A 42,947-nucleotide genomic window follows, 5' to 3' on the forward strand; every position below is an offset into this window, starting at 1 on the left:
TTTTTTATACATTACATTGTTTTTTAAGATTGCATAAATTTAAGTAAAACGTATTTTGAACACGACAAAGCTTCCGACCGGTAGGGAGGATTCGTTCAACACCGTGTATAAGCCATTGCTTGGTCTGTGATACTTCGGAAAATCCTCGCGGATTTTCCTGTTAGTTTGTACTTGGTTTGGTTCGTGCTAAATCACGCAACGGCTCATACACAAACACGTTGGGCACTATTTGAGAAAATCATTCCGCTGAATTGAAATTAAGTATGAAATTGACAAAAGACCAATTTTTAGAAGCTGGATTTATTTTCGAAAAAGCAAACGGAAATTCTCACTCGGACTTTGAAAAGAAAATAATAGCTGAATCGGAATTGACCAAAATTAAGCCGACTGAATTGGAGCAAATTATCGTTGACGGACTGAATTCTGAAATTTATAAAAGCGAAAGCGAACGAGTTAGCGGATAAAAAGGGTAAGCCTACAATTAAAAAAGCTGAAATTCTACCCGTAATCCATACTTCTGAAAAAAATGAAAATGGAGAAATAGAAACAGTAGAAATGGATATAGACCACTTTTGTGAATCAAAATTTATTTTTCATTCGCAAAGCGGTAAAATAGTTAAAACTGTAAACCATTACTATTTGGAAACGGAAATGCTTGACGAAAAAATATCAAATGACAACTACGAAAAGAATCAAAAATCAATTTTGAATACTTTATGTAAGTTAATTGAAAAAGAAACGGAATAAAAACTGCTTACAATAACTAAGTCTTCGTGTGGTCGGTACGGCCAAACATGAAGACCGTGTTGACTGAACCGGGTCCGGGTTCCCTTACTATGGGGATTGCTATGGTTTAATGGAGTTTTTCAGATCGATCTCGAAATCCTGTCGGGTTCCCTAAAGTTATCAAAAATCATTTTCCCATGTCCGCTCGGGTTCCTTTTTGATCTTCTTGTATCGTTTTTCCTGTCCAGACCGATCTTTTTTGCCCGTTACCTTGATTTTGGCCATGGGGGTCCCCTTACGCTTTTTGGAGCGTTGTACTTGGGGTACTTTTTTTCAAACGGTCCGACCATGCTTTGGGCGGGCCACGGCTGTCGAATACCGCTACGGTCGCCATAATCCCGATCTGGCAGTAAGGACATCGGCGATGTTTTAAGGGAGGCCGTCCATTGGGCCCAGGACTGCCCAGGACCTGTTGCAGTAAAGGAACCAGTACCTTCTTCCTGGAATTGCTCAGGATCCCATAATGGCGTATACGCACGAACCCTTTCGGAAGCACATGCATTGCAAACCGCCTGATGAACTCTTTGTCGGATAACAGCATTAGGGACTTATTTCCTCCATGGCGGTAATCCTTTACGGAAAAAGTAATGCCCTGACCATCCAAATTCTTTATCCGATGGTTACTGATGGCGATTTTATGGGTATAGCGCCCAAGATATTCCACTACTTGGGAAGGGCCTATAAATGGACGTTTACAATAGATCACCCACTCATTTTTAAAAAGGCTTTCACAAAATCCGCAGGGCAGTTCCTTTTTCAGACTTTTTCGCAGCCCTGCCACGAACCGGGCTCTAAACACATTGCTCATTGCCTTTACGGGGAACAGGTATTTTCCTTTGTTCCCAGCGGGTTTCCATTTGCCCGATCTTGAGATCCCACCTCCCGGCACAATGCAGTGCAGGTGCGGGTGAAGGGACAGATTTTGGCCCCAGGTATGCAGGATGGCGACCATTCCCGGGTCGGCCCCCAAAAACTTGGGGTTGGATGAAAACCCCTTGATCACCTGCCATGCCGTTTTGAACAATAAACGATACACCTGCTCCGGTCGGTAAAGGCACAGACGGTTAAGTTCTGCCGGGAGGGTAAAGACCACATGGAAGTAAGGGACGTTCAGCAGTTTGGCCTCCCTTGCCCTGATCCATTGTTCCCTTTTATGTCCCTGGCACTTGGGACAATGGCGGTTCCTGCAACTGTTGTAGCTAAGGTGCAGCCTATGGCAATCCGGGTTGTCACAACGGTCGATATGGCCTCCCAGTGCTGCGGTACGGCATTTGCGCAGGGAGTGCAGGGTCCTCAACTGCCAGCTATTGGCACAAAGGCCGGACAGGTGTTCCCTGTTGCGTTCCAATACCTGTGCCACCTCATAGGTAGCCTGGCACATGGTTATAGATTATAAAGCCGCTCCAACGGGCTGAACGGCCTTTGCCTGCCCGATCGTGCCACATGTAGGTAGGTGAGCGTAGTCTGTATATCCGCGTGTCCCAACAGGTCCTTTACGCTCATGATGTCCAGTCCCATTTCCAACAGATGGGTGGCATAGCTGTGGCGCAGGCTATGGGTGGTGACCTCTTTTTGGATACCGCTGTGTTTCCGGGCCTCCCGAACGATCCACCCCACCCCCGTCGTGGAAAGTGCAACTGGATGGCCCTTGCTGTCATTGCCGTTAAAGCACCAAGTGACAGGGCTTTCCGCCGAGATGTATTTCTTCAGGCCCCGGACCTGCATCGCGCACAATGGGACATAGCGGTCCTTCCTCCCCTTCCCCTGGCGGATGTGCAGCATCATCCTCTCTAGATCCAGATCCTTCAGCTGTAGGTTGCAGAGTTCAAAGTTCCGAAGACCACAGCCATATAGCATGGCCAGGACCAAACGGTGCTTCAACAGTTTAGGGGCCCTGAGCAACTGCTTTACCTCGTTATGGCTCAATACTACCGGTAGCTTCTTGGGCCGTTCGATCGAAGGCAGCACCACACACATCTCCTTCATTCCCGAGATACGGTATGCATATCTCAGACCATAGACGGTATGCTTGAAGAAACTGTCCGATGGGGTCTTATGCTGCGATTTTAAGATATGAAGGTAATCAAGGATCTGTTCCTGGTCAAGGTCCAACGGACTGCATTTGAAGTGAATCGCAATGTGCGCCAGACATCTAGCGTAGTTGGTAAGGGTACTCTGGCTTTTGCCGGCCAGTTCTACGGAACGTTTTAATTTATGGTAGAGTTCGTTGAACCCAGATACAGAATTACAGGCCCTCTCAATGAGGGTACTACTTTTTTTTCATAACTTTAAATTTTATGATTAAACCTATCCTAAAGGTAGTGAACAGTAAGGTAAAACTTGCTTGAAGCTACCTTTAGGTTTAGTTCAACACGGTGTATAAAAGCCTAAGATAAGCTTAACACCCACTTATTAGAAATAAGATCCAAAGAATACTCCCAAATCTTACCCAAAAACTTTGCGCATGGATCCTGATTCGATTTTATAGCATTCGGGAAGATAAGCGTTAATAAAATCGAATTAGGGCGCACTAACCTACCCAGATTCAGATGATATCACTTAGCCCTTTTGTATCCGCTGTTTCAATCGTTCGAAATCCTTTGGATCCATATCCAGTTCCAACCTGGATTTTCCAAAAACGCTATTGATAAGGTGGATGCTATCCAACAGCCCTTTTATATCTTTCCTATTCTGTTTTAACTCGATCTTCAAGTTGGTATTTTCACATTCCATGGCTATGGCCGCCTCGACCTTTTTAATGAATGCTTCCTGCTGAGGATCCCTTTTTTGTTTCACATAGGGTTTGATCGTCCTAGCATTTTCCTTTTTTGGGGAACGTTCGAACAGGAGTTCCAACATGGCAGTTGTAGGCTTGGTCCGGTGCTTTTCGATATCCCGTATAATGGCGACAACGACATCCGTCCGTTTTCTGTTCCTTAGGATTTCCCTTCCTATGCCCTTTTTAAATTTTTCGGCAAGTAGAAAACCGTGCCATTCAAAGAAATCGATTATCTGTTCAATGGACTCCGAATGGGAGCCTGAAACTTTCTTGGAAAAACTCTTGAACCTTTGCGCCGTAGCCCTTCTAAACCGTATGGTGAAAAAATTGTCCATCTCTATAATTTTAGTGTTTGTGTCATATTTTTTCAATGTTTTAAGGGGCTGAGGAAGGATTTGACCCAATGGACATTTTATCCCGTAAACCATCGACCTCCCTAAACCCCCATAAACAAAGGCCCCGAAGGGTAAACCGACATCGTAACACCGCTTTAGCGTGTTACCCTCTTGCTATTCCTTAATTTCATTTTATTCCGGAATTCCCTTTTGAACCTTGCAATCAAATTTTGAGGTTTCACCTTTTCTCTTTCACACGCTATTCTCTATGGCTTGGACCGACCAATAGCAGCTGGTTGAACATCCTTACGGACCTATTGGAGATCTTCATCTTGTAACTGTCACTTATTTGGAACCTGGCAAACCGTTTTCAGGACATAGGATCCGTACTTTTTAAAATTCCGGCCCCTAGTCCCAAGACCTGAAAAAATACCCCCAGAAAACCTTATTCGTTGCCTGCACCTTGAAATCGAGATTAGCATATTATTCAATTGCTCCCAACAACATATTTTTTAAACAGCTCTAGGGCGCAAAGAGGTTTTGGTCCCGTTTGTTTATTTGGTTATTTATCCGTAGACTCTTTACCATATCGACCGTTCATTATTGGGATTCAATTTTTTTTCTCCTCGTTTATCAATAAATTATTTTTTTCTTTTTTTTATTACTTGTTTATTATAATAGACAGTTTTGCCCATGCCGCTAGGTCAAAAGTATCCAGACTCCCCCGATAGTATTATCGGGTCAGGGTCGCCGGTCATAAACTCAAAATGCAGCAAACTCCTTAGATAGCGCTTTCTTCCGTTAAAGGCCGTTTCCTCGATCCATCCTTTTGCCTTAAGCTCGGATATGTACCTAGAGACCTGCCTTTCCGATATATTGAGAAAAGAGGCCATGTACCTATTGGACATATAGCACTCCCTACCGTTTTCCGTAAAACTGTGTATCTCCAAAAACAAGATCTTCGCACACCAGTTCACCTCCGTGCTCAGGTAGATCGACCTCGGTATCCAGATGCCCTGAAAATTGCTTTCCCATTTTTCCATAACAAGGGTAGTTCATTTATTTCCTGTTCTTCAACAGGGACTCATTGAAATGGTGCTCCAAGGTCTCATCGGAGAGGTGGGGTTCGCCCAATAACCAGGCATCGATGGTATCCTTGTCAAAGAATTTCTGGCGGATATGGGGATTGTTGCCGGTGGGGATCAACTTTAGATGGGTGAGCTTGTAGATCTTGCTCTTGGACAGGCCGGTGTACGCAACCAGATCGTCCACGTTCATTGTTTTCTTGGTGTGGGACAGTAGGCCTTTGATATCGGATAGCAGTCCCACCACGTTTTCATTCTCTTCCATGATATTTGTTTTATGGTTTTCCCCAAATTAGAAAAGCACATACCACCCAAAGACATCCAAGAAAATTTTAACGTATAAAAACGATAGTTTTTGAGAGATTGGCAACGATTCTTAAAAATCTGTTCGAATTATGCTATATGCAATAATCATGCAATGCTGTTTGATAAAAAAACTGAATCGGATTTTGCATGTCGGAATAATTAATGTCTTTTATGTTCAGAAAGCCCATTGATTACAACAAAAATCAAGAGTTAGGAGAGAAATAATGGGGCAGAAATTTGTTGTACCTATGTTGTACCCGCCCTAAAAACAAAAAGCTCCCAATTTCTTGGAAGCCTTGTCTTTGTTACTGTGGGCCCTACTGGGTTCGAACCAGTGACCCCCTGCTTGTAAGGCAGGTGCTCTGAACCAGCTGAGCTAAGAGCCCTAATTTATCAGTATTTAAAAATCGCTTCCCGATTTTTCCAGAAGCGAGTGCAAATATAGAATAGTTTTTAATTTCCCCAAAGGAAAAAATAGAAAAATTTATACGATTTCCGCAACCACAAAAGTACTCCCCCCCACAAACACAAAATCGGTTTTATCCGCAACGCCCAAAGCTGAATTAACCGCTTCATGCACAGAAGAATAAGCATTACCTGTAAGATCGAATTCCAAGGCCCTGGATTTTAGGACATGCTCATCCAAACCTCTGGGAATATTAGGCCTGCAAAAATAATAATGGGCGTTTTTTGGAAAAAGGGGTAGAATTTGTTCCAAATTCTTATCCTTTACAAATCCGATGACCAAGTGTAGCTCTGTATATTCCTGTTGCTTTATTTGATCTAAAACAATGGTCAGACCTTCCGTATTATGGGCCGTATCACAAACAACTGTGGGATTTTTGCCGATATATTGCCATCTCCCCAGAAGTCCCGTATTGACCGAAACATTCAACAGGCCCTCTTCAATATGGTTCTCCTCTATTTTAAAACCCTTTAATTCCTTAATGGCAGCAACAACCCCCTTAACGTTTTTGGTCTGGTAACTCCCTAACAGGGATGTTTTATAGGTCCCAGGGACCACCTCCCCCGCAAAGCTGATCTTAGCGCCTCTTTCCCTAGCAATATTGTTGAACACAGTAGCCGTCTCCTCCTGAAGTTCACTTATGACCACTGGGACCCCAGGTTTAATGATGCCCGCCTTCTCAAAGGCTATTTTGGCAATGGTATCGCCCAACATCTCCACATGGTCATACCCAATATTCGTTATCAACGACACTTCGGGGATTATTATATTGGTAGAATCCAAACGACCTCCCAATCCAACCTCCACAATGGCAATATCAATTTTTTCCTTTTCAAAATAGCGAAAGGCCATCCCCACCGTCATTTCGAAAAACGAAAGCTCATGTGCCTCAAAGAATAGTTTGTTCTTCTTTATAAAATCGACAACGAATTTTTTGCCTACCGGTTTTCCGTTGATCCGGATGCGTTCCCGAAAATCCTTTAAATGGGGAGAGGTGTACAATCCAACCCTATAACCTGCCTCCTGCAAAATGGAAGCCAACATATGGCTACTGGACCCTTTCCCGTTGGTACCCGCTACATGTATACTTTTAAATTTTCGCTCGGGATGGCCCAAATATGTGGAGAACGCCTGTATATTGTCCAACTTGCCCTTAAAAGCGGAAATTCCCTTTTGTTGGTACATGGGAAGTTGCGCGAACATCCATTCCAAAGTTTCCTGATAGGTCATTTAGTGTCGTCTGTTGCAATTAGAAAATAGTGAAGATGGCATACCTTCCAATCATCCAATTAAAAAAGTAAAAGAAAATGTAAAATTACTTCGGGAAAATTGTTTTTTTGGCAATTACGGGAAAAATTATTGCCCCAATTTAAAATTCACAACTACAAAACCAACTTGTTGACTAGGTGCCTCGGAATCCTCGTTCCACCGATGCATCATGGCGGTTGCCTTGGCAGGCCCCAATAAGCAGGGATCGTTATTCGTGGTACCCTTTACCCCCGGTTCGGCACTTACCACCTTACCGCTTCTGTCCACTACGATCTTCACGACTACCCTACCTTCCTCGTTACATTCCTGTTGTACCTTGCCCTTGTTCTCCAAAGACCTCCCGTTAAGCCCATAACCCCCAGTACCACTGCCAGATCCTGGACTTCCGTAATAACTTGTGGCGTAGGGATCTCCGTCTGGACGGCCTTTATCTCCCGCCCTGTTATCATCACCTTCACTTCCGGAAGCAGTTCCTTCGGATTTATTTATACCTCCTATAAGCTCGTCCAATTTGCTTTTTTTCGCCTGCTGTTCCTTCCTGACCCTTTCTTCGGCCTCCCTCTTTTCCTGCGCAACCCGCTCCGCTTCTGCTTGGGCCTTTTTGGCCGCCTCGTCCGCCTTGCGTTTGGCTTCCTGCTGCTGTTTGATTTTTATGGATTCCTCATTTTCCTGGGTGAGCAGTTTTTCGGCAGGCTTTTCCTTGGCTACCTGTTCCTCGGGCACCTTTTCCACCACTTCCTCCACCTTCTCCTCTTGAACCTTGGGTTCCTTTATGGGAGTGTTAAGGGGTTCCGATTTAACTTTTTCCTTGGGCTGCACCCTGCCGCTACCAAAATTGGTCGTTCCAAAGTTTACCGAAATACCATTTTCGATTGGAGGATCCATATAGGTAAGTCCAATATAAAAAAGCAACAGCAATAGTGCACTTAACAGAATAGTAGTAAGTGTAAATGATTTTTTCTCGTGTCTCGTATTCAGTAATGACATTAATTTGGTCGCACCGCCAAAATAACCTTGTAATTATTCCTATTGGCAATATCCATTACGTTCACCGCCTCTTTGATGGCAACGCTCTCTTCCGCCCTTAGAATAATAGTAGGTTTCTCCTGCCCTTCCAGTGCCTTTTTTAATTCAATTTCTATATATTGTCCGTTAATCTTCTCGTTGTTCACAAAATATTCCAGGTTCTTATTGATGCTTACGGATACATTTTGGGTATTGGTAGATTTCCCCTTGGCCTTGGGCAACAACAAATCCAGTGCATTTGGAGAATTGGCAGTCAACATAAAGAATATAAGCAATAGGAACACTATATCCGTCATTGAGGACATGCTAAAATCTGGACTAACTTTATTTCTACCTTTTAATTTCACCTTATATTATTTTTAAGTACTATGTTTAAATCCGAACCTGATGTATCCTATGGAAAATAAAGAAAAAAGGGTTAAAAGAGAATAAAGATTTTATAATTATTATCTTTTTCCTACATCTTTTATCTTAACTCTTTTTTCTTACTTCCTAACTCTACCTCTACCTTCTTTTTATTGCTGACTGCTTAACGCCAACAGTAGCCATTCTTAAACTTTGAACAGCCTCCTGCCAACGGCAACCGCCCGCCCCTACAAGGGTTCGTTCAATAAATCTAAAAATTCCACCGCATTGGCTTCCATTTTATGCACTACCTTATCCGTCCTGTTCACCAAATGGTTATACCCTATATAAGCTATAATACCTACAATAAGCCCGGCAACGGTAGTGGTCATGGCCGTATAAATACCTGACGCCAACGAACCCATTTCTGCCTGTCCGCCACTACTGGCCATTTGATGGAATGCCAAAATCATCCCGATTACGGTTCCCAAAAACCCGATCATAGGCGCTGCTCCCGCAACGGTGGCCAATACACTCACATTTTTTTCCAACTTGTACACCTCTAGGGTGCCGGCATTTTCTATGGCGGTATTAATATCGTCCAAGGGTTTTCCTATTCTGGATATCCCCTTTTCCGTTAACCTGGCTACTGGCGAATCCGTTTGTGCGCACAATATTTTGGCCGCATCCAATTTCCCGTTGGTAACATGGTCCCGTATCTGGTTCATAAAATTGCTATCTATCTTCGAAGCTGCCTTGATTGCAAAAATCCTTTCAAAGTAAATATACAGTGCCACAAAGAGCATTACAAACAAAACACTAATGATCAAGATACTTCCCGTTCCTCCACTTACTATTAAATCTATTACGGATAGTGTCTTTTCTTCGGACACAACTCCCTCTAATCCCGCCTCTTGAGCCAGGTCTTGTATCAATAACATATATTTTCTTTATTTAAGTTGCCTTAATAACGGTATTTTGTCGATTAAATTATGCGTTCAACACTAAATTTCTAATTAATATAAATCCTATGGCACCGGCAGCAAATCCCAAGAAAGCCAACCATGCAATTTTTTTCAAATACCAGAAGAAGTCTATTTTTTCCATTCCCATGGCCACAACACCTGCTGCAGAACCAATAATCAACATACTACCACCTGTTCCTGCGGAATAAGCAATAAAATGCCAAACGGGGTCATCCATTCCTACGGAGAACATTCCTATACTGGCTGCGACCAGGGGCACATTATCTATTACCGCAGACCCAATACCAAGGAACAGCACCACCAAATCCGACACCAATTCGCCCTTGGATTCCGTGCCCAACATAGGCATTACCTCATCCAAAGTCCCGGCAAAATGGAACAACATCCCTAATGACTCCAATGCTGCAACCGCCATTAATATTCCCAAAAAGAAAAGAATACTCGGTAATTCAATTTTGGAAAGGGATTTATGTACCGGACTGTGATGTGATTCTGCCTCGCTCTCACCGTCAATATTGGAAATACTGAATTTTGAACTACTATATATTTCGGCAAATGTAGCTACCACGGCCAAAGAAAGCATCATACCAACATAAGGAGGCAAATGCGTCAGGGTCTTAAAAAAGGGAACAAATATTATGGCGCCTAAGCCCAAATAAAGCATAGTGGCCCCGTATTTGGATTTTCTTGGCTCCCCTTCATCCAGTTCGGCATCAATATTACCGGAAAATGCCTTGTACCTGCTTGCAATAAAGGTGGGCACTACCATACAGATTATAGACGGCAATAAAACGTGCTCTATCAGTTGAAGGGCAGACACCTTATTGGCGATCCATAACATCGTAGTGGTAACATCCCCAATTGGAGACCAAGCCCCTCCGGCATTTGCAGCTATGATAATCATCCCGGCAAACCAAAGCCTTGTTTCCCTTTCCTTGATCACCTTCTGAAGTATGGTAATCAAAACAATGGTAGCAGTCAGGTTATCTATTATAGCGGAAAGTATAAAGGCCAAAATGGAGAACAACCACAATAATTTTCTCTTGCTCCTGGTTTTTATAAAACCTTTTATGGTTGCAAAGCCATCAAAGTAATCTATTATTTCCACAATGGTCATCGCCCCCAGAAGAAAGACCAATATTTCCGCCGTTTTTCCAAGATGGTGCAGTAAAATCTCATCTATATGGGTCGCCTCCAACTCCCGGAGCTCGGCATTGACCTCAAAAACCGGCATATGTGCCAAAGCAATTACCGCCCATAACAGGGCCATCATGGCCAAGGCGGGGATTAATTTATCAATTTTAAGATTGTGCTCCAGGGTTATTGCCAGGTAACCGGCAACGAATAAGATAATAATAATGGTCTCCATGCTATCAATTGGTTTAAATTAATTGTCTCAAAGCAATCTCTAATCCGGTTTTACTGAGATTGACTTTTGATTTATTTTGATCAAATATATTTAAAATTGCGTTTCTAATGGTATTTGAAGTGTCATTAAAAATAAGTTCGTCTTCCATAGCCACCCTTCCCTTCATAAAATAGGCAAAGACCCTGGCCATTCCGCAGTTGGATATAAAATCGGGTATTAGGCTTACCCGTTCGTCCGTATACTCCATTATTGGCCCAAAAAATATCTCCTTATCCGCAAAGGGCACATTGGCCCCGCAACTTATCACCTCCAATCCCCTATAGATCATTTTAGAAATTTGTTCCTCTGTTACCAAGCGGGATGCGGCACAGGGCACAAAGATCTCGGTGGGCAAATTCCATATTCTATGGTTCATTTCAGCAAATGGAATACTATTTTCCACAAAAAGTCCATTTCCCTTTCTGTTAAGAAAGAATGTTCTTATCTGCTCCAAGGAATATCCTTCCCCATTAATTATTCCTCCGGACCTATCTATAATCCCTACCACTTTCGCCCCCATTTTGGCCAAATAAAAGGCCGCCGCCGACCCTACATTACCAAAACCCTGTACAATGGCCCTTTTGCCTTTGATTGAGCCTCCATATATGTCATAATAATGCTTCACCGCTTCCGCAACCCCAAAACCGGTTATCATATCAGCAACCGTAAATTTCCGGGCTACCGAAGGGGAGTAGACCTTCACCTCCAAAACTTTGACAACTCCCAATCTCAACTGACCTATCCTATTGATCTTGTCTGCTTCGGTAGGTCTAAAATGACCGTTAAAAACACCTTCTTGGGGGTGCCAGACCCCCACATCTTCCGTAATGGGGATAACCTCGTGAATTTCATCCACATTTAAATCCCCTCCGGTACCATAATAACTTTTCAACAATGGCGCCACTGCATGGTACCACCTTTTAAGCACCCCAGATTTTCTGGGGTCGTTTGGATCAAAATTGATACCGGACTTTGCGCCACCGATCGGAGGTCCCGAAACCGTAAATTTCACTTCCATTGTTTTCGCAAGTGATAGGACTTCGTCCATATCCAGCCCATCCCTCATTCTGGTACCTCCACCAGCGGCCCCGCCGCGAAGGGAATTTATCACTGTCCATCCTTCCGCCTCCGTTTCCCGGTCTTTCCAGTAGAAAACAATTTCAGGGGTCTTGTTTTCATACTTTTTTAATAACTCTTTCATTGTTCCTCACAATAAATGTATTGATTTCATTTGCTATTAGGGGATACTACGTATCCATTTGGTTTATTGTACCGACCTAGCTAATGTTGTCTCATAATTGTTAAGTTCCTTTACAGATAAAAAAGTATAAAACCGAACAAATATAAAAATATAGATTAGGTTTTAATGTTTTTATTCCCCATTATTATTCCATACTATACTCGTATATTTGTAATGTTGCCATATTTTTTTCAATGCAAATGGATTTTACACTATCGGAAGAACAGTTGATGATACAGCAGGCGGCAAAGGATTTTGCCCAAAATGAATTACTGCCCGGGGTCATAGAAAGGGATGACGCACAAAAATTCCCTACAGGGCAGGTAAAGAAAATGGGGGAACTGGGGTTCATGGGGATGATGGTAGACCCAAAGTACGGTGGAAGTGGCCTGGATACCATTTCATATGTGCTGGCCATGGAAGAACTTTCCAAAGTGGATGCCTCCGCTTCGGTAATCGTATCCGTCAATAACTCCTTGGTCTGCTGGGGACTGGAAACTTTTGGCAGCGAAGAACAAAAGGAAAAATATTTGACCCGTTTGTCCACAGGACAATGTATTGGGGCGTTCTGTCTTTCCGAGCCAGAAGCGGGCAGCGATGCCACTTCCCAAAAAACAACGGCCATGGACCGTGGGGACCACTATATTATAAATGGCACCAAAAACTGGATCACCAATGGAAATTCGGCCGAAATTTATTTAGTAATTGCCCAGACCGATATTTCAAAAGGACATAAGGGCATAAATGCCCTGATTGTGGAAAAGGGTGCACCAGGTTTTGAAATCGGCCCCAAGGAAAATAAATTGGGCATTAGGGGAAGTGACACCCACTCCCTGATCTTTAATGATGTTAAGGTACCCAAAAAAAATAGGATAGGGGAAGATGGATTTGGTTTTAAATTTGCCATGAAGACCCTTGCCGGTGGCCGTATAGGAATTGCAGCCCAAGCATTGGGGATTGCAGCCGGCGCATATGAACTGGCTAAAAAATATTCCAAAGAACGAAAGACCTTTGGCACGGAAATCAGCAACCATCAGGCCATAGCCTTTAAACTTGCGGATATGCACACCCAAATTGAAGCGGCAAGGTATTTGGTCTACAAAGCGGCCTGGGACAAGGATCAGGGCAACGACTACGATCTTTCGGGCGCAATGGCAAAACTCTACGCTTCCCAAGTAGCTATGGATACGGCCGTGGAAGCGGTACAAATTCATGGCGGTAATGGCTTTGTAAAGGACTACCATGTGGAGAGAATGATGCGCGACGCCAAGATCACCCAGATCTATGAAGGCACTTCGGAAATACAGAAAATTGTAATTTCACGAAGTATTATTAATGAAAAATAATACACAATTCATGCACACCCCCCTTTTTTTTGTGGGGTAATTACTGAAAAAATATAATATTAATGAATAACCACCCCCTTTTCTAAATAGGGATACTTATCAAAATAAACAATTTTATATTATTAACTCCCCCTTAATAGGAATAAAATCAATATACAAACCCTAATATTGAGGAAATCCTAATTTAATGGGTTCAAATATCAGAATATGCATTTTTTTAAACGTTGAATTATAAACGTTGAATTTCTTTCTTACTATTTATAATAGCACTGCATTAAATGTAAATATTTTGATATTTTTGAACAAATATGATAATTTATGAAGCTGAGAAAACAAGGATTGTACCTACCGGAATTTGAACATGATAACTGTGGCGCAGGATTTATTTGTAGTCTGAAAGGAAAAAAGTCGAACGACATTATCCATAAGGCTTTGGAAATATTGGAAAGATTGGAGCACAGGGGAGCTGTAAGTTCGGATGGGAAAACCGGAGATGGTGCTGGAATCCTAATAGATATTCCGCACGATTTTTTTCAGGACGTATGCAACTTTGAACTTCCTGAACCAGGTAGTTACGCCGTGGGCAATGTTTTTTTGCCCCAAAAGGAAAACCAACGGGACTACTGCATAGAGGTTTTTGAAACCAATATTAAAAAACAAGGTTTAAAATTATTGGGATGGAGGGATGTTCCCATAAACAAATCCATTCCCGGAAGAATAGCCGCCGAGACCGAACCTTTTGTTAAACAAGTATTTGTTGCGAGAGAAAATGACGAACAGGATTTCTTCCATTTCAACCTAAAGCTGTTCATTGCCAGAAAAGTCACGGAACACACCGTAAACGCTTCCAAGTTATCGGAAAGCAAATTTTTCTATGTTCCGAGTCTTTCCACAAAAATTATAATCTTCAAAGGCCTTTTGATGCCGGAAGATATCAGCCTATACTACAAAGACCTTTTGGATCCAAGGGTAGTTACCCGATTGGCCCTTGTGCATCAACGCTTTTCCACCAATACTTTCCCTACTTGGGATTTGGCACAACCTTTCCGATATATGTGCCACAACGGGGAAATAAACACCCTTAGAGGCAATGTTTCAAGAATGCGCTCCAGGGAGGAACTCATGAAAAGTGATTGGTTTGGGGACGAAATAAAAAACATTATCCCTATAATACTACCAGGGAAATCGGATTCCGCCACCATGGACATGGTCGTGGAACTATTGTTAATGACGGGAAGATCGCTCCCTGAGGTGATGATGATCCTGGTACCTGAGGCCTGGGAAAAGAACAATGATATGTCCGAAGCAAAAAAGGCCTTCTACGAGTACCACTCCTGCTTAATGGAACCATGGGACGGGCCTGCATCCATCCCTTTTACCGATGGAAACTATATTGGTGCCGTATTGGACAGGAATGGATTGCGTCCTTCGCGATATTCAGTGACCAAAGACGGTTATGTTATTATGTCGTCCGAAGTTGGGGTGGTAGAAATTGAGCCCGAAAACATTGAATTGCACGGAAGACTTGAACCTGGAAAAATGTTCTTGGTAAACATGGTAGAAGGACGTATTGTGAATGACGAGGAAATCAAGGAAGAAATTGCGGTAAGGTATCCCTACAAGGAATGGTTGAGCAAGAATCTGGTGCACCTTAAGGATATCCCATACAATGACTGTCCCCTTTTCTTAAATGAAGCGACCGTACAAAAGAGAAAAGCGGTATTTGGATATACCCTGGAAGATATAAACACCATTATACTTCCCATGGGAAAAACGGCCAAAGAGCCTCTGGGATCAATGGGCTCGGACACGCCTATCGCTATTTTATCCGATCGCCCACAATTAATATACAATTATTTTAAGCAATTGTTCGCCCAGGTTACCAACCCACCATTGGATGGTATTCGTGAGGAGCTGATTACGGATATTAGCCTAACCTTGGGCAGCGACCATAATATTTTTGAATTTTCCGAACTGCATTGCCGGAAATTAAAAATTAAGAATCCGGTCATATCCAAGGAAGATCTGGATAAAATAAAGAATTATGATGCCAGTCCCGACTATAAAGTAGTTTCCATTGCCATGCTCTATGACATTGAAAAGGGGCATAATGGCCTTGAAGATGCTTTGGAATCTATTTTACATCAGGCAGAACAAGCTATTGATGAGGGTGCCAACATCATTATTTTATCCGATAGGAACGTAAGCAAGGAAAAAGCCCCTATTCCGGCCTTGTTGGCATGTTCATTTGTAAACAGCGGACTTCAGAGGTTGGGCAAACGGTCCAAACTAAGTGTAATTATTGAATCCGCAGAACCTAGGGAAGTACACCATTTTGCCTTATTATTCGGGTTTGGCGCCAGTGCCATTAACCCATATTTGGTCAATGAAATTATTGCGGAGCAAATTGAGGAGCACGATATTACCGAATACACTTTTGAAGAAGCCATTAACAACTACAACAAAGCCGTAGGCAAGGGCATTCTCAAGGTTATGAACAAGATTGGAATATCTACCCTAAATTCATACCGAGGATCCCAATTGTTCGAATGTATTGGAATAAACACCTCAACCGTAGACAAATATTTCCCCAACACCCCCACCAGAATTCAGGGTATAGGATTATATGAAATTGAGAAGGAAATTGCAAAGCGCCATCGCAAAGCCTACTTGGACACGGAAATAGCAGCCAATTTGGATTTGGAAATTGGCGGACAATACCGTTGGAGAAGGGATGGTGAAAAACACCTTTTCAATCCTTTAAGTATTGCCAAACTACAAAAATCGGTTAGAAACAACGAACCGGAATCCTATAAGGAATTTGCCCAAATGGTGAATGAGCAATCCAAGGATTTGATGACCATTCGTGGACTTTTTGAGTTCTCCAATTACGACCCTATTCCTTTGGATGACGTGGAACCATGGACAGAAATAGTAAAACGCTTTAAAACCGGCGCAATGTCCTATGGATCCATTAGCAAGGAAGCCCATGAAAATTTGGCAATAGCCATGAACAGGATCGGTGGAAAAAGTAATTCCGGTGAAGGCGGGGAGGATGCAGAACGTTTTTATAAGAACCAAACGGGGGATTGGAAAAACAGTGCCATAAAGCAGGTGGCTTCCGGTAGATTTGGGGTTACTTCCAATTATTTGACCAACGCACAAGAGATTCAGATTAAAATGGCACAAGGGGCCAAGCCGGGGGAAGGCGGACAGTTACCAGGACCAAAAGTAAATCCGTCCATAGCCAAGACCAGAAATTCCACCCCATATGTAGGATTAATTTCACCCCCACCCCACCATGATATCTACTCTATAGAGGATTTATCCCAATTGATTTTCGATTTGAAATCTGCAAATCGCGAGGCAAGGATCAATGTTAAATTGGTTTCTGAGGTTGGAGTGGGCACGGTAGCGGCCGGTGTCTCCAAAGCAAAGGCGGACGTGGTGCTCATATCCGGCCATGATGGCGGTACAGGGGCCTCCCCCCTAACCTCATTAAAACACGCCGGACTTCCATGGGAACTTGGAATTGCCGAAGCCCAACAAACCTTGGTACTCAACGATCTAAGGAACAGGATAGTCCTGGAATGTGATGGCCAGTTAAAAACTGGAAGGGATGTAGCAATAGCTTGTCTATTAGGAGCAGAAGAGTTTGGATTTGCCACAGCACCCTTGGTAGCTTCAGGATGTATTATGATGCGTGTATGCCATTTAAATACCTGCCCGGTAGGTATTGCAACACAAAATCCAGAATTGCGCAAGAAGTTTGAAGGCAAACCGGAACACGTTGTAAACTATATGTACTTTGTGGCCCAGGAACTTAGGGAAATAATGGCCCAGTTAGGGTTTAGAACTATTGAAGAAATGGTCGGGCAAGTTCAAAAACTGGACAGAAAAAAGGCCTTGGACCACTACAAAGCAGCAGGTATAGACCTTACGCCTATTTTATATCAGGTTGATGTGCCCAAAGGGACCAAGCTCTACAACACCCAAAAGCAGCAACACGATATTGACAAATCTATTGAGTTCGAGATTTTGGAAAAAGCACATCCTGCCTTGTTCAGAAAGGAAAAAATCTCTTTGGATTTCCCTATACATAATACCGATAGGGCCGTTGGAGCTATTACCAGTAATGAAATTTCAAAGATCTACGGTGCGGATGGTTTACCCGAAAACACCTTAAAACTTAATTTTACGGGTTCTGCAGGACAAAGTTTTGGTGCATTTGCCACCAAAGGCCTTACCATGATCGTCAATGGAAACACCAACGATTATTTAGGAAAAGGTCTTTCCGGAGCCAAGTTAATTATAAAAGTACCCTACAAGTCCACTTTAAAGCCGGAAGAAAACGTAATAACCGGAAACGTTACACTTTATGGCGCCACCTCCGGGGAAGCTTATATAAACGGAAAAGCCGGTGAACGGTTCTGCGTAAGAAATTCAGGGGCACAGGCCGTTGTAGAAGGTATCGGTGACCACGGTTGTGAATATATGACCGGTGGAACAGCAGTTATCCTTGGTGAAGTAGGCAGAAACTTTGGTGCCGGAATGAGTGGAGGTATTGCCTATATCTTTGATGAAAAAAATACCTTTAGAAAAAACTGTAATGCCGAATCCTTAAACCTCCTAAGGGTAGAGGATGATAACGATATTGCCGAGTTAAAAGGCCTTATAGAAAACCACTACAATGCCACTCTTAGCCCAATAGCCCAAAGGATCTTGGAAAATTGGGAAGATTGCCTAGCAAAATTCATAAGGGTCTTCCCTGAAGAATACAAGCAGGCATTGATACGTTTGGAAAAAGAAAAATTAGAAACGATATAATCGAAATATGGGAAAGATAACAGGATTTTTGGAATTCGATAGAAAAGTAGAGGAATATGCTCCCGTGGAGGATAGGGTAAAAAACTACAAGGAATTTACCCTTCCAATGAAAGAAAAGGAGCTAAAGGACCAAGGTGCCAGATGTATGGACTGTGGCATTCCATTTTGTCATAGCGGTTGTCCCTTAGGGAACCTGATACCCGATTTCAATGACGCGGTTTACCTTGGTAAATGGGAAAAAGCTGCACAAATTTTGCACTCCACCAACAACTTCCCCGAATTCACAGGCAGGCTTTGTCCAGCCCCTTGTGAAGAAGCCTGCGTACTTGGTATTAATGAGGATCCGGTAAGTATAGAGAACATAGAGAAAAACATTGTTGAAACCGCTTTTAACAAAGGCTGGGTTGTAGCAAAACCTCCCGTTAAAAGAACTGGAAAAACAGTTGCCGTAATTGGATCGGGACCTGCCGGTCTTGCAGCGGCCCAACAGTTGAACAGGGCAGGGCACCTGGTTACGCTTTTTGAAAGGGATGAAAAAGTTGGTGGGCTTTTGCGATATGGTATTCCAGATTTTAAGATGGAAAAAAATATTATAGACAGAAGGGTCAGAATTTTAGAGGAAGAAGGTATCATCATTAAGACAGGGGTCCACGTTGGTGTTGATGTTTTGGCCACGGAACTTAAAGAGCAATTTGATGCCATTGTACTTTCTGGCGGTGCCACCGTTAGAAGGGGATTGCCCATAGAAGGAGCAGACCTTAAAGGAGTGGTACAGGCCATGGATTTCTTAAAGCAAAACAATAAACGCGTAGACGGCATTAAAGATCTGGGCGAAGAAATAAAAGCTACCGGCAAAAACGTTGTAGTCATAGGCGGGGGAGATACGGGATCGGACTGTATAGGAACCTCCATAAGGCACGGAGCCACTTCGGTTTCCAATTTTGAGATATTGGGAAAGCCTCCAGTTGGGCGCCCAGAAGATCAACCATGGCCGTTTTGGCCCATGCGTTTACGAACAAGTTCTTCCCACAAAGAAGGTGTAGAGCGATTTTTTAGTATTTCCACCAAAAAATTCATTGGCGATAAAAATGGCAATCTGAAAGGACTTATAACTTCTGAGGTAGAGTGGGTTTCCCAACCAGGTAAACGACCCATGCTCAAGGAAGTTCCCGGAACTGAAAAGGAATGGAAATGTGAATTGGCACTTTTGGCCATGGGTTTTACAGGTTCGGAAATGACCGTTGCCGAGCAGTTGGGCCTTGAAGCCGATCCACGCACCAACATTAAGGCCAGTGAGGCAAATTATAAGACCAACGTTCCCGGAGTATTTGTAGCGGGCGACCAAAGAAGGGGACAATCCTTAATAGTTTGGGCCATTTCCGAAGGTAGGCAAGCGGCCTATCATGTGGATACTTACCTGATGGGAACGTCCTATTTACCGTTAAAAGGAGAGGGGGACCTACCAAGGGTTTAATATATTTACCGAATATCGGAATAGATCAAGAAAATCCAACCCAATAAATGGGTTGGATTTTTTTTTATCTTATGTCAAAAGTTAAGGCAAAACATTGCCCAAACTTTTCAAAAATGACTATGGTGATAAAGACAATTTGCCTTATTAAATCTAGGAAGCTTCTTCGCCTATGTTGATCTCCAAATCGGGGTATTTTGCCTTAAGGTTTTCAACTTTTTCCGGAGTAACCTGAGTATTCCATAAGTATATGCGATTTAATTTCTGCAACATTTCCAGCCTCTCCAATCCATTGTCCCCTATTTGAGTGCCGTAAAGGTTTAAAACCTCTAAATTTTCAAGTTTCGCCAAAAAGGACAGGCCTTCATCGGTTATGGGATTGGAATGAATGTTTAATCTAACCATGTTTTCAAACTGTCCAATAACCTCAAGATCTTTATCCCCTAGGTTGCGGTTACCCAAATTTAAATATACAATTTGATCTTTTAATGGCAACAACTGTTCAATACTTACATTTTCCATGTTCTTTTGGGCCACAAAGCTGACATCCAATAAATAACTCCCTTCACTTATTGTCCTTATAACATAACCCTTGGCATTCAAGGAAGCCACAATCAAAGAATCGGCCGGTTCCACTTTCCTTGCCAAAGAATTCCCCCCATGCCCTTCCAATCCAAGAACCTTGTTCGCAGCCGACAAATAGTCGCCCTCGATTTGAAAATCGCCCATTTGCCCCTTTTCCGGAGCACCGTTCATTATCCATAATTCCAATAATTTTATCTGCTCCCCGGAAAGTGGTTTTTTGCCATCTGGCGGCATAAAATCATCATGATGCTCCGGAAGGCTTACCCTTCTATAAAGTTCACTTTCTTTCAAATCCCCTATAACAACACCTTGTCCATTTTCCCCACCTTTTATAATGCGGTCATAAGAGGAAAGAACCAAATCACCTTTAGACTTTCCTGGGTTATGACAACTTACACAATAGTCTGAAAGCATTGGGGAAACAACATCCAGAAATATATCGGCAGAATCCAAGACTGTAACCGGGGGTCTTTTTTCGGGCTTAGGTGGAAGTCCCACCAACTTTCGCAACGGATCAGGGGAGTACTGTGTAAGATAAGAAGCACCATGGGTTAAATTACCCCCCATATGACCGGTATATCCCAGTCCCACTAATAGAAATACCATAAGCCCGGACTGTAATGCCACTACCCTTTTGGTTCTTTTCCACACAACGGAGATAAAGGCCAATACTGCGAAAATAGTCAGTGCGATCCCCATCCAGAGATGGGCATTTAGAGCCTCTGTCCCATACCCGCCCTGAAAAGAAAGCATGTACCCAAATACACATGAAAGAACAGCACTAAGTGCCCCTGCCCCAAGCAAAAAGGGGACTGAACCCTTTAGCTGTGAAAATTTCGTTTTCCTAGCCAGAAAATACATAGAGATCCCTGCCAAAATAATCCCAATGGGAAGATGGACAATTAGGGGATGGAACCTACCAATAAAAATAATCCAATCCGATACTTCCGTAGTATGGTCCATAATTAAATCCTGTGTAATTTATATGGATAAACTCCATTAGCATTCCATTGACAGACATATAAATTTTTATCCCCATCCACGCAAACATCATGACAGTTCTTAAATACCGTTTGATCCTGCAACATTAATTTCAGCTTTCCATTTCTATACTTCGGTCTTGTACCCCCCGGGTTGGACACCACTTTATTTTCATTGTTCAAAATAGTAACAAACCCCCTGTTTAAGACCAGATTATAATTATCTTTTTCCATTCCGAAACAGACCCCAGAGTAAATATTATCACCATCTATTACAGGTCGGCTTACAAAAGCACCAGGCAAATAATAGGTTTCCAAATATTTCCCATCCAAACTAAATCTCTTAAAGGAATTTTTTATTCGGGCAGTACACAACAAGCTTGGGTTATTGGGATCCCTAGTATCCAAAGTTACTCCATGCACTTGCTTAAACTTATCCGGCTGCAAAAAACTATCACCTCCAAATTTTCTGATAAATTCACCCTCTGAGTTATACTGCAAAATATATTGTGAACCATACCCATCTGCAACATAAATATCCCCATTGGGACCAATAGCGGTTTCTGTAGGCCTAAAGAACATCTTCCCATCATATTCCCCTATTTTATCTGGAGCATCCAATTCAAAAACAACATCGCCCTCAAGTGTACTTTTTAATACCCTTCCACTCCCTGGATCGGTAATATAAAGGTATTCTTCCCCACCTGCCTCATGAATGGTCAGGCCGTGTGCACTGGACAAATTCAATGTCCAACTCCCCAACAACTTCCCAGATCTATCGTAAATCAATACATTATTCTTAGGGTGATCTGTCAACATAAAAAGTCTCCCCTTTCTGTCCATGACCATTTCATGACAATTATTGACAGGGTAGACCTTGGGATCCAAATTACCCCATTGTGTTTCCACTTTATATTTAAATTCGCCATGTCCCAAAATTTGCTCATCAAGTTTGGGTTTTGATGGCATTATTTGAAAGGGAACCACCGCTGATGCCAATAACGTACCTCCCCCCATGGCGGACTTTTTAATAAATTTCCTTCTAGAAATCATTATGACCAATTTTATGAAAGAATGTCTTTGACCACATGGCCATGAACGTCCGTTAATCTATATCTTCTCCCTTGGTGTTTAAAAGTAAGTCGCTCATGGTCTATTCCCAGTAGGTGCAGCAAGGTGGCTTGAAAGTCATGAACATGCACTTCATTCTGGACTACGTTATAGCTAAATTCGTCGGTTTTACCATAGACCATACCTGCCTTGACCCCTGCCCCGGCCATCCACATCGTAAAACAGCCAGGATGATGGTCCCTACCATAATTATCGGCTGTTAATCTACCTTGGGAAAAACTGGTTCGACCAAATTCTCCGCCCCAGACCACCAGGGTATCTTCCAACAAGCCTCTTTGTTTTAAATCCTTTATCAGGCCGGCAGTCGCTTGATCTGTACCAAGGGCCTGCTTTTTAATCCCTCCGGGAAGGCCACCATGTTGATCCCAACCCATATGGTACAACTGTATAAATTTCACATCCCTTTCCGCCAAGCGTCTTGCTTTCAAACAATTAGCTGCGTAAGTACCGGGTGTTTTGGCATCCTCCCCATATAATTTATAAATATAATCGGGTTCCTCCTTGGTATCCACTGCATCGGGTACGGAGTTTTGCATCTTATACGCCATTTCATACTGATTGATTTTGGATTGAATCTCCGGGTCCTTCCAAACATCAAACTGATGGTTATTTAATTGTGAAACGTAATCCAAAGCCCTTCTTCGATCTTCATCATGTACACCGTGGGGGTTGTTCAAATATAGTACAGGATCCTTGCCCGACCTAAATTGAACACCTTGATGATGGGATGGCAAAAAACCATTGCCCCAAGCAGCCGAACTCAAAGGTTGCGCCCCACCCCCCTTGGACAATAGAACTACAAAATTCGGAAGATTTTTATTGTCACTGGCCAATCCGTAACTAAGCCATGAACCTATGGACGGCCGTCCACTCTGCTGACTACCTGTTTGCAGAAACATTACGGCAGGTTCATGGTTTATGGCATCGGTACGCATAGAGTTAATGATGCACAGATCATCCACTACCTGTGCGGTGTAAGGAAAAATCTCGCTAACCCATGCTCCAGATTGACCATATTGCTTGAAATCATATATAGATTTAACCAATGGAAAAGTAGATTGGCTGGACACCATACCAGAATTACGTTGGGTTCCTTGGACAGATGGAGGTATTTCCTTCCCGTGCCATTTTGCCAATTCCGGTTTATAATCAAAGGTTTCCAATTGCGAGGGACCACCGCTTTGAAATAGATAAATTACCCGTTTTGCCTTGGCCGGAAAATGCGTGCTGCCCAAATAACCGCCCAATAGGTTTTGCGCACCGCCTCCCAAAAGTTCATTCCCATATAAGGATGATGGCCCCATTAGGCTGGCAAGCGCTACAGAGCCAAACCCAAGTGCAGATTTCTTTAAAAATCCCCTACGGGTCTCCATAAATTCCATGTGCTTTTTAAAATCTTCCATATTAAATATCTATCTAATCGTATAACCTTCATATGTATTCATCACCCCGTTTACTACCGTGGCCAATGCGGCCAACTTCACCGGGTCTATACCTGCCCCTACTTCAGAGCTTCCTATATTGGTATAGCCTATAGCATCTTCCTTGGCTTTGGAAAAACGCTCCAATTCCTCCTTATGGAATTTACTTAAAACCCCTAGTTCATTTTCATTGGGATTTCTGCCGGTACACATAACAAATGCTTTTTGCAATTGGGCATCTACATCCCCACTATAATTTTCAATTAAATTTTCTGCCACCACCCTAGAAGCTTCCAAATACTGGGGATCATTAAGAAGAACCAATGCCTGTAACGGGGTACTTGTCTGCCTCCGCTTTACAGTACAGACCCCTCTTTCGCCAACATCAAAAATCAACATGGATGGCGGACCCGATGTTCTTTTCCATATGGTATACAAGCTCCTTCTATATAGCCCCTCCCCTGGTTGCTGTAGATATTTATAGCGCCATGGTTTATTGCTTATTTCGTCCCAAAGTCCGTCCGGTTGATACGGATAAACACTTGGACCACCGATCTTGGGGGATAAAAGGCCACTAATGGCCAAGGCATTGTCCCGCACCATTTCAGCAGACATTCGAAAACTTGGCCCCCGTGCCAACAATGCATTTTCTTTATCCCTTTCCAATAGTTCGGGTGTTAATACCGAGCTTTGCTGATAGGTAGCGGACATTACAATTAATTTGTTCATAGCTTTTATATCCCATCCAGATTCAATGAATTTAACCGCCAACCAATCCAACAATTTTGGATGCGACGGCAAATTGCCCTGATTTCCAAAATCATCAGATGACGACACCAATCCCGTCCCAAAATGCATCTGCCACAATCTATTCACATAGACCCGGGCAGTTAGGGGATTATTTTCATCAAACAACCATTTAACAAGGCCCAGTCTATTCTTTGGCAGACTATCGCTAAAAGGAAGTACAACTTCGGGCACATCCGGGTACACCTCCGTCCCATGGGAATCGTAAACCCCTCTATCCAAAACATAAGTAGGGCGCGGTTCAGGCAAATCTCCCATGACCATAATTTCCGGAATAGTATCGATCACCTTATTTTTCTTCCTGTTTAGCTCGCGAATATTTTCCTTTACCTTCTCAAGTCCATTATTCTCCCTCAAGGAATAATGAGATTTTAAAAGGGACCAATTTCTGGTGCTGGAACTATTATTAATAATTTCTGATAGGGTATTGGAATCATAACCATAACTTACTTCCAATACAGAAAGTTCAGAATTATGAATTTTAAGCTCATCGATACCTCCATTTATAAAGGTCTTCATATGATTCCTGATTCCCATTCCGAAACCATTGAACCCATAGGTATGCAAATCCGGCTTAAACAATATGGACTTATAAAGATGGTCTATTTCTACCTCTACCGGTATTTCTTTGCCATTGAGATACATATGAAGTCCGTTTGCTTTCCCCAGTCCATCGTAGGTCACTGCAATATCTGTCCATTCCTTTACAGGAATTTCCTCTTTGGCCTTAATCTGGATGGCATTTGTTGGCCAAGAAAAAGCCATTATAAACTTTGGGCGGTTGTTTTCCAAGAACATAGAGTACCCTTTTAGCCCCAATCGCAAATCTTCACAATGGTAAAATAAGGCAGCGTCGTCGTATAGGGTATCCGGATACACACTCAAGGAAATAGAAAAGGGATCGGTCTGGTCAAACCATCCTACCTTCTCCGGCAAGCTAATAGATGTATAATCATTCAAGAATATACCATTGTTCCTGGAAGCTTTTTTAATATTTGGTTCATTGATAACCGCAGGACCAGAACCAAGTACCCTATTTGGACTGACATACTTTTTATTTCCTTTTTCCACAAAAGAATCAAAAGGATAATAGGCCGTAAGACTTTTGGAATAATTATTTTCAATGGACTTTCTTATTGCGGACGGATTCCCCGCCCACTTTTCGAACCCCTCAGGTTCCGTCATATTTGGCAACCTAAGTTTATTCTCCGCACTATTAATATCGCCATCAATATAAGCCAACACCTTATCCGCTTCCTTATCGGTTAAAAGAAGTGAAGGTCCGGGAACTTGACCTGGACCGTAAACAGCGGAACCAAATTCGTTGGTGCTATTAAAAAAAGCGGACATCTCATAGTAATTTTTCTGACTTATGGGGTCGTACTTATGATCATGACATCTTGCGCATTCCATACTAAGGCCCATAAAAGCCTTGCCCACACTGAGCACGCGATCCGCAACATATTCAACACGATACTCTTCAAAAATAATTCCAGCTTCAGAATTCCTTTTATGCAATCTATTAAATGCCGTTGCCAAAATGCTTTCCTTCGTCGGTTCCGGTATAAGATCTCCCGCCAATTGAAGACTAGAAAATTCTTTGTAGGACATATTTTCGTTAAAGGCCTTGATCACCCAATCTCGGTATGCACTAAAATCCCTATGCTTATCATCTAGATAGCCATCACTCTCCGCATAACGCGCCACGTCCATCCAATCGGCCGCCATTCGCTCTCCATAAGCAGGACTCTGCAATAGCCTATCCACCATATTTTCATAGGCATTTTCTGAGGTATCCTTTGCAAAACTTTCAATTTGCTCCAAGCTTGGAGGAAGCCCAATTAAATCAAAACTTAGTCTCCGAATTAAGGTTTCCTTTGATGCCCGTTCGGACGGATTCAGCTTTTCCTTTTTCAGCCTATCCAGGATAAAATAATCCAGTTCATTATTTACCCAGTTGGAACCCTTTATCAATGGCAATTCCGGCTTATTTGGCTTTATGAAAGACCAATGAGGCTTATATTCCGCTCCCTGCTCGATCCATTTGGCCAAAATGGCAATTTCTTTTGTTGTCAAGGACAAATTAGACTCCGGAGGGGGCATTTGTTCTGATGGATTATCAGAAAGTATACGTTTAATAAGATCACTGGATGCAGGTCTCCCAGGAACAATAGCCACGGTGTTGGATTCCCCATGGGCAGACAAAGCGCTTTCGGCAATATCCAACCTTAGATCAGATTTTTGGTTATCCGTATCCGGGCCATGGCATGCAAAACATTTATCCGAAAGTATAGGCTTCACATGATAGTTGAAATCAATAATATCGGGTGTCTGCGCAAGAGCCAATTCCACTTCCTCCGGAGCACTCCATCCACAGCCACTGAGAACCAATGCCAAATTGATTAATAAGTAAACAGTACAATGCTTCATGAAAATATTTGTTGGTTCCTGATCTTTTATTCACTTTAGGACAACAGCCATCATAAAATCTAAGTTTTTAAGAAACTAAGTGCCAAAATGCACTTACATGCCGGCACAAAAAAGTCTAAACTTTATAATTACCGATACACTTCAATAGTTGCGTCCAAAGCCAAATTCATCATTAAATTCTCGCTCAAAACAAATATATACAACCTTTTTAACCGTTAATGGGTTAATAAACTGTTTTATTAACTGTTAATAATTATTGATTATCTTTAAATATTGGCGATAATCAATGGAAAATAACAAAGCATATAACAAAATAATTGCAAAAATCATAAGCAGCAAATCGTTTGGGCAATCCAATACCTATGCCAACCTACTGCTCTTTTTGGTAGCCAGCACCCTGGAAGAAGACATTCCCAAGGAAACCACTATAGCTTCGGAAATTCTTGGAAAACCCAATTTTGACCCATCCCAGAGTACCTTGGTAAGGGTTTACATCTATAACCTCCGCAAAAAACTGTCCAAGTACTACTCCAAAGAAGGCAAAGAAGACAAGATAATTGTTCAAATCCCCAAAGGGAGCTACGAAGTCAGATTTGTAGAAAAAAAAATGGTGACACCAAAGAAATCCTATTCTTGGTCCAAGGGTACAACCTTAACCCTTTTATTACTTTTTACCATATCCCTGGCATATAATATTTTCCTGTATCCTAGGAAGCACAACATCAACCCTATCAACGAGAATGGTCTATGGAAGGATCTATTTATGGACCAAAAGCCATTAATGGTGTTACTGGGAGACCTTTTTATATACCAAGAGGATAATACCAAAACAGGTACTCAAAAAATTATTAGGGATCCTTTCATCAATTCTATGGAGGACTACGAAAAATTTACATTACAGCAATCCGAATCCAGTTTAACCTACGAGCCGTTGAGCTACAGCCTACTTATTTACAATAGCGCTTTGTGGATCAAAGATCTTAGTGAAATTTTTTCCCATAACCACAGTGATTTTACAATTCGAAATATGGTACGCTTTAATCCGAAAGAACTCCCGGACAACAATTTTATGGTAATTGGAATGATGAAAACTTTCGGCCTATTTAGGGATTATTTACACGGCCCAAAGCTTTTTTACAACACTCAAGGCCACAGTATTGTTTACCGTGGCGATCAAGTAGGAAGAGAAACAGTTTACCGCCCGTACGGCGACCCCAATGGACACCATACGGATTATGGTTTTATCACCAAAGTACCAGGTCCTAACAATAACAACATTTATTTATTTGGTGGAATATGGGATACGGCTGCTTCGCAGAGTTTAAAATATTTTACCTCACCAAAACTTCTTAAAGAGCTAGAATCCGCTATGATAGAAAAATTTGGAAGTCTTCCAAAATACTATCAGATCTTATTGGAAGTTAAGGGAGTGGACCGAATGGAACTAAGTTCTAAAATAATCATAATGGAAGAAATTGTACCCTAACAATTGTACATCTCTCAATATTCCACGATAAATATATTACTCAAAAACCTCGCAAGAGCAATTGGCCAAAGTATACAACTAATCAAATAACCCCAATACTTGGTAACATTCCATTTATAGGTACTGACAGATTGGGGGCATCACATTTTCCATTTACCGCTCTCGGCCGTAATTTCCACATCCCAATCCTGAGGTGGATTATTTTTGTATTTAGGATCACTATCCTCCTTTGGAAAAGAATTGACCACCTCCAAAAGATTGTTATAACTATTTTTACTTTCGACAGAATTAATACTGTCCATTATATTATGACGTTCAAAGGGGTCATTGATCAAATCAAAGAACCCTTCTGGTTTACCCTTGGAATCTATATATAATTTAAACTGTTGGTCCCGAAGTACCCTATCCCTGAATTTAAATTGATTTTCAACTCCATTTTCCGTAAGTCGGGCATTGTTTCCACCACCCATTCCCAATATCCATTTTCTTTCGGATGCTCCATCTCCCTGCAGCAAAACATTCTTAAAGGATTTTCCATCAATATCTTGTAATGCATTCGCAGGGGTCCATTTACTTTTTGTGGCTACTCCGGCAATATCCAGAAAGGTGGGCAGGATATCCGTGAAATCGATAAGTGCATTAGATTCTTGATCTGCTTTTATACGTCCGGGCCAACTTACAATAAATGGCTCACATATTCCAGTCTCCAAGGTTTTGGATTTACCCCCTTTTACTTGTTCCCCTTTGTAAGTACCGGTAATGGATTGTGCAGTACCGTTATCCGTAGTAAAGACAATCATAGTGTTTTCCAACAGACCATTTTGCTTAAGGGCATTAACCAGTTGCCCAACAATCTTATCGGTATAGCGGACCATAGCCTTGTGCTTGCCCAAATTATCATCTGCAGATTCGTCCGGGGTATTTACCAAGGGCGTATGGGTCAATACCATGGGATAATATACGAACATGGGACCTTCCTTGTTTTCTTGTAGAAAGTCGATTATAAAATCCCGAAAAATATCCGGACCAAAAGCGCCGGGATAAGTCTTGCTGCCCTCTTTGGTAAAAACATAGGGATCCCAGTATCTTTCAGAGCTCGCCTCGATGCCCGCTTCATAACCTGTCCACATACAATATTCATCAAATCCAACTTTCTCCAACGCATCCGGTTCTACCCGAAAATCATCAATCTGCCATTTACCGGCTATACAGGTTTTGTAACCAGCCCTTTTCATTTCATTTACCAGGGTAGGGTTCTCTGTTTCATCAAAATGGGCACCCCCACCCCAACGCGGCACATCCCAATGGTTGACCCAACCATGCCTAAACGGGTATTGACCAGTAAGCAATGTAACTCTTGTTGGAGTACACTGCGGCATGGAATATACGTTATTGAATTTGAGGCCAGACTTGGCCAATGCATCTATATTTGGGGTTTCTATATCTTCTGCCCCATAGTTGCTAATCCATTCCTTGCCCAGATCGTCGACCAAAATGAACAATATGTTAGGAGGTCCTTGATCCTCGGTAGATTTTGTTTTTACTGTTCCTCCACAACCAAATAAAAAAACAAGGGCGCCGGTACAAAGTATACGTGGTATCAACTTAAATGGTAACATCCTTTTATTCGAACATTTTTTTATAAAGATCGTTAAGATCCAACTTGTCCCCCATTGTTTTTTGAAGTTCCAATAGATCGGCAAAAAGGGTTCTGACCTTCTCCCTGTACTCCGGACTATCCGCCAGATCGTTCATCTCGTTGGGATCCTTTTCCATATCGAACAGGAGCAGCTTGTCTATTTTTGGATAGATAATGAGTTTGAAGCCATCCTTTCGGATCATCCGCTGTACATCTATATAGGCCCCGTAAACCCCGTTGTAATGGCTTTGCTGCCTTTCTCCTTTTATAATATCCATAAAGCTTTTGAACTCCACATAATCCGGTTTCTCAACACCTGCCAGATCCAAGGAAGTGGCCATGATATCCTGTAGGTACACATCCTGGTCCAAACGTTTTCCCTTGGGGATGCCAGGTCCAACCACCATCATGGGGATACGAACGCTATGGTCGAACATGCTCTGTTTTCCGATCAGGCCGTGGTGGCCTACGGAAAGGCCATGGTCCGCCCCGAAAAAGATATAGGTATTGTCCATTTTTCCCGAAGCCTCCAAAGAATCCAAAATAATCCCTATCTGCTCGTCCATATGGCTCAACAGGGCATAATATTCCCGGCGGTGTACCTTCACCGCATATTCGGTTCTTGGAAAAGGGGCCAGGGCCTCGTCCCTAAGACCGGGGGGATTGCCCATATCGTCCTTATACGGATATTCCGGCAAGAAATTTTCGGGAACCTTGATATTTTCCAGCGGATACATATCCAAAAACCGTTGGGGCGCCTGCCGCGGATCATGGGTTGCGTTAAAGGCCAGGTACATAAAAAAGGGATCATCTTTTTTTGTGGCCGAATCCAAAAAGGCAAGAGCATCGTCACGCACCACTTCGCTCCAATGTTTCCCTCCTTCCCAAAAACCGCCCTGAAGGGTATCCGTAGGCGACCATTCGGTGTCGTCCGGACCCGTTGGCCTGCCATAGCCCAATGGCATATAGTCGTTCCAGTCCTTCATGTTCCCTGATTCCTCTTTCCATTTTTTGATGGCGGCGCCCAATTCGTTCCCCCGATCTCCGGGCATTCCGGGACGAATGTGCCGTGCATCGTTAAAAACAGTGGCGGCCGGGGCCTTCACATGCCATTTTCCGGTCATATAGGTATCATAACCTTGCTTTTGCAGCAATCGGCTCCACGTCTGTTCCATTGCGGTGGAGTCTCCCTTGGCCCATAGGTCACTTTTTTTCTGTGCGTTCCAAATATAGGAGCCGGAAATGATCATGGCCCGTGATGCTACACAGATGGCGCCGTTCCAGCCCCCCATATTGTAGGCGTGGGTAAAGGAGGTTCCTCCATTTACCAAGCGGTCCAGGTTGGGGGTATGCACCCCTTCAAAACCAAGGGCAGCGATACTTTCAAAGGTCTGGTCATCCGCGAAGAGAAAAACAATATTGGGTTTGTCCGCAACCTCGGCGGACTTTTCAGAACCCGATGGTTTACAGGATCCGAGAAGAAAAATACTAAGTAAGGATATGCAATATAGTAATCTCATATAGGTTAATTTTAGTATGTAATTCAATCTCAATTATATATGATGGCACAGTCACCTATTGGCCAAAGTACCCCGTCAAGCCCAAACCCAAGAGCAATTTAAACGTTGACTAGACATTAATCGCTAAAATAATCAGTAATCACTGCCCGAAGCACTTTTTTCCTGAGAAACCTTCCATTGATTCCAGTAGGCTACCATTTCGTTTAACTTTTCGGGCTGCTCATTGGCCAGATCCCTATTTTCGCCTATATCATTCCGGATATTATAAAGGGCAAAATGTTGTCCGCCGTCATCACTATAAATCTTGTACCCATTATCTATCAGGGCGGCCTGTTCATTAAAATCAAAAGCCAAAGGTTCTTTCCTTCGCTTGATTTCCCCTTTTACAATGGGCAATATATCCACTCCGTCATAGGGCCTTTTATTTTTCGTAAGATCTACCCCCAGGATATTGGCGATCGTCGGAAAATAATCGGAGGTAAAGCAGGGGATGTCCACCTTTGTTCCCGGGTCGATTTTCCCTTCCCATTCCATGATGCCCGGCACCCGGATGCCTCCCTCGTGCAGGCTTCTTTTTCTACCTGTAAGTCCGTTGGTAACACCTTGGGTCCTACCCATTACCGATTTTCCCTCGGGACCATTATCACTGGTATAAAAGAGTACGGTATTTTTGGCAATGCCCAATTCCCGAAGTTTATCGCGTAAACGTCCTACTTGCCTGTCCAAAGCGGTTATCACTCCATAATAATGCTGCTGATCTTCGGAAAGGTCGGCATAGGGAGCTCTGTCTTCCTGCCCCGCCAAAACCGGCAAATGGGGCGTATGGAACCAAATTATACTTAAAAACGGGGTGTTGTTTTTTACGGCATTTTCTATAAATGGAATGGCCCTATCCATAATAACCCTGGAATCGTCCCCTTCCAAATTTTCTTTGGCCATTTCTCCCGGTCCGGTCCAGTAAGCGGTATTAAAGGGTTCCCCTTCCTTTAAATCCCCATTAACATCACCGGATGATCGGGGTGGAGTTACCATAGGATTCCATGTAGGTACTTTGGATTCCGTTACGAAACTCACATCAAAACCATGCTCCCATGGTGGTGCATAATCGCCATCGAACTTCTCCCGTCCTCCTCTATTGGCATCAACTATATCACGGGTCAGGGTACCCAAATGCCATTTACCAAAATGGCCCGTGGTATAGCCCAGATCCTTGACCATTTCCCCCAAGGTAATTTCCTCGGGTTTTATATGGCCACAATTGGCATGGCAAATTCCATAGCGCAGTGGGTGTCTTCCCGTCATTACGCTCCCTCTGGTCGGGGAACAGACCGCAGAGGCCGAATAAAACCGTTCAAAAACGGCCCCATTGGCGGCCATGGCGTCCAAATTGGGGGTTTTTAGGTGGGGATGGCCGTTATATGCCATATCCCCCCAGCCTTGGTCATCGGCCATGAGCAGGATGATGTTGGGGCTTTCCTTTTCGGGCGGAGCGGGTTTTTCCTTTTTTTGACCTTCTGAACAGCTTACTAAAAGGAGTGTGGCCAAAACCCAGATTTTAATTAATTTCATTTTACAACAGTTATCTTTAAATCAAGATATATAATAATACAGAATGAACTCTTATAAAATAAAGACCAAGATTGCAACCCCTCGTTTTAAGTTTGTCAGCACCTAGTCCCATTTTCATAATTAATGTACTCAACTACAACAGCCGTTCTACCAGTCCGGATTCTGGGTTAAACTAGGATTCAACCTAATTTGATTGTCCGGAATTGGGAAGAGCAACATATAATCCTCAACATGCTTCCCCTGTGCTCTCATAACCGTCAAGAACTGCCCCCTTCTTTTTAAATCCCATGCTCTTTGACCTTCAAATGCCAACTCAAACCTCCTTTCTTCCAAAACAGCAGATCTGAAATCATCTTGGGACAACCCTTCCAAATCGGGAAGGTCGGTCGCTATCCCATTCCGAGCCCTTTCCCGTACTTTGTTGATCCAAATATATTTTTGATTATCACTGGGATCAACTTCATTTAAAGCTTCGGCGGCAATTAAAAGAATATCCGCATACCTGATAACATTGAAATTAACCCCGGACTGCAGCTCGTTGGCCCGATCATCAAATTTGCTCACATAGTAAGGATAAACCCCTGGCCCATAGGCCTCCTCCATGGTTATTGTACCTGTAACCCCGTCTATATGTTCATAGCTATCGGATATAGTTACCGATCGACGATATGATATCGGGTTTTCAGCATTGAATTCCGCACTCGGTGCAATTGAGCCTCCCACTACCGTATTGGCCCAAAAAGAATTCCCATAAGGTCCAGGTAATGCCCTGGGGCCAAAAGATCCCGGAATTGAGTTATTTCTCTCACCACTTAGATATTGAATTTGATACACATGTTCCACGCCATTGTTGTACTCCGTTTTAAAAGCGTTTGCATAATCGGGAAAAAGATTATATTTTTCTGAATCGATTACTTTTTTTGCATGGGCATAAGCATTCGGATAATCACCTATATAAAGATAAATACGTGCCAGTAAAGCATCTGCTATATATGCATTAAACCTCCCGGCTTCACTGGTAGTTGGCAACTCTAGGGCAGCCTCGTTCAAATCCCTCAAAATTAACTCATAGACCTCATCAGCACTAGCTCTTGGTAAATTTACTTGATCAAAACCAACTGTAGGGGTTTCATATATGGGAACCCCGCCCATGGCACGTACCAAATGCCAATAGAATAAAGCTCGAAGCGCTTTTGCTTCAGAGACAATATCCGCTTTCTTATCCGCATCAAAATCTATTTCCGCTGTATAAAACGCTACCTCATTGGCCAAATTGATGCCATCGTATGCAGAACTCCAAAAGCCTTCGGTGGTACCATTATTATAAGTAAATTCATCCCATTCGAACAAATCAGATACATTAGGTGATACGGTTGCATTGTCTGCATTTACCTCTCCGTAATTAATAGCAGTATTGCCATATAAACTATATACAGAATTATATACCCCATACAGCCCGGCAATGGCATCGTCCTCCGAAGAATAAAAATTGGCAATACTTATATTTCCTGCTGGATTCTCTTCCAAATAACTTTCACAAGATGTCATGAATATTGCGACCGACATCAGTGAAGTAACCAGATATTTTAAATTTTTCATGTTGTTTTTCCCTTTTAATTAAAACCCTAATTTTACACCTAATCTAAAAGTCTTGGCCGACGGATATGCCCCATTATCAACACCGAAGCTAAGATTGTCGGTGGCGTACATATCAACTTCCGGATCAAAACCGGAATAATTGGTTATGGTGACCAGGTTGTCGGCAGCGATAAAGAGTTGTGCACTGCGGCACCAATCCAAACCAAGTTCATCTATTGGTAGGTTGTATGAAAGATTAATAGTTTTAACTCGTAGATATGAACCATCCTCTACATTTCTATCGCTAAAATTCTTCCACTCCCCTGCATTGGTAAGGGGCGCCTCAATGGTATTACTCGTTCCGGGCCCTGTCCATCTTTCATCAAATGCCTTTTGAAGCACATTGTGTTTTTGGGGTTGGGAGTATAGGCCTATAGTGTTCATATTGGCCAAATCGTTCCCTTGGCTTCCATTAATGAAAATGGAGAGATCAATATTTTTATATGAAAATGTATTGGTAAACCCATATATAAAATCTGGATTGGGATCGCCAACAACTTCCCTGTCGTCCAAATTGAGTTTGAATCCATCACCGTTCAGGTCCTTATATTTTGGCTGTCCTACCCTGTTAACGCCACCAACAGTATTGCCAGCCGCTATAATTTCTTCTTCAGATTCCCAGATACCCTCAAAACGATAGCCAAAAAACTGGCCCAATGGCTTACCAACTTGAGCAATGGAATACCCATAGGCTGTCTCCCCCCTCCCTATTCCAGTAATCAATTCTTCAGTACCTTCGGGAAGTTCCAAAAGTTTATTTCGGTTAAAGGAAATGTTGAAATTGGAACTCCAAGTCAGTTTTCCAAAATTATGGTTGTACCCAAGATCAAACTCAATTCCTTTGTTCTCCACTTTCCCAATATTTTGTACGCTTGTGGCATATCCAGACTGTGTAGGAATGGCTACACTTAACAAAAGGTCTTCCGTGGTTTTTACATAATATCCTGCTTCCAAATTCAGACTTCCATCAAGGAATCCCATTTCAAGACCCAGGTCCGTCTGTTTGGTACGTTCCCATTTTAAGTCAGGATTGTTGATTCTATTGGGAGCAAGTCCCACAACAGGAACACCTCCAATAATGGGCTGCGCGGTTGCTGCGTACAAGGCCAAGGAATTATAGGCACCAATGGATTCGTTACCGGTTAGACCATAACTCCCCCTTAGCTTTAATGCACTAAACACATTGAGGTCTTTGATAAAGTCTTCCTCTATCAATCGCCAAGCTAGCGCTCCAGAAGGAAAAACCCCCCATTTTTTACCGTTTCCGAATTTCGAAGATCCATCCCTACGAATTGAAGCTGTTGCGATATACTTTTCATTGAACACATAATTGATCCTTCCCAAGTAGGACAGCAAGGCTGTTTCCGTTGCCCCACTTTTTGAGGGGCGGGGATCGGAGCCAAGCTCTAAGTTATTAAACTCCACTAAATCCGTAAAAAAGTCGTCCGTTCGTGAAAACACGCTTTCCAGCTTATTATTTTGAAAAGTATATCCAATAACGGCATCCAACCGATGCATATCCCCAAAGCTCTTGTTGTAATTAAAGGTATATTCCGCTAACAAATTCGTTCTCTGAACATTACCTATAGAAGCTATACCATTATTGGGCAATGCCTGGGTTTCCGCCGTGGTGGGAGTATAGGCATTCCTTTTGGAATTAATTAGATCGGCACCAAAATTGGCTTTAAAAGAAAAACCATTGAAAAACTCATATTGCAAAAAAGCATTGCTAAGTATACGTGTATTATATGTAATGTCCGTTCGGGTTTTGGCAATGGAAACCGGGTTCTCCAGTACCTTTACTGTTTCATCATGATTATGAACATAATTCCCCTCACTATCTGTTACTGGAATTACCGGTGTAGTGGCTAGGGCATTCCAGAGCGGTGTATCATTTTGGTACCCGCCACCGTCCGAATCCACCGCATCGTTAATGGTTCTGGTAACATTGGTATTCATGCCGAATTTTAATCTTTCACCTAAATTTTGATCGAGATTAAATTTTAAGCCTGCCCTTTTAAAATTGGATTCGATGATTATACCATCTTGATCCATATAATTTCCTGAAACCAGATATCGAGTGCCTTCCCGACCACCGGATACAGTAAGATTATAGTTATTGGTAATTGCAGTTCTAAATATCTGATCTTGCCAATCAGTACCTTCCCCAAGTTCCTCAGGTAATGGTTTGTTTATACCATCGTAAATAAGTGGCTGATTATTGTTGACGGCCCATTCATTGGTTAAAATGGCCAATTCCTCTGCGTTCGCCAAATCCAATTTTTTTCTTACCGTACTTAGACCGGTAGAATATTCGAAATCAATTTTAGCTTTGCCAATACTTCCTCTTTTGGTTGTTACTATTACCACACCATTTGCCCCTCTTGCCCCATATATGGCGGTAGCCGAAGCATCTTTCAATACTTCGATCGAGGCAATTTCACTTGTGCTGATACTTGTCAACGGATCACTGGGAGAGGCTCTATTACCACCCGCTTCCGGAGTAGTGTTTCCATTATCTATTGGAAAGCCGTCTACAACATAAAGCGGCTGACTAGAGGCATTGATAGAGTTAGTACCCCTTACCCTAATTCGGATCCCTCCTCCAGGAGCATTTGAAGCTGCCCTGATATCTACCCCTGAGGCCTTACCTTGTAAAGCCTGTACGAAGGTATTGGAGGGTGTTTTCTCTAGATCCACGCCCTTTACTGAAGAAACCGAACCTGTTAGATCTTTCTTCCTAACCGTTCCATAACCAACAACCACAACCTCGTCCAATCCTGCCGCATCCTCCTCCAGGCTAACAGAAAGATTTGTTTGTCCGTTGATAGGAATCTCCTTGGTTGCATATCCAATGTACGAAACAACAAGGGTCACATTTTCATTGGACACTTCAATAGAAAAATTGCCATCAAAATCGGCCGTAACACCATTGGAAGTACCTTTTTCCACGATATTGGCCCCAGGTAAGGGAGCACCATCAGCGTCTGTGATTACTCCTGACACTTGAAACTGTACCGGGCCCACTTCCCTTGTAGGCTCAGCATCCTCTACCTTTGGCAGTATTATGGTATTTGTTTTTTTGGTGAGTATTATCTGCCTATCCACAGTTTTATAACTGGTATTGGTGTTGGCAAAAAGCAAATCCAACACCTCCGAAATTTTTCTTTTTTTAAGGTTCAAGCTTACTCTTCGATCAAGATCTATCTGTGCACTCTCATATAAAAACCGAAACTCCGAAATTGCTTCAATTTCACTAAAAACCCGTTCCACTGGAACATTATCGAATTCTAAGGTTAATTTGGTGCCCTGGGCATAGGAATTGGCCTGAATCTCAAACAACGAAACTATAAGTAAAAAGGTAGTCAGTTTCATCTTCAAGTCGAATTTTGGGAAAAGCCTATAAAGCAAGGTCCCCATAAATTTATTTTTCATAATTTTGGTTAGATTAAATGATTTTGAAAAGGTCGTTTAATAATTAGTTCTTAAATCGGGAAATGGTCTCAAGCATTTTCCGATTTTTTTTGAACTTTCTGTTCTTCATTCAAAAAGTCATGGCATACTCATTGGGTTTAAATGGTTCATATTAGTCTATTGTTATTCTATTGCCTTTAATGGTATATTTAAAGGTATATACCTCCCCTATAGATTTCATTACGTCCTCTATACTCTCTATATCGACATTAAACCGAGCGTTCAAAATTTTCGCGCCTAGAAGGGCATTGTTGTTTTCAATAATCACATTATATCGGCGTTCCAGTTTTTTTGACATATCCTTAAAACTGACATTCCTAAAAACCAGTTCCCCACTGATCCATCCCGTATAGAGACTTGTATCTACCTTCTCTTCATGCGTCTTGTGGGATATTCTGTTCCAAGCGCCCTTTGTTCCCGGAACCAGCACCAAATTATCTTCCGGTCTTAAAGAATTTATCATACTAACGGATCCCTCGACCAATACGGTCTTGATTTCATCATCCTCCCCGTAGGAGGAAAAATTAAACGCTGTCCCCAACACTTCTACGGCTACTTCATCGGAATGTACAACAAAGGGATTTTCCTTGTCCTTGGATACCCTAAAATAGGCTTCCCCCTTTATGAATATCTCCCTTTTCCCGGTTTTTGGAAACCTTACCGGATATTTTATTTGTGTTCCGGAATTCAGATGCACCAAAGTGCCATCGGAAAGCTCTAATTCAAATATTTTCCCAAACGGGATCTCCAATTCATTATACACTAGTTCCCCAATTTCAGAATCAACCTTATAACTTATCCTATTGCCCTTTTGTACCCCTAACACTTCCCCAGAAGTAGAAACTATCTGTTGATTGCTCCCCTCCTGGATCACCTTCACATTATCGTTACCCATTTTGAGCTTTATGGACGTTTCTGAAATGGGATTTTGTTTGGGTATATTATTTTGTCTAAAAAATACATACCCCACTGCTAAAATTCCAGCAAAAATTGCCGCATACCTTAATAATGGTCGCAAAAGAGGGAACTTTTGTTTTTTGGAAGCCTGAACCTTTTCCATAAATTCCTGCCATTCCAATTCAGTATCCATCCTTTCCAGGAACACCAATGCTTCCGATACCAAATTTTCTTGAAAAAGTGCATGCACTATCTCCCTCTCATCTTGGGTAAGATCTTGAAGTACCCCAACCTCCAATTGCCCTGATTGTTCAATTCGTACCAAAACAGATTTCAACTTTTGCATAAGGCTTATTTATGGTTCTTTTACAATAAGTTGTCCTTTTACGTTTTTAGGGTGACAATAAATTATAATTATTTTAGAATTTGATAAATATTTATGTCAAATGAAATTAAATTAGTATAATTGAATGCGATATTTAACCAATAGCGCAATTATCCAAGCGTTATTTAGTAGGTAAGCCATAAAAAACCATGACCAAGAACAGTAAAAATAGCACCCAGAATATGGAGGAAATCTTTAAGGAACATTTCCCCATGTTGTGCTTGATTGCCTTCGGAATTGTAAAGGATAGGGATGCTGCCAAGGATATTGTTCAAGATTTTTTTATCTCTTACTGGCACCGAAGATCATCTGTTGCCATTACCACATCTTTTAAATCCTATGCTATTGGGGCAGTAAAGAATTTGAGTTTGCTTTCACTGGAAAAAGATAAAAAAGAAAAATCGCTACTTGAAAAATTAAACGCTCCAACATACGAAGACCCAGAAGTTTTGGAACCCTCCGGCCCCAACGGAAAAATTGAAGCATTGCTGGGTCAGCTTCCGGAAAGCAGAAGAAGGATATTTATTTCTGCCATTATCAACGGACAAAGTTATGCAGAAATAGCTGAGGCTCAAGGCATCTCTATCAATACCGTTAAGACCCAAATGAAGAGGGCCTATGCCTTTCTCAGGTCAAAGGCCTCAGATAATTTAATACACCTATTTATAGCTACCTTGCTTATCAGCCTATCCCTTGCCCAATAGCATTGGCACGACACTTGTTCCGTACCACGATCACAGTTTTACCAAAATAACAGTCAATCTACCATTACCTTGCCAGCCTTTAAAGGGATCAGTATCAAAAGTTGTGTGTGAATAGATAAAAGATAGAATTTTATATCCCAAATTCGTGTTCTGTTCATTTTTTGCATCGCCCAAAAAACGAACCAAAAAACGCTAGGCTGATTTTAAATTTCTTTAAATCTAAGCACTTTCCACGGCCGCACCGTCCAGACCGCTTTCACTTGGGTGAAATGCTCTTTGGACGGCTTCCATAGCCCAATGTGGAAACCACTTGATTTAAGACGAAATTGAAAATAGGCCGTTCCTTGGTTCCGTCAACCTTTGGCCGTTATTATATTCCTTTTGAAAATTGCCTGCATGGCCCGATGTTGGGTTCTTCTTCTTCCGTAGTGGAGATGTCATGGCCGTAAAGAATTATTGAAGCCTTGGAAATAATTTAGGCCATGGCATCGGTCCTTAAAATCCAAGGATTTTAGGGACCACCTAGTGAAGAAGGGTCTTTTCTTTTGTTTCGTTTTCTTTGGACAAGCAAAGAAAATGAAAGAATAATATCACCATTATTTTTACTATATAATTTCCAATAATTTAAACGAACAATCAAAGAGAACGTCTGTCCAAATTATCCCAATTATTGCATAAACACAACAATTAGTCATGATCCCTTTAAAGGAAGATTATTAGGTGGAAAAGAAATCCCCATTAAAAAAATAGCGAATAATTTTGTTTAAGGTTTTTGGCAAGCGGTTGGCATTCAAAGCTTACCCTAATTAAGGCAAAGGTTTCACCATAATATCCTTGTAATAAACAATACTTTTCGGGTCATGGCCTTGCAGTGCAAAGGTACCTCCCTTTAGTACCCTATGCTGACGATCCCCAGCATCACGTTTAGGATTTTCAGGTTCGGTATAATCCACTACCACAATATCATTTATCTTAATAATTATTCTCTTGCCCTCCACCTTAATATACTCTGTATACCATTCATCGTCACCAACATAGGTTTCAATAACATTCACTATATCATAAAGGCTACCGGTACGCTTCCAATCCCCTTGGGAATTATTAACCTGCACCTCGTAACCATATACTGGCCAACTCGCCTCTTGGTAGCGCGTATGGATATAAATACCGGAATTGGATCCTGGTTTGGTCATCACGGATGCCTTAAATTCAAAATTATTAAAATCATGGTTTTCAACATCACCAACATAAAATAAATGCGCCTTTGGCCCTTCTACTTTAATAGCCCCGTCCTCAATGGAAAAGGTTTGGGCATTCTCCCCCACTTTCCATCCATCCAAATTTTTACCATTGAAAAGGGAAATCCAACCCTCTTTCATTTGGTCGCCCCCGGACTGACCTTTAATTGTATTTAAAATTCCTAGGCAGAATACTAGGCTCATTAGATATGCAAAACTATTTTTCATTGTATTGATTATTTTAAAGGAGACAAGATATTAAAAAATGGGTTACTCAAAAGATATTGTTGAAACTATTTTTGGAAGGTGTTGGATATTCCAATGTAGCGATAATTTAATATACCAATGTATCAATTTGGTAATGAGGTGATCTGACGATTTGAGGATGGATCAACGTAGCAATTGTTCAATGGATCAATGTACCAATTCGGTAATATGGCAATGTGATGATCTGATGGTTTGACGATATGAAAATGGGCCGATTTGGAAATGTACCAATGATTCCAAGTTATAATGGAACAATGTAGGATCTAGAAAATGGACGGCGTTTTTATTTCAAAGTTCAAGGCCAGTCCAATCTAGTATCCAACATCTAATATCTAGGCCATCACGTAATACGGTAGGTAGAAGCAATTTGGCAGTTTGAAGGTTTGAGGAAAGGTGGATCTGGAAATGTAGTAATTGTCCAATGTAACAATTAGTCAATTTGATGACGGGCCGATTTGGAAATGTACCAATGAACCAATTTACCAATGAATCAATGTACCAATTGAACAATGGATCGATGAAACAATTAGGCAATTTGATGATTTGAAGATGGGCCGGTTTGAAAAAGAACCAATGGATTCAATGTAACAATGGTTCAATGTAAAAAGTTCGGGCAAAAAAAATCACCGCTTTGCAAAGTCTCCCGACTTTGAGCTCTCCATCGCCCCATACGCCTGCCCTATTTGGATCCGGTGCAAAAAAAAAGCACCTGCCATATACATGGCAGGTGCTTTCAAAAAAAGGCGGCGGCCTACTCTCCCACTTGGTGTAGCAGTACCATCGGCGCAGACGGGCTTAACTTCCCTGTTCGGAATGGTAAGGGGTGGGCCCCGTCGCCATGGCCACCTAAAAACTTATATACTTTAATGTCCGCTACCCTGCAGCAAATGCTGGCGTGGCCGGAACATGACATAATAATGGGACAGGGCGGCCGTATCGGTCGCACTTGGATAAGGTAGACTACAAGGAAACGATGTACTTGGAAAAAAAGGTTCGTCGCCTCCCGCGGTCTCCCGCGGGACGGCGTTTGCGCAAGCCAACGGGCAATTAGTACCACTCGGCTACGGACGTTGCCGCCCTTCCACCTATGGCCTATCGACG

29 protein-coding genes, 1 tRNA gene and 1 rRNA gene are annotated in these 42,947 nt (G+C 42.2%); 6 read left to right on the forward strand and 25 right to left on the reverse strand.

Going from position 1 to position 42,947, the window contains the following annotated elements:
• Positions 1-263: 263 nt before the first annotated feature.
• Positions 264-464 (forward strand): hypothetical protein, encoded by a 201-nt coding sequence (locus D0S24_RS20255; RefSeq protein ID WP_117021661.1) that lies wholly within the window; start codon positions 264-266, stop codon positions 462-464.
• A gap of 557 nt (positions 465-1,021) precedes the next feature.
• Here the strand turns inward: D0S24_RS20255 and D0S24_RS20265 are convergent.
• The 13 genes from D0S24_RS20265 to D0S24_RS20320 all read right to left on the reverse strand — a co-directional run bounded on the left by D0S24_RS20265 (position 1,022) and on the right by D0S24_RS20320 (position 11,992).
• Positions 1,022-2,167 (reverse strand): IS91 family transposase, encoded by a 1,146-nt coding sequence (locus D0S24_RS20265; protein WP_117021663.1) that lies wholly within the window; start codon positions 2,165-2,167, stop codon positions 1,022-1,024.
• A 2-nt stretch (positions 2,168-2,169) separates the two neighbouring features.
• Entirely contained in the window at positions 2,170-2,898 is a 729-nt protein-coding gene (locus tag D0S24_RS20270; protein WP_251795849.1) for a tyrosine-type recombinase/integrase, read from the reverse strand.
• Positions 2,899-3,345: 447 nt separating this feature from the next.
• Positions 3,346-3,900: a BfmA/BtgA family mobilization protein gene (locus D0S24_RS20275; protein WP_147321486.1), complete on the reverse strand. Its 555-nt coding sequence runs from the start codon at positions 3,898-3,900 to the stop codon at positions 3,346-3,348.
• Between the two features lie 704 nt (positions 3,901-4,604).
• Positions 4,605-4,808, reverse strand: coding sequence for a helix-turn-helix domain-containing protein (locus D0S24_RS20280; RefSeq protein ID WP_251795850.1), 204 nt, complete (start codon positions 4,806-4,808; stop codon positions 4,605-4,607).
• A 10-nt stretch (positions 4,809-4,818) separates the two neighbouring features.
• Positions 4,819-4,959 (reverse strand): hypothetical protein, encoded by a 141-nt coding sequence (locus D0S24_RS21210; RefSeq protein ID WP_181938152.1) that lies wholly within the window; start codon positions 4,957-4,959, stop codon positions 4,819-4,821.
• Positions 4,960-5,250, reverse strand: a complete 291-nt coding sequence (locus D0S24_RS20285; RefSeq protein ID WP_117021667.1) for an AlpA family transcriptional regulator — start codon at positions 5,248-5,250, stop codon at positions 4,960-4,962.
• A 352-nt stretch (positions 5,251-5,602) separates the two neighbouring features.
• Positions 5,603-5,677, reverse strand: a tRNA-Val gene (locus D0S24_RS20290).
• 98 nt (positions 5,678-5,775) lie between these two features.
• Positions 5,776-6,987, reverse strand: a complete 1,212-nt coding sequence (locus tag D0S24_RS20295; RefSeq protein ID WP_117021668.1) for a folylpolyglutamate synthase/dihydrofolate synthase family protein — start codon at positions 6,985-6,987, stop codon at positions 5,776-5,778.
• A 126-nt stretch (positions 6,988-7,113) separates the two neighbouring features.
• Positions 7,114-8,013, reverse strand: coding sequence for an energy transducer TonB (locus D0S24_RS20300; protein ID WP_117021669.1), 900 nt, complete (start codon positions 8,011-8,013; stop codon positions 7,114-7,116).
• Positions 8,013-8,399 (reverse strand): biopolymer transporter ExbD, encoded by a 387-nt coding sequence (locus D0S24_RS20305; protein ID WP_117021670.1) that lies wholly within the window; start codon positions 8,397-8,399, stop codon positions 8,013-8,015. The genes D0S24_RS20300 and D0S24_RS20305 overlap by 1 nt, the downstream gene beginning before the upstream one ends.
• Positions 8,400-8,645: 246 nt before the next feature.
• Positions 8,646-9,338 (reverse strand): MotA/TolQ/ExbB proton channel family protein, encoded by a 693-nt coding sequence (locus tag D0S24_RS20310; RefSeq protein ID WP_117021671.1) that lies wholly within the window; start codon positions 9,336-9,338, stop codon positions 8,646-8,648.
• Positions 9,339-9,387: 49 nt separating this feature from the next.
• Positions 9,388-10,752: a sodium:proton antiporter NhaD gene (nhaD, locus tag D0S24_RS20315; RefSeq protein WP_117021672.1), complete on the reverse strand. Its 1,365-nt coding sequence runs from the start codon at positions 10,750-10,752 to the stop codon at positions 9,388-9,390.
• Between the two features lie 13 nt (positions 10,753-10,765).
• A complete protein-coding gene (locus tag D0S24_RS20320; RefSeq protein ID WP_117021673.1) occupies positions 10,766-11,992 on the reverse strand; it encodes a Glu/Leu/Phe/Val dehydrogenase dimerization domain-containing protein in 1,227 nt (408 codons plus the stop codon).
• A gap of 239 nt (positions 11,993-12,231) precedes the next feature.
• Here D0S24_RS20320 and D0S24_RS20325 point away from each other — a divergent pair, with 239 nt between their 5' ends.
• The 3 genes from D0S24_RS20325 (at position 12,232) to D0S24_RS20335 (ending at position 19,678) form a co-directional block, all read left to right on the forward strand.
• The gene (locus D0S24_RS20325) at positions 12,232-13,377 is read left to right on the forward strand and encodes an acyl-CoA dehydrogenase (protein WP_117021689.1); all 1,146 of its coding nucleotides are present in this window, start codon (positions 12,232-12,234) and stop codon (positions 13,375-13,377) included.
• A gap of 318 nt (positions 13,378-13,695) precedes the next feature.
• Positions 13,696-18,204: a glutamate synthase large subunit gene (gltB, locus tag D0S24_RS20330; protein WP_117021674.1), complete on the forward strand. Its 4,509-nt coding sequence runs from the start codon at positions 13,696-13,698 to the stop codon at positions 18,202-18,204.
• A gap of 7 nt (positions 18,205-18,211) precedes the next feature.
• A complete protein-coding gene (locus D0S24_RS20335) occupies positions 18,212-19,678 on the forward strand; it encodes a glutamate synthase subunit beta (protein WP_117021675.1) in 1,467 nt (488 codons plus the stop codon).
• 150 nt (positions 19,679-19,828) lie between these two features.
• Here the strand turns inward: D0S24_RS20335 and D0S24_RS20340 are convergent, their stop codons facing one another.
• Genes D0S24_RS20340 through D0S24_RS20355 form a run of 4 tightly spaced genes read right to left on the reverse strand, consistent with a single transcriptional unit; the run spans position 19,829 to position 27,029 of the window.
• On the reverse strand, positions 19,829-21,223 hold the full coding sequence (locus D0S24_RS20340; RefSeq protein ID WP_117021676.1) for a c-type cytochrome domain-containing protein: 1,395 nt from the start codon (positions 21,221-21,223) through the stop codon (positions 19,829-19,831).
• Positions 21,224-21,225: 2 nt separating this feature from the next.
• Positions 21,226-22,293 (reverse strand): twin-arginine translocation signal domain-containing protein, encoded by a 1,068-nt coding sequence (locus D0S24_RS20345; RefSeq protein WP_117021677.1) that lies wholly within the window; start codon positions 22,291-22,293, stop codon positions 21,226-21,228.
• A gap of 11 nt (positions 22,294-22,304) precedes the next feature.
• Positions 22,305-23,774 (reverse strand): DUF1501 domain-containing protein, encoded by a 1,470-nt coding sequence (locus D0S24_RS20350; protein WP_117021678.1) that lies wholly within the window; start codon positions 23,772-23,774, stop codon positions 22,305-22,307.
• Positions 23,775-23,783: 9 nt separating this feature from the next.
• Positions 23,784-27,029, reverse strand: a complete 3,246-nt coding sequence (locus tag D0S24_RS20355; RefSeq protein WP_117021679.1) for a DUF1553 domain-containing protein — start codon at positions 27,027-27,029, stop codon at positions 23,784-23,786.
• A gap of 286 nt (positions 27,030-27,315) precedes the next feature.
• Here D0S24_RS20355 and D0S24_RS20360 point away from each other — a divergent pair, with 286 nt between their 5' ends.
• Positions 27,316-28,515 (forward strand): hypothetical protein, encoded by a 1,200-nt coding sequence (locus D0S24_RS20360; RefSeq protein ID WP_117021680.1) that lies wholly within the window; start codon positions 27,316-27,318, stop codon positions 28,513-28,515.
• A gap of 140 nt (positions 28,516-28,655) precedes the next feature.
• Here the strand turns inward: D0S24_RS20360 and D0S24_RS20365 are convergent, their stop codons facing one another.
• From D0S24_RS20365 to D0S24_RS20390, 6 genes are all read right to left on the reverse strand, one after another.
• On the reverse strand, positions 28,656-30,134 hold the full coding sequence (locus D0S24_RS20365; RefSeq protein WP_117021681.1) for a sulfatase-like hydrolase/transferase: 1,479 nt from the start codon (positions 30,132-30,134) through the stop codon (positions 28,656-28,658).
• Between the two features lie 4 nt (positions 30,135-30,138).
• Positions 30,139-31,674 (reverse strand): sulfatase-like hydrolase/transferase, encoded by a 1,536-nt coding sequence (locus tag D0S24_RS20370; RefSeq protein WP_117021682.1) that lies wholly within the window; start codon positions 31,672-31,674, stop codon positions 30,139-30,141.
• A 132-nt stretch (positions 31,675-31,806) separates the two neighbouring features.
• On the reverse strand, positions 31,807-33,243 hold the full coding sequence (locus tag D0S24_RS20375; protein WP_117021683.1) for a sulfatase: 1,437 nt from the start codon (positions 33,241-33,243) through the stop codon (positions 31,807-31,809).
• A gap of 147 nt (positions 33,244-33,390) precedes the next feature.
• Positions 33,391-34,842, reverse strand: a complete 1,452-nt coding sequence (locus D0S24_RS20380; RefSeq protein WP_117021684.1) for a RagB/SusD family nutrient uptake outer membrane protein — start codon at positions 34,840-34,842, stop codon at positions 33,391-33,393.
• Positions 34,843-34,860: 18 nt separating this feature from the next.
• Positions 34,861-38,316 carry a TonB-dependent receptor gene (locus D0S24_RS20385; protein WP_117021685.1) on the reverse strand — a complete coding sequence of 1,152 codons (3,456 nt, stop codon included), beginning with the start codon at positions 38,314-38,316 and terminating at the stop codon, positions 34,861-34,863.
• 151 nt (positions 38,317-38,467) lie between these two features.
• On the reverse strand, positions 38,468-39,598 hold the full coding sequence (locus tag D0S24_RS20390) for a FecR family protein (protein WP_117021686.1): 1,131 nt from the start codon (positions 39,596-39,598) through the stop codon (positions 38,468-38,470).
• A 188-nt stretch (positions 39,599-39,786) separates the two neighbouring features.
• Between D0S24_RS20390 and D0S24_RS20395 the strand changes: the two genes are divergently transcribed.
• A complete protein-coding gene (locus D0S24_RS20395; RefSeq protein WP_117021687.1) occupies positions 39,787-40,341 on the forward strand; it encodes a sigma-70 family RNA polymerase sigma factor in 555 nt (184 codons plus the stop codon).
• An 806-nt stretch (positions 40,342-41,147) separates the two neighbouring features.
• Here D0S24_RS20395 and D0S24_RS20400 read toward each other — a convergent pair.
• Together D0S24_RS20400 and rrf are read right to left on the reverse strand one after the other, a co-directional pair.
• Positions 41,148-41,807, reverse strand: a complete 660-nt coding sequence (locus tag D0S24_RS20400; protein ID WP_117021688.1) for a DUF1080 domain-containing protein — start codon at positions 41,805-41,807, stop codon at positions 41,148-41,150.
• 777 nt (positions 41,808-42,584) lie between these two features.
• Positions 42,585-42,696, reverse strand: a 5S ribosomal RNA gene (gene rrf, locus D0S24_RS20405).
• Positions 42,697-42,947: the final 251 nt, after the last annotated feature.

Source organism: Arenibacter sp. P308M17 (genome assembly GCF_003426735.1).
In the GTDB taxonomy this organism is placed as follows: domain Bacteria; phylum Bacteroidota; class Bacteroidia; order Flavobacteriales; family Flavobacteriaceae; genus Arenibacter.

What these genes read in the sequence shown, in the direction of transcription:
- D0S24_RS20255 (WP_117021661.1), top strand. Translation starts at nt 264, where the DNA reads ATGAAATTGACAAAAGACCAATTTTTAGAAGCTGGATTTATTTTCGAA.
- D0S24_RS20265 (WP_117021663.1), bottom strand. Translation starts at nt 2,167, where the DNA reads ATGTGCCAGGCTACCTATGAGGTGGCACAGGTATTGGAACGCAACAGG.
- D0S24_RS20275 (WP_147321486.1), bottom strand. Translation starts at nt 3,900, where the DNA reads ATGGACAATTTTTTCACCATACGGTTTAGAAGGGCTACGGCGCAAAGG.
- D0S24_RS20280 (WP_251795850.1), bottom strand. Translation starts at nt 4,808, where the DNA reads ATGTCCAATAGGTACATGGCCTCTTTTCTCAATATATCGGAAAGGCAG.
- D0S24_RS21210 (WP_181938152.1), bottom strand. Translation starts at nt 4,959, where the DNA reads ATGAACTACCCTTGTTATGGAAAAATGGGAAAGCAATTTTCAGGGCAT.
- D0S24_RS20285 (WP_117021667.1), bottom strand. Translation starts at nt 5,250, where the DNA reads ATGGAAGAGAATGAAAACGTGGTGGGACTGCTATCCGATATCAAAGGC.
- D0S24_RS20295 (WP_117021668.1), bottom strand. Translation starts at nt 6,987, where the DNA reads ATGACCTATCAGGAAACTTTGGAATGGATGTTCGCGCAACTTCCCATG.
- D0S24_RS20300 (WP_117021669.1), bottom strand. Translation starts at nt 8,013, where the DNA reads ATGTCATTACTGAATACGAGACACGAGAAAAAATCATTTACACTTACT.
- D0S24_RS20310 (WP_117021671.1), bottom strand. Translation starts at nt 9,338, where the DNA reads ATGTTATTGATACAAGACCTGGCTCAAGAGGCGGGATTAGAGGGAGTT.
- nhaD (WP_117021672.1), bottom strand. Translation starts at nt 10,752, where the DNA reads ATGGAGACCATTATTATTATCTTATTCGTTGCCGGTTACCTGGCAATA.
- D0S24_RS20320 (WP_117021673.1), bottom strand. Translation starts at nt 11,992, where the DNA reads ATGAAAGAGTTATTAAAAAAGTATGAAAACAAGACCCCTGAAATTGTT.
- D0S24_RS20325 (WP_117021689.1), top strand. Translation starts at nt 12,232, where the DNA reads ATGGATTTTACACTATCGGAAGAACAGTTGATGATACAGCAGGCGGCA.
- gltB (WP_117021674.1), top strand. Translation starts at nt 13,696, where the DNA reads ATGAAGCTGAGAAAACAAGGATTGTACCTACCGGAATTTGAACATGAT.
- D0S24_RS20335 (WP_117021675.1), top strand. Translation starts at nt 18,212, where the DNA reads ATGGGAAAGATAACAGGATTTTTGGAATTCGATAGAAAAGTAGAGGAA.
- D0S24_RS20340 (WP_117021676.1), bottom strand. Translation starts at nt 21,223, where the DNA reads ATGGACCATACTACGGAAGTATCGGATTGGATTATTTTTATTGGTAGG.
- D0S24_RS20345 (WP_117021677.1), bottom strand. Translation starts at nt 22,293, where the DNA reads ATGATTTCTAGAAGGAAATTTATTAAAAAGTCCGCCATGGGGGGAGGT.
- D0S24_RS20350 (WP_117021678.1), bottom strand. Translation starts at nt 23,774, where the DNA reads ATGGAAGATTTTAAAAAGCACATGGAATTTATGGAGACCCGTAGGGGA.
- D0S24_RS20355 (WP_117021679.1), bottom strand. Translation starts at nt 27,029, where the DNA reads ATGAAGCATTGTACTGTTTACTTATTAATCAATTTGGCATTGGTTCTC.
- D0S24_RS20360 (WP_117021680.1), top strand. Translation starts at nt 27,316, where the DNA reads ATGGAAAATAACAAAGCATATAACAAAATAATTGCAAAAATCATAAGC.
- D0S24_RS20365 (WP_117021681.1), bottom strand. Translation starts at nt 30,134, where the DNA reads ATGTTACCATTTAAGTTGATACCACGTATACTTTGTACCGGCGCCCTT.
- D0S24_RS20370 (WP_117021682.1), bottom strand. Translation starts at nt 31,674, where the DNA reads ATGAGATTACTATATTGCATATCCTTACTTAGTATTTTTCTTCTCGGA.
- D0S24_RS20375 (WP_117021683.1), bottom strand. Translation starts at nt 33,243, where the DNA reads ATGAAATTAATTAAAATCTGGGTTTTGGCCACACTCCTTTTAGTAAGC.
- D0S24_RS20380 (WP_117021684.1), bottom strand. Translation starts at nt 34,842, where the DNA reads ATGAAAAATTTAAAATATCTGGTTACTTCACTGATGTCGGTCGCAATA.
- D0S24_RS20385 (WP_117021685.1), bottom strand. Translation starts at nt 38,316, where the DNA reads ATGAAAAATAAATTTATGGGGACCTTGCTTTATAGGCTTTTCCCAAAA.
- D0S24_RS20390 (WP_117021686.1), bottom strand. Translation starts at nt 39,598, where the DNA reads ATGCAAAAGTTGAAATCTGTTTTGGTACGAATTGAACAATCAGGGCAA.
- D0S24_RS20395 (WP_117021687.1), top strand. Translation starts at nt 39,787, where the DNA reads ATGACCAAGAACAGTAAAAATAGCACCCAGAATATGGAGGAAATCTTT.
- D0S24_RS20400 (WP_117021688.1), bottom strand. Translation starts at nt 41,807, where the DNA reads ATGAAAAATAGTTTTGCATATCTAATGAGCCTAGTATTCTGCCTAGGA.